At 65.6% G+C, this 56,472-nt stretch carries 50 protein-coding genes; 23 read left to right on the top strand and 27 right to left on the bottom strand.

Features of this window, described 5'->3' with window-relative positions; translation table 11 throughout:
- Positions 1–114: 114 nt before the first annotated feature.
- Positions 115–1,614 (bottom strand): DNA repair protein RadA, encoded by a 1,500-nt coding sequence (radA, locus tag QX010_RS18230; RefSeq protein WP_316180959.1) that lies wholly within the window; start codon positions 1,612–1,614, stop codon positions 115–117.
- A gap of 19 nt (positions 1,615–1,633) precedes the next feature.
- On the bottom strand, positions 1,634–2,359 hold the full coding sequence (locus QX010_RS18225) for a sulfite exporter TauE/SafE family protein (protein WP_316180958.1): 726 nt from the start codon (positions 2,357–2,359) through the stop codon (positions 1,634–1,636).
- Positions 2,360–2,644: 285 nt separating this feature from the next.
- Between QX010_RS18225 and QX010_RS18220 the strand changes: the two genes are divergently transcribed.
- Positions 2,645–2,947: a hypothetical protein gene (locus QX010_RS18220; RefSeq protein ID WP_316180957.1), complete on the top strand. Its 303-nt coding sequence runs from the start codon at positions 2,645–2,647 to the stop codon at positions 2,945–2,947.
- Between the two features lie 205 nt (positions 2,948–3,152).
- Complete coding sequence (locus tag QX010_RS18215; RefSeq protein ID WP_316180955.1) at positions 3,153–3,971, top strand: LssY C-terminal domain-containing protein; 819 nt, start codon at positions 3,153–3,155, stop codon at positions 3,969–3,971.
- A 15-nt stretch (positions 3,972–3,986) separates the two neighbouring features.
- Here QX010_RS18215 and QX010_RS18210 read toward each other — a convergent pair whose 3' ends face one another.
- The 4 genes from QX010_RS18210 to QX010_RS18195 all read right to left on the bottom strand — a co-directional run bounded on the left by QX010_RS18210 (position 3,987) and on the right by QX010_RS18195 (position 10,014).
- Positions 3,987–5,492, bottom strand: a complete 1,506-nt coding sequence (locus tag QX010_RS18210) for an MFS transporter (RefSeq protein ID WP_316180953.1) — start codon at positions 5,490–5,492, stop codon at positions 3,987–3,989.
- Between the two features lie 72 nt (positions 5,493–5,564).
- Complete coding sequence (locus QX010_RS18205; protein WP_316180951.1) at positions 5,565–7,376, bottom strand: amidohydrolase; 1,812 nt, start codon at positions 7,374–7,376, stop codon at positions 5,565–5,567.
- Positions 7,377–7,620: 244 nt separating this feature from the next.
- Positions 7,621–8,499, bottom strand: a complete 879-nt coding sequence (locus tag QX010_RS18200; RefSeq protein WP_316180949.1) for a hypothetical protein — start codon at positions 8,497–8,499, stop codon at positions 7,621–7,623.
- A gap of 18 nt (positions 8,500–8,517) precedes the next feature.
- Positions 8,518–10,014, bottom strand: coding sequence for an amidase (locus QX010_RS18195; protein ID WP_316180948.1), 1,497 nt, complete (start codon positions 10,012–10,014; stop codon positions 8,518–8,520).
- 529 nt (positions 10,015–10,543) lie between these two features.
- Between QX010_RS18195 and QX010_RS18190 the strand changes: the two genes are divergently transcribed.
- On the top strand, positions 10,544–10,837 hold the full coding sequence (locus tag QX010_RS18190) for a GlsB/YeaQ/YmgE family stress response membrane protein (protein WP_315800317.1): 294 nt from the start codon (positions 10,544–10,546) through the stop codon (positions 10,835–10,837).
- Positions 10,838–10,850: 13 nt separating this feature from the next.
- On the opposite strand, the gene QX010_RS18185 is transcribed toward QX010_RS18190, so the two are convergent.
- Complete coding sequence (locus QX010_RS18185) at positions 10,851–11,834, bottom strand: helix-turn-helix domain-containing protein (RefSeq protein ID WP_316180946.1); 984 nt, start codon at positions 11,832–11,834, stop codon at positions 10,851–10,853.
- Between the two features lie 104 nt (positions 11,835–11,938).
- On the opposite strand from QX010_RS18185, the gene QX010_RS18180 reads away from it, so the two are divergent.
- Entirely contained in the window at positions 11,939–12,664 is a 726-nt protein-coding gene (locus tag QX010_RS18180; protein ID WP_316180944.1) for an alpha/beta hydrolase, read from the top strand.
- Between the two features lie 156 nt (positions 12,665–12,820).
- Positions 12,821–13,324 (top strand): hypothetical protein, encoded by a 504-nt coding sequence (locus QX010_RS18175; protein ID WP_316180941.1) that lies wholly within the window; start codon positions 12,821–12,823, stop codon positions 13,322–13,324.
- 25 nt (positions 13,325–13,349) lie between these two features.
- On the opposite strand, the gene xth is transcribed toward QX010_RS18175, so the two are convergent.
- Positions 13,350–14,120, bottom strand: a complete 771-nt coding sequence (gene xth, locus QX010_RS18170) for an exodeoxyribonuclease III (RefSeq protein ID WP_316181024.1) — start codon at positions 14,118–14,120, stop codon at positions 13,350–13,352.
- 156 nt (positions 14,121–14,276) lie between these two features.
- Complete coding sequence (locus tag QX010_RS18165; RefSeq protein WP_316180939.1) at positions 14,277–15,104, bottom strand: helix-turn-helix transcriptional regulator; 828 nt, start codon at positions 15,102–15,104, stop codon at positions 14,277–14,279.
- Positions 15,105–15,195: 91 nt separating this feature from the next.
- On the opposite strand from QX010_RS18165, the gene QX010_RS18160 reads away from it, so the two are divergent.
- A complete protein-coding gene (locus QX010_RS18160; protein WP_316180938.1) occupies positions 15,196–16,098 on the top strand; it encodes an SDR family oxidoreductase in 903 nt (300 codons plus the stop codon).
- 62 nt (positions 16,099–16,160) lie between these two features.
- Here QX010_RS18160 and QX010_RS18155 read toward each other — a convergent pair whose 3' ends face one another.
- Positions 16,161–16,739: a TetR/AcrR family transcriptional regulator gene (locus QX010_RS18155; RefSeq protein ID WP_315800311.1), complete on the bottom strand. Its 579-nt coding sequence runs from the start codon at positions 16,737–16,739 to the stop codon at positions 16,161–16,163.
- Between the two features lie 93 nt (positions 16,740–16,832).
- Between QX010_RS18155 and QX010_RS18150 the strand changes: the two genes are divergently transcribed.
- The 4 genes from QX010_RS18150 to QX010_RS18135 all read left to right on the top strand — a co-directional run bounded on the left by QX010_RS18150 (position 16,833) and on the right by QX010_RS18135 (position 21,727).
- The gene (locus tag QX010_RS18150; protein ID WP_316180936.1) at positions 16,833–17,651 is read left to right on the top strand and encodes an SDR family NAD(P)-dependent oxidoreductase; all 819 of its coding nucleotides are present in this window, start codon (positions 16,833–16,835) and stop codon (positions 17,649–17,651) included.
- 33 nt (positions 17,652–17,684) lie between these two features.
- Positions 17,685–18,998, top strand: coding sequence for an SCP2 sterol-binding domain-containing protein (locus QX010_RS18145; protein ID WP_316180934.1), 1,314 nt, complete (start codon positions 17,685–17,687; stop codon positions 18,996–18,998).
- 437 nt (positions 18,999–19,435) lie between these two features.
- Positions 19,436–20,149 carry a hypothetical protein gene (locus QX010_RS18140; RefSeq protein WP_316180933.1) on the top strand — a complete coding sequence of 238 codons (714 nt, stop codon included), beginning with the start codon at positions 19,436–19,438 and terminating at the stop codon, positions 20,147–20,149.
- A 90-nt stretch (positions 20,150–20,239) separates the two neighbouring features.
- Positions 20,240–21,727: a lipase family protein gene (locus QX010_RS18135; protein WP_316180931.1), complete on the top strand. Its 1,488-nt coding sequence runs from the start codon at positions 20,240–20,242 to the stop codon at positions 21,725–21,727.
- Between the two features lie 821 nt (positions 21,728–22,548).
- Here QX010_RS18135 and alr read toward each other — a convergent pair.
- From alr to QX010_RS18120, 3 genes are all read right to left on the bottom strand, one after another.
- Positions 22,549–23,733: an alanine racemase gene (gene alr / locus QX010_RS18130; protein ID WP_316180929.1), complete on the bottom strand. Its 1,185-nt coding sequence runs from the start codon at positions 23,731–23,733 to the stop codon at positions 22,549–22,551.
- Between the two features lie 45 nt (positions 23,734–23,778).
- A complete protein-coding gene (locus QX010_RS18125) occupies positions 23,779–25,287 on the bottom strand; it encodes a replicative DNA helicase (protein WP_315755750.1) in 1,509 nt (502 codons plus the stop codon).
- A gap of 638 nt (positions 25,288–25,925) precedes the next feature.
- Positions 25,926–27,176, bottom strand: a complete 1,251-nt coding sequence (locus tag QX010_RS18120; protein WP_316180927.1) for a cyclopropane-fatty-acyl-phospholipid synthase family protein — start codon at positions 27,174–27,176, stop codon at positions 25,926–25,928.
- 428 nt (positions 27,177–27,604) lie between these two features.
- Here QX010_RS18120 and QX010_RS18115 point away from each other — a divergent pair, with 428 nt between their 5' ends.
- Complete coding sequence (locus tag QX010_RS18115) at positions 27,605–28,369, top strand: hypothetical protein (RefSeq protein ID WP_316180925.1); 765 nt, start codon at positions 27,605–27,607, stop codon at positions 28,367–28,369.
- Between the two features lie 63 nt (positions 28,370–28,432).
- Here QX010_RS18115 and rplI read toward each other — a convergent pair whose 3' ends face one another.
- The 4 genes from rplI to rpsF form a co-directional block, all read right to left on the bottom strand.
- Positions 28,433–29,026, bottom strand: coding sequence for a 50S ribosomal protein L9 (gene rplI, locus QX010_RS18110; protein ID WP_315800304.1), 594 nt, complete (start codon positions 29,024–29,026; stop codon positions 28,433–28,435).
- Between the two features lie 48 nt (positions 29,027–29,074).
- Complete coding sequence (locus tag QX010_RS18105; RefSeq protein ID WP_316180923.1) at positions 29,075–30,025, bottom strand: hypothetical protein; 951 nt, start codon at positions 30,023–30,025, stop codon at positions 29,075–29,077.
- A gap of 132 nt (positions 30,026–30,157) precedes the next feature.
- Entirely contained in the window at positions 30,158–30,397 is a 240-nt protein-coding gene (gene rpsR, locus QX010_RS18100; protein WP_008963441.1) for a 30S ribosomal protein S18, read from the bottom strand.
- Positions 30,398–30,402: 5 nt separating this feature from the next.
- A complete protein-coding gene (gene rpsF / locus QX010_RS18095) occupies positions 30,403–30,864 on the bottom strand; it encodes a 30S ribosomal protein S6 (RefSeq protein ID WP_315800302.1) in 462 nt (153 codons plus the stop codon).
- Positions 30,865–31,235: 371 nt separating this feature from the next.
- On the opposite strand from rpsF, the gene fabD reads away from it, so the two are divergent.
- From fabD to gmk, 7 genes are all read left to right on the top strand, one after another.
- Complete coding sequence (gene fabD / locus QX010_RS18090; RefSeq protein WP_315800301.1) at positions 31,236–32,195, top strand: ACP S-malonyltransferase; 960 nt, start codon at positions 31,236–31,238, stop codon at positions 32,193–32,195.
- Between the two features lie 33 nt (positions 32,196–32,228).
- Positions 32,229–32,966 carry a 3-oxoacyl-[acyl-carrier-protein] reductase gene (gene fabG, locus QX010_RS18085; protein WP_315800300.1) on the top strand — a complete coding sequence of 246 codons (738 nt, stop codon included), beginning with the start codon at positions 32,229–32,231 and terminating at the stop codon, positions 32,964–32,966.
- Positions 32,967–33,402: 436 nt separating this feature from the next.
- On the top strand, positions 33,403–33,642 hold the full coding sequence (locus QX010_RS18080; RefSeq protein ID WP_006610957.1) for an acyl carrier protein: 240 nt from the start codon (positions 33,403–33,405) through the stop codon (positions 33,640–33,642).
- A 220-nt stretch (positions 33,643–33,862) separates the two neighbouring features.
- On the top strand, positions 33,863–35,128 hold the full coding sequence (gene fabF / locus QX010_RS18075; RefSeq protein WP_315800299.1) for a beta-ketoacyl-ACP synthase II: 1,266 nt from the start codon (positions 33,863–33,865) through the stop codon (positions 35,126–35,128).
- 295 nt (positions 35,129–35,423) lie between these two features.
- Complete coding sequence (gene mltG, locus QX010_RS18070; RefSeq protein ID WP_316180919.1) at positions 35,424–36,704, top strand: endolytic transglycosylase MltG; 1,281 nt, start codon at positions 35,424–35,426, stop codon at positions 36,702–36,704.
- A 124-nt stretch (positions 36,705–36,828) separates the two neighbouring features.
- The gene (locus QX010_RS18065; RefSeq protein WP_315800446.1) at positions 36,829–37,716 is read left to right on the top strand and encodes a YicC/YloC family endoribonuclease; all 888 of its coding nucleotides are present in this window, start codon (positions 36,829–36,831) and stop codon (positions 37,714–37,716) included.
- 3 nt (positions 37,717–37,719) lie between these two features.
- Entirely contained in the window at positions 37,720–38,379 is a 660-nt protein-coding gene (gmk, locus tag QX010_RS18060) for a guanylate kinase (protein WP_315800297.1), read from the top strand.
- Between the two features lie 12 nt (positions 38,380–38,391).
- Here the strand turns inward: gmk and QX010_RS18055 are convergent, their stop codons facing one another.
- The 8 genes from QX010_RS18055 to lptF form a co-directional block, all read right to left on the bottom strand.
- Positions 38,392–40,701 (bottom strand): hypothetical protein, encoded by a 2,310-nt coding sequence (locus tag QX010_RS18055; RefSeq protein ID WP_316180917.1) that lies wholly within the window; start codon positions 40,699–40,701, stop codon positions 38,392–38,394.
- Between the two features lie 330 nt (positions 40,702–41,031).
- Positions 41,032–42,090, bottom strand: a complete 1,059-nt coding sequence (locus QX010_RS18050; RefSeq protein WP_316180916.1) for an alcohol dehydrogenase — start codon at positions 42,088–42,090, stop codon at positions 41,032–41,034.
- A 27-nt stretch (positions 42,091–42,117) separates the two neighbouring features.
- Positions 42,118–42,978 (bottom strand): 16S rRNA (adenine(1518)-N(6)/adenine(1519)-N(6))-dimethyltransferase RsmA, encoded by an 861-nt coding sequence (rsmA, locus tag QX010_RS18045; protein ID WP_316180914.1) that lies wholly within the window; start codon positions 42,976–42,978, stop codon positions 42,118–42,120.
- On the bottom strand, positions 42,975–43,976 hold the full coding sequence (pdxA, locus tag QX010_RS18040) for a 4-hydroxythreonine-4-phosphate dehydrogenase PdxA (protein WP_316180912.1): 1,002 nt from the start codon (positions 43,974–43,976) through the stop codon (positions 42,975–42,977). Before pdxA ends, rsmA begins: the two co-directional genes overlap by 4 nt.
- Positions 43,976–44,914: a SurA N-terminal domain-containing protein gene (locus tag QX010_RS18035; RefSeq protein ID WP_315800292.1), complete on the bottom strand. Its 939-nt coding sequence runs from the start codon at positions 44,912–44,914 to the stop codon at positions 43,976–43,978. Before QX010_RS18035 ends, pdxA begins: the two co-directional genes overlap by 1 nt.
- A 104-nt stretch (positions 44,915–45,018) precedes the next feature.
- Complete coding sequence (locus QX010_RS18030; RefSeq protein ID WP_316180910.1) at positions 45,019–47,529, bottom strand: LPS-assembly protein LptD; 2,511 nt, start codon at positions 47,527–47,529, stop codon at positions 45,019–45,021.
- Entirely contained in the window at positions 47,529–48,626 is a 1,098-nt protein-coding gene (lptG, locus tag QX010_RS18025; protein ID WP_316180909.1) for an LPS export ABC transporter permease LptG, read from the bottom strand. The genes QX010_RS18030 and lptG overlap by 1 nt, the downstream gene beginning before the upstream one ends.
- The gene (gene lptF / locus QX010_RS18020) at positions 48,623–49,792 is read right to left on the bottom strand and encodes an LPS export ABC transporter permease LptF (protein WP_315800289.1); all 1,170 of its coding nucleotides are present in this window, start codon (positions 49,790–49,792) and stop codon (positions 48,623–48,625) included. Before lptF ends, lptG begins: the two co-directional genes overlap by 4 nt.
- A gap of 339 nt (positions 49,793–50,131) precedes the next feature.
- Between lptF and QX010_RS18015 the strand changes: the two genes are divergently transcribed.
- The 4 genes from QX010_RS18015 to QX010_RS18000 all read left to right on the top strand — a co-directional run bounded on the left by QX010_RS18015 (position 50,132) and on the right by QX010_RS18000 (position 53,667).
- Positions 50,132–51,676 carry a leucyl aminopeptidase gene (locus QX010_RS18015; RefSeq protein WP_316180907.1) on the top strand — a complete coding sequence of 515 codons (1,545 nt, stop codon included), beginning with the start codon at positions 50,132–50,134 and terminating at the stop codon, positions 51,674–51,676.
- Between the two features lie 9 nt (positions 51,677–51,685).
- The gene (locus QX010_RS18010) at positions 51,686–52,138 is read left to right on the top strand and encodes a DNA polymerase III subunit chi (protein ID WP_316180905.1); all 453 of its coding nucleotides are present in this window, start codon (positions 51,686–51,688) and stop codon (positions 52,136–52,138) included.
- Between the two features lie 204 nt (positions 52,139–52,342).
- Positions 52,343–52,837, top strand: a complete 495-nt coding sequence (locus QX010_RS18005; protein WP_315800445.1) for a hypothetical protein — start codon at positions 52,343–52,345, stop codon at positions 52,835–52,837.
- Between the two features lie 14 nt (positions 52,838–52,851).
- Positions 52,852–53,667 (top strand): phytanoyl-CoA dioxygenase family protein, encoded by an 816-nt coding sequence (locus QX010_RS18000; protein ID WP_316180904.1) that lies wholly within the window; start codon positions 52,852–52,854, stop codon positions 53,665–53,667.
- Here the strand turns inward: QX010_RS18000 and QX010_RS17995 are convergent, their stop codons facing one another.
- A complete protein-coding gene (locus QX010_RS17995; RefSeq protein WP_315800285.1) occupies positions 53,668–53,901 on the bottom strand; it encodes an acetyl-CoA carboxylase biotin carboxyl carrier protein subunit in 234 nt (77 codons plus the stop codon).
- Between the two features lie 156 nt (positions 53,902–54,057).
- Here QX010_RS17995 and QX010_RS17990 point away from each other — a divergent pair, with 156 nt between their 5' ends.
- Entirely contained in the window at positions 54,058–54,456 is a 399-nt protein-coding gene (locus QX010_RS17990) for an avidin/streptavidin family protein (RefSeq protein WP_315800284.1), read from the top strand.
- Between the two features lie 120 nt (positions 54,457–54,576).
- Here the strand turns inward: QX010_RS17990 and QX010_RS17985 are convergent, their stop codons facing one another.
- The gene (locus QX010_RS17985; protein WP_316180902.1) at positions 54,577–56,448 is read right to left on the bottom strand and encodes an ABC-F family ATP-binding cassette domain-containing protein; all 1,872 of its coding nucleotides are present in this window, start codon (positions 56,446–56,448) and stop codon (positions 54,577–54,579) included.
- Between the last annotated feature and the right edge of the window lie 24 nt (positions 56,449–56,472).

The following is a 56,472-nucleotide window of genomic DNA, read 5'->3' as shown; positions in this document are numbered from 1 at the left end:
CCTCCAGGTGGAGGACAGCGAGGTTCCCCGGCAAGTCCGGACGCTGCACGATCCCGTGTGGGCGACCGGTTGCGGCGTTGTATAGCGGCGAGTCACGCGAACGTCACGGTCCGGCTAGCCGTCCTGGCGGCGGAATCTCGCTGGTGTGGCATTTTTTTCGGCAGGGCGCGGTCCGCGGCGGCCGTGGTCGCCGTCATCGTCGCCCTGCCGGGTCGTCTCATGGCGGGCACGAGGCGTGCCGCGCGCGGCGATGTCGGCCACCAGGCTGGTCAACCCGCCGACGGTATTGAGGCTGAGCCCGGCGTCGCCGCCGGCCTCGCCGCGGGCGCGCTCCGGCAGCACCACGCGCAAAAAGCCGAGCTTGGCGGCCTCCTTCAGCCGTGCCGAGGTCTGCGCCACCGGTCGGACCGCGCCCGACAGCGAAATCTCGCCGAAATAGACCGCATCGGGCGGCAGCGGCGCGTTGACCAGTGACGAGACCAGAGCTGCGGCCGCGGCGAGATCCGCCGCCGGCTCGTTGATGCGCAGGCCGCCGGCGACGTTGAGATAGACGTCGTGGCCCGACAGCTTGACGCCGCAATGCGCCTCCAGCACGGCCAACACCATCGACAGCCGGCTCGGATCCCAGCCGACCACGGCGCGGCGCGGCGTGCCGAGCGAGGTCGGCGCCACCAGGGCCTGGATTTCGACCAGCACGGGGCGGGTGCCCTCGATGCCGGCAAAGACCGCCGTGCCGGGGCTGCCGAGATCGCGCTCCGACAGGAACAGCTCGGACGGGTTGGTGACCTCGCGCAGACCCAATCCGGTCATTTCGAACACGCCGATCTCGTCCGTCGGGCCGAAGCGATTCTTGACCGAACGCAGGATGCGGAACTGCTGCGAGCCCTCGCCCTCGAACGACAGGACCGCATCGACCATGTGCTCGACGACCCGGGGGCCGGCGATCTGGCCGTCCTTGGTGACGTGGCCGACCAGGATGATGGCCGCGCCCGATTTCTTGGCGAACCTGATCAGCTTCTGCGCCGAGGCGCGCACCTGGGTCACCGTGCCCGGGGCCGATTCCACGGTGTCGGTCCACATGGTCTGGATCGAATCGATCACGATCAGCCGCGGCACGCCGCCCTCGGACAGGGTCGCAATGATGTCCTCGACCGAGGTCTCAGCCGCCAGTTGTACCGGCGCATCCGCAAGCCCGAGGCGCTCGGCGCGCAGCCGCACCTGGGCGACAGCTTCCTCGCCGGAAATGTAGACCGCGCGATGGCCCGCGCGCGCCAGCATCGAGGTCGCCTGGGTCAGAAGCGTCGATTTGCCGATGCCGGGATCGCCGCCGACCAGCAGCACCGAGCCGCGCACGAAGCCGCCGCCGGTGACGCGGTCGAGCTCGGTCATGCCCGACGACAGCCGCGGCGCGTCGATGGTCTTGCCGGTCAGCGATTCCAGCTGGAAGGTGCGGCCCTTGCGCTTGGAGCGCAGCGACACCGGCGCCGAGGTTGCCCCCGTCGTGTCTTCCTCCGCCAGCGTGTTCCACTCGCCGCAGGCCTCGCATTTGCCCTGCCAGCGCGAATAGGCCGCGCCGCAGTTCTGGCAGACGAAGGAGAGCGTGGTCTTGGCCATGAGGTGAGAATCGGTGCGGTCAGGAGTGGGTGGCGTTCCATAACATACTTAGGCCGGCGGCCAGCATGATGCCATCCATCACCACGCGGAACACGTCCGGCTTCATGTGCAGCACGAAGCGCTTGGCGACGAAGGCGCCGGCCATCAGCGAGCCGCCGGCGATCAAACCTTTCAGCAGGATGTCCGGCGTGAGCGCGCCGAAGCGCTGGAAGGTGATGGATTTGGACACGTAGAGCCCAAGCGAACTCGCGGCCTCCGTGGCGAGGAAGGCGCCTTTCGACAGCCCGTAGAACAGGAACAGCGGCACGCTCAGCGGCCCGGTCGAGACCACGATGCCGGTCAGATATCCGATCACCGCACCGCCGGTCGCGAGATGCCAGAGGTTGGCCTTGAGATCGTGCCGCGCCAGCCAGTGCCGCACCGGCACCATCGCCATCAGGAACAGCCCGATGGTGATGTCGACGGCGTGCGACGGCAGGATCAGCAAGGTGCGCGCGCCGAGTGCGGCGGCCGGAATCCCGGTGACCGAATAGGCCGCGCAGGCGCGCCAGTCGACCTCGCGCCACCACGCCAGGATGCGCGACAGGTTCGCCATCACGGCGGCGACCGCCATGATCGGCACGGCCTCCTTCGGCCCGTATTCATAGGTCAGCACCGGCATCAGCATGATCGACGAGCCGGTGCCGACGATACCGGACAAGGTGCCGGCCACGAGGCCAACCGCGAGCACGAAGAGGAAGCCCAAGAAGATCGTCTCCGCGCTCGGACGAGATCTCTCTCCGCGTCGTTGCGAGCGAAGCGAAGCAATCCAGGCTGTGCGTGCCCCTGGATTGCGTCGTCGCGGAGCCTGCCCTCGGGCTCGCCGCAGGCGAGACTCGAGGGGCTCCTCGCAATGACGGAGTCGGAGAGATGCGTCCCGTGGTTAACGGCTCGTTCGAGCCGACTCGAAATCGGCGATGATTGTGCGTCCGCATCATTAAAAGTTGAAGCGTATTCCTCGCAGGTCCGCTGATGTTCTCGGACGATGACGATGAGCAAAACGCCAATGTCCTTGCAGATGCGGCCGTCCATGACGGCAACCGCCGATGCGGAGTTCCCCTGGTTCACGGCTGCGATGCTGGCCATGGAAGCCGGCGAGGTCATCCGGCTCCGGCTGGAGAAGTTCGCGCGCGGCGAAGCCGATGCGGGCGAGGAGGCTGAGCTGATGGTCAGCGAAAAGATCGCCGCAGCCCTGGAGGCGACGGCGAAGCTGATGGCCGGCGCGAGCCCGGCGGCAGTCGTCGATCTCTATCGGGGCTATGTCGCGGCCAACGCCGAGCGGCTGTCGGCCTAAGCCCTGCGCAGTCCGATTGCGTTGGACTGCGGATGTCGAGCCACCGAGCGTGGAAGAGCTGGTCGAAACGCCGCCGGCTGGGCCGTTTCATGCGTTCAGGTGCGGTGTGTTGCCATTGTGATGAAGATCGGACACCTTCCCGAAACCACCGACTGCCGCTCAATTCTTTCGCCGGACCGATCGAGTGCGACTGCTCATACGCCTCATGCAACGCGTGCTGGTCGCCGGGCTGGGGATCTTCACGGTCTGGCTGATCGTCTTCGTGGTGTTCGAGACCGCGAACCGCAGGCTGCCTTGGATTGCCGCAGTCGGCGTCAGCTACGCGTTCGCGGCCTATGTCGTTCTGCCACGCGTGATCCGGTTGAGCCTCAGGATTCTTCAGAAGCGGCGAGTGCCCAGCTACACGATCACGGGGGATGGATTGCCCGGCGACCCCGTCAATCTCGCCCTGGTCGGGACGCTCCAACAGCTTCGCGCAAGCTTTGCTGCGGTCGGTTGGTCTGAAGCGGACCGATTGGGCCTGACGAGCTCCTGGGCCATGATCCGCGCCTTTGTCCTCGATGCGCCTTACCCCGCCGCTCCGTTCAGCACGCTCTATCTGTTCGGGCGCGGCCAGGATATCGGCTTTCAGAAAGCCATCGGCAACAGCCCGCGAAAGCGCCATCACGTCAGGTTCTGGGCTGTTGGCCTGGCACACGCAGAGCAAACTTGGAATGCAGGCGATTTCTGGTCCAACGCCGATCAGCCGGCGGTCGATGAATCCGCTCTGTGGGTCGGCGCCGGCACGAAGGACACCGGCCTGTCGTTCACCCGATTGACGTTTCAGGTCACGCACGCCACCGATCCGGATGTCAACGCCGAGCGGGACTACATCATGGCCGAACTGATCAGGACACGATCGATCGAGACCGTGGAGCTGTACAAGGCTGGTCAGAGCCTCCCCGAGCGGGTCAATCACTACGTGACGGACGGAGACATTGCGTTGGCGAGCCTGTTGGTCTCCACCGCAGACGACGACACATGATTTGCCGTCGTCTGTCTAATGGACACGCTGACGAGCCGCTTTCGATGTCGTCCGTTCTGCCCGGGGCCGGACCAGGAAGGCGGTTCCGAGCAGGACGAGCATCGCCACGGTGACGACCGTCAGGAACGCCTGATCGAAGGCGCGATGGGCGTGCGAGGTGACGATGGCAGCGAGCTCGGTCGGCAGCCGCTCGGCTGCGATCAGCGCCTCGTCGATGCTGTCGCGCGCAGCGGCGGGAATGCCGAGGCCGTCGGGCAGAACCATGAAGGCCGTATAGACCCCGGACAGGATGCTTCCGAAAATGCTGATGCCGATGGTGCCGCCGAGCTCGAACGACACTTCCTCGATCGACGCGGCCATGCCTTCGCGGCCTTCGGGCGCGTGATTCATCACGGCGTTGGAGGCGGCCGCGATGGATGCGCCGAGCCCGAGCCCGTTGATTGCGATGCAGATCAATTGCAGCACGAGGCTGGCGTTGTAGCAGAGCAGGTAGCCGGCCGCGCCGATGCCTGCGATCGCCAGCGCGCCGGACATCGTGGTGGCGGCTCCCACGCGACGGAGCATGAGGCTCGCGAGCGGCCCGCCGATGAATGCCCCCAGCGGGGCTGGCAGGATGTACAATGCCGCCTGCAGCGGCGAGTAGCCGAGGACGAGCTGCAGGCGCTGGCTGATCGCGAGCTCCGTGCCCGCAATGGCAAGTGAAGCCACGATCGCGGTGATCACGCTGAGCGTGAACTCGACGTTTCGGAACAGGGTGAAGTCGAGCAAAGGATCCTCGAGACGCAATTGACGGCGCACGAACACCGTCAACATGATGACTGTCGCGACGGCCGTGCCGGCAAGGACGACATAGGACGACTGGCGACTGCCGAGCTCCTCGACGACGTAGGCGAAGCCGATCAGTCCGGCCATCACCTGCACTGAACCGAGGAGGTCCCAGTCGCGCTCAGCACGATCTCGCGGCGCAGGAATCAGCAGCAGGCCGGCGGCCAGCGCCAGGACGACGAGCGGCACGTTGATCAGAAAGACCGAGCCCCACCAGAAATATTCCAGCAGGACGCCGCCGACCAAGGGGCCGACCGCCGCCCCGCTGGACGCAACGGCTCCCCAGATCGCGATGGCGAGCGCCCGTTCGTGGTCATCGGAGAAGGTGATGCGAATGATCGACAGCGTCGCCGGCATCATCAGCGCGGCGCCGATCGCGAGCAGGACGCGTCCGCCAACCAGGATCGTGGCGGTCGGCGAATAGGCGGCGACGACCGAGGCCAGTCCGAAGACGATGAGGCCGGCGACGAATGTCCTCTTGTGCCCGACGCGGTCGCCGAGCGAGCCGAAGCCGGGAAGCAGGCCGGCGACGACGAGCCCGTAGGCCATGACGATCCACAATTTCTCCGAGGCGGTTGCTCCGAGCTCATGGGTCAGGCTGGGCAGCGCCGTATAGAGCACAGTCATGTCGATGACGACGAGCGCCAGCGCGCCGGAGACGGTCAGGAGGATCAGCCAGCGAATGCGCTTCGGCATCGGCGAATCCGCCGGCGGAAGACTCTGGTCAGTCCGCGCATTCGCCATCTCGTGCACCGTCATCATTCCCGTTCAGAGTCCGTCGCGATGTGTGATCCGGCCGTTCATCATCGTCAGCTGAATATTGACCTTGCCGATCTCGTGCGGCCCGACATCGAACAGGTTCTTCTCGAGCACGATCAGATCGGCCAGCTTCCCGACCTTGATGGAACCGATCTTATCCTCCATGCGCAGCTGATAGGCCCCGTTGATCGTGTAGCCTCGAATGAGCTCCGGCAGGCTCAGGCGTTCGGTGGCGGGCGGATGGACCAGGCTGTCGGGCTTGCCCGGCTCCTGACGCGTATGGCCGGCCTGCACCGCCTCGAGCGGTTTGACGACGACCTTGGAGCCGGTCGCCAGGGCATCCATTCCGAACGACACCGTGACGCCTTGGTCGATGAACGTCTTGAAGCTGTACATGCGGCTCCAGCGCTCTTCGCCGTAGATCTCGCGGATGCGACGCTGGCTCGTATCCGGCACGCCCCACTGGATTTGGGTGTTCGCGATCACGCCGAGCTTTCTGAAGCGCGCAATGTCCGACGGCGCAGTGAGGAACGCGTGGCAGATGGTATGGCGGCGGTTGCCCGGGCCACGCTCGCCAAACGCGGCGTCGTATGCATCCAGGCTCATGCGGACTGCGGCGTCGCCGACGGTGTGAAGATGCGTGTCGATTCCCTCCGCATGTGCCTGGCGCAGGATCCGGTTCAACACGGGCGCGGGCAGCAACGGTTCGCCGCGCCAATCCGGACTTCCGGCATAGGGATCGAGCAGATAGGCGGTGCGGGTCAGCTCGGTGCCGTCGACGAGCAGCTTGAGCACCTCGGCCTTGACCAGCGGCGTGCGATAGCGCTTCCGGTACGCCCGAATGATCGGCAGCGGATCGACGTTGGGATCATTGTGATAGAGGCAGCCGATCACGCGTTGCAGCAGCTTGCCGCGCCTCTCGAGGTCGACCAGCATGTCGAAACCGTGATGCTGCTCGGTCGGCCAGGCGCTGAAGCCGGCATCGAAGAAGGTGGTGATGCCGGCGGCCGCCAGCTTGGGCTGCCATTCCTCGATGGCGGCGGCGGTCGACTTGAGACCGAACGGTTCGATGCCGTGCTTTTCGAGCGTCTTCAGCACCGCGAACAGCGCGGGCACTTCCAAAATGAAGCCGGTCGGCGCGCCATTTGGATCCTTTTCGTACCAGGAGGAGCCGGGTACGACGTCGCGTGGGGTGTCCTTCGTGATGCCGGCCATCTCCAGCAGCTTGGAATTGACCCAGTAGCTGTGCAGATCGCAACTGACGAGCAGGACCAGCCGGTCTGGGAAGATCGCGTCCAGCGGTTCCTTGCGCGGACCCGAGGCCGGAAACGCGCCCGCGATCCATCCGAAGCCGAGAATGAACTTCTCGTCGGAATGCGTCTTGGCGTAGTCGCGCAGGATCTCGTAGATGCGCTCGGGATCTTCCTCGTTAACCCAGGCGCCGCGAGCAAATGCCAGCGTGCAAAGATGCCAATGCGCTTCGACGAAGCCCGGCATCAGCATACGGCCATCGAGGTCGATGACCTCAGCCCCGCGTCTGGCAAACTTCATCGCTCCGGCATCGTCGCCGACATAGACGATCTTGTCTCCCTTGACGACGACCGCCGCCGCCCAGGGCTGCGAGTCTTCCACCGTATAGACGCGCCCGCCGCGAAACACGGTCGTGCGGCTGGAGGCGGCAAAAGCCTGAGCCGGCCCGGCGGCCGCGAATGCTGCGGCGGCAGCCGTGGTTGCAACCATCCGGCGACGGGTCAGTCCGCCGCCCTCCTTGTTCGACGCCGCAAACAGCGAACCGATGGCTGAGCCGCATGCGATGCACATTGTCCTGCTCCGAAAAGCCTGCGCTCCGCGTGAGCTGCATCATCTTCCAATCGAACGTTAAACTACGTCTCTCCGCGCCTTCCAGGATTGACCGCGATCAAGTCGGACTCAAGCGAGGGCGAGCGTGCGTACGCAAGCCGAAGTTCTGTTTGCTGATGGCGAAAATTCAAATCGAATCCCTTCGGACAGGATTGCACGCCGCCTTGCGACTCGCGGCGGCAGAGGCCGTTCGATCGGAGCAGAATCATTTTGGAAACAGGAAAGCCAGACTCGCCCGAAGCTGCCAATGTGATGCCTGGTCCGGCTTCAACAAGTTGTAGTAGACGCCCACCTCGGCATTGATCGGCTGCCTATCGACCATGAAGAGCTTGCCCACGCCGACGCCGATCGGGACGACCCAGCGATCATTGCCCTTCGCGAGCCAGTTCGCCGTGATGATGGGACTCGAGCTGACGTAGGACCCGTCGGAGAAGTTGTAGGTCACGAAGTACTGCAGCATCATCTGGTTCACCGGCGCGCGGTCGCTCGGACCGGCAAACGACCAGATGTTGTTGGCGAGCACCCCGAGCACCCACGGACCCGGCATGGTCAGCGCGACGAGGGTCGGACCTGCGCTCCATTTTCCCGAACCGAGGGCGGGATCGGTCGCCGACGGATAGGAAAAGGTCGGGCCGACACCCCAGATGAGGGCGCCCGAATGCGACGGGGTGAGCGCGAAGATCTGGTTGATGTCGCCGACCCCGCCGATCCGGCCCTGCTCAGGGGAGAAGCGCACCTGGGCGATGCCGGGAATGGTCGTGCGCGTCACCAGATTCCAGTCGGCATTGAGCTCGAACGGGATGACCGGCTCGATCTTGAAGACGTCGGCCGTCTGCCGGTACGGGCCCGTATTCGGCATCGCGATGTTCTCAAGGCCGACGCTGATCGTGTCCGCGATCGGGTTCTGCGCCGCCTTGGCCAGATCTTCGAGCGACGGCGTCCTGGCCTGCTGTGCCAGGGCGCCGGAGTCATGGCAGAGCGCCGCGATCAGGAGCGACAGAACCGCACGTCGAAAAGCTCTCGGAATCCTTGTCGACCTCGCTGTCGAAGCGCTGCTCTGGCAGCCATTGTCTCGCGTCCGCACCGTATGGCCCCGCTTGCATCAGGTGAAGGTCGGGAAACGCTCGCCCGCGAACAGGGAGCGCCGAAGACGGGACCAGTTGGACGCGAACTGGAACGTGTCGAGATCGGTGTAGGTCTGGCCGATCACCTGCATGCCCGCGGGCATGCGGTCCTCGACCAAGCCGAGCGGGACCTCGACGACGGGATAGCGGTTGAGCAGGTTCCAGTGCCACGTCAGCGCCAGGTTCAGGCCGGTGCCCACCCACGGGTCCACCTTGTTGTCCTTGCTCTTGAACATGTCGGCCCCGACAAGAGGCGTTGCCATGGTCGGCATGAGCAGAATGCGGTAGCCCTTCCCGAACACGCGCTGCTGGACTTGGCGGTGCAGCCGCTGCAGCAGCTCCTCGGCGTCTTCGGCCTGGCGCGGTCCGACCGGGCCGACCTGGTCGAGCATTTCGGTCATGTAGGGCGAGAGCTGATCGCGATGCGCATTCGAGATCTCGATCGCGGTGCCGATGGACGTCGACATCAGCCCACGGATGAAGACCATCTTGTGGGCTTTCGTGAAGCCGCAATCGACCTCGTCCACCGTGCAACCCGCGGCGCGCAGCGCCGCGATGCCTCCCAGCATCGCAGCCTTCACGGAGGGTATGACCTCCGCAATGCCGGCGCCCCAATCGACGGCGATGCGCCATCCGGAAAGGCGCGGATAACGAGTGGGATAGTCGAGGCGAGGGCGCATCGCGGCCATCACCCGCTCGGACGGACCGACGATCGCGTTCTGGAGGCGGACGAGATCGTCGAAGCGCCGCGCCATCGGGCCCGAGGTCGAGAACGGGATTTCCCCGCCGGCCACGCGTCCGAACGGCGGCCTGAAGCCATAGAGACCACATTGTGAGGCGGGAATTCGGATCGAGCCGCCCATGTCGGAGCCGAGGGCGAGCGTCGTGAAGCCCGCGGCCAGCGCCGCGCCGGACCCCGCCGACGACCCGCCCGGAGAATATTCGAGATTCCATGGATTGCGCGTCGTGCCCCAGGCGCGGGTGGATGCGCCGAGGAAAAGATAGAATTCCGGCACGGTCGTCTGGAACGGCATCACGGCGCCAGCCGCCTCGAGCGAGTCGATGATGGCCGCGTTCTCCGTTGCCGGCGGCGAGTCCTTGTAGATGAGCGAGCCCTGTGTCGTCCGCCAGCCGGGCCTGGAGAATTCGTCCTTGATGGCCACCGTGATCCCTTCCAGCGGCCTCGGATTGCCGCGCCGATAACGGTCTTCGGACTGCTTGGCCTCCTTCATCGCCTGGTCGAAGTGCTCGTAGGTGATGCAATTGACCTTCGGGTTGTAGGCTTCGATCCGCTTGATCTGCGCCTTCAGGAGATCGACCGGCGACGCCTTGCGGGCCCGGAACATGGCGGTGAGATCGGCGACCGATGCGTAGCAGAGCGGATCGGCGGACTCGGCCTGCGCGGCCGGCAAACCGAGTTCGGATGCGACCAACGCCGCTCCCGCGCCTTTGATGAGCATTCGTCTGTCGATCATACACGCCTCCGCATTTCCGGGAATCGGTCCGAGTATTTCGATTGGATCGTGAGGTGACGATCCGAGAAAAACGTGCCCGCTCTGCGGGAAAGACACTATTCCCGATTCCGCGGATCGTATGAACTCGGGGGAACTACGTAGTCCATTGCGTGCGAAGCGTTCGCATGAGCTGCGCGTGTTCGAGACGAATAGGTTAGAATGATTGTCAATTCGGAATAACTCCGCGACTTCGAAGCGGAATCGCCATTCGAAGCAAGCAGGGCCGCATCACGTTGTGAGGGACGCCGGCCTGCGCATCGTGCAGTTCGCGATCAGGTCGCGAACTCATCCGATCTGCTCAGCTCATGGCAACGAAATCGATGTAACCTGCAAGTGCGCGATTCGCGCGGCTCTGCGAGCGTGACCCCTGATCTGGCTGCATCCGTGGAGCAACCGGCGGTCCCGCTTCGCTCGGCAACGTGCTCTCATGATCTTGCTGCTGGCCGTGATGCTCCTACCGAAGTGCGACGGCAAACCGACGGAGTGAAGAATGTTCACACTGGTACATGCAGGGACTTGGCTCGTCGTCGGCTTGATTGGTGGCGGCCTTGCCGGAATCCTGGTGAAGCGCCGCCGGGCAGGTTTCGGGCTCCTCACCAACATCGGATTGGGGTGCGTCGGCGCCCTCATCGGCGGTGTCCTGTTCAACATGTTCGGGTTGTTTCCAGGCATGGGCAGCATCGTCATTTCGCTGCGCGATGTCGTCGCGGCGTTCGTCGGCTCGCTCGTCCTGCTGGCGGCAATCTGGCTGTGGGGCGTAGCGCGCGAACCGAGTCCGCGCTGAGCCGGCGGGGCTGTCAGCCCGAGTGACGCGCGGTCTCCGCGCGCCAGTCGCGCGGGCGCATGCCGAAACGCTGCTTGAAGCGGCGCGTGAAGTGCGACAGATCCGAAAAGCCCCAGTCGAAGGCGATACGGCCGATGTCGCCGCCACGGGCGGGATCGCGCAGATCGCGCGCTGCGCCATCGAGCCGGCGCTCCATCACCAACTCGGAAAAGCTGGTGCCGGCGCGGGCCAGCAGCTTGTGCACATAGCGCTCGCTGATCCCGACGACAGATGCGATGGTCGCCACCGTCAGGCCGGGCTCGCGCACCCGCTCGTGAATGGCGCGGCGCAGCGCCAAGGTCGTCGCATCGGCAAACGAGGTGGTCGCATGCGTCTCGCGGCGGCCGCGACGCGCCAGGCTCAGCGCCACCAGATCGAGCAGCACGCCGAACAGCGCCGACGCATCGTCCGGCGCGAGCCGCAGCGCGTTGGCGTTGAGGGAGCGCGCCGTCTCCACGATCAGTGCGCCGACGCACGGGTCGTCGGACAGCCGCGTCGGCGCGATGTCCGGCACCGCCGGCAGGCGGCCGAACAGCGCATCGGCTGGGACGCGGAACGAGATCACGCCGAGCGACGGCCCGCGATCGTGCTGAAGCACGAAGGTGCGGTCGCTGTCGAAGATACCGACCTGACCGGCGGACAGGCTGACATCGCATTCGTCCTGCAGGATGGTGCAGCGGCCGGCGAGCTTGAGGTTGAGATAGAAGCAGCGCTGGGTGGAAGCGGCGATGTCCGTGCGCGAGCGACGTACGATGTGCTCGGGAAAGCTGACGCGGTTGATGGCGCCGCTCCCGACGCTGATGCTCTGCACCTCCGCGGCGAATCCGATGCCGCGCGCCGGCTCCGGCGTCAGGTTCATGAAGGCCTGGCAGATCGCCTCGCGGTAATACGAGAACTGCTCCTCCGGCCGCACCGCTGCCGTATTCCAGCTCCGCTGCCGTTCCGGCTCGGCGCCCATCGGTTCACTCCGAGACCAATCGGGTTCAGTTGCAGCCAAGCGCCGCGGGCGCGGTCCGGCCCATAGTCCTTGCACCGCCTTCCATCGTGCAAAGGAACGTGATCATGTCAACCTACGTCCTGGTCCATGGCGCCTGGCATACCGGCGCCGAGCTCGAACCGGTCGCAGTGCCTATTCGCGCCGCCGGCCACACGGTGCATCTGCCGACCATCCGCGGCAACCGCCCCGGCGACGCCAAGACCACCGGACTCGACGAGGCGATCGCCTCGATCTGCGACTACTTCACCGAGCACGACATCACCGACGCCGTGCTGATGGGGCACTCCTATGGCGGCATGGTCATCACCGGCGTCGCCGACCGCATCGCTCAGCGCATCCGCCGCCTGGTCTACTGGAACGCGTTCGTGCCCAACGACGGCGAGTGCCTCAACGACATGGTGCCACCGCACTATGTTGCGCTGTTCGACGCGGTGGCGGTGGAGCGCGGCGACGGCTCGGTGGTGCTGCCGTTCCCGGTCTGGCGCGAGGCCTTCATCAACGACGCTGATCTCGCCACCGCGACGCGCACCTATGAGATGCTCAATCCGCATCCCAACAAGACCTTCACCGACAAGATCACGCTGCGCACCAATCCCGCCGAGATGGCCATCGCGAAATCCTACATCAACTGCACCGAGGACACGGCGCTGCCGCACAGCCTGCCATGGCATCCGCGCCTGTCCGGCAAGCTCGGACTGTTCCGGCTGGTCCAGGTGCCCGGCAGCCATGAGCTGTGCTTCTCCGATCCCGGCCGGCTTGCGCAGGCGATCATGGATGCGGGCCGGGACTGACGGTGCGCCGTCACGCTCTCGGTGTGGCGCCATGTGGTGATGATTCAAGGTTGTGATCGGCGTCACATTCGCCGGGAGCGCGATCGGCCAGACTGATCTCCGATGATTGCAGCTCGGCGGGGCATCCATCCTCGCCGCACCATCGGAGAACGCGTCATGGCCCAGCTCCACCTGACGTCCCCTCGGGGTCTTGCATCCAAGACATCAGCCGCGAAAGCGCCCGCGCGGCCGGCCGCGACCAGGGCCGGCTGGCTCGCGATGGCCGCCGGCGTGATCACGACCGTGTTCGCTGCGATCGGCGCGGTGAACAGCGTCATTCCCGCGGCGTCGAACGTCGGCGCGGCCGTGCTCGAAGCGCTGAATGTGCCGGCCTGCCTGTCCTATGCCGATCGCTATGACGGCACGCAGAGCAGCTTCCGCAAGGAAGGCCAGCTCTGGCGCGAATATCCGCGCGGCTCGGAGACCTTCAGCTACGAGTTCAGGGAGATCCGGCGCACGCGCCAGGAGATCATGCTGTGGAACGTGACGCCGCGCCCGAACGTGCCCGACGCCGCGAGCCTCGTCGTACACCTGCCGGTGTGCGGCGGCATGGCGGTGCTGACCGAGGGCCTGCCGGAGCGGGCGACCAACCTGCAGCAGACCTGGCCGGACCGCGGCTGAAGCTCCGACGCGCGCGACCTTCGGACTATGTCAGCACGATCCACGCCGGCGCGTGATCGCTCGCGCCGTCCTCGCCGCGAATGGCGCGGTCGACGCCGGCCTTGGCAAGGCGCGGCGCGAGTTGCGGGCTCAGCAGCAGATGATCGAGCCGCAGGCCGGCATCGCGCGGCCAGCGGTTGCGCTTGTAGTCCCAGAACGTGAACATCGGCGCATTCGGATGCAGTGTGCGGATCGCGTCGCACCAGCCTTGATCGATCAGCGCGTGAAAGGCGGCGCGGCTCTTCGGCTGGATCAGCGCGTCCTTGTCCCAGGACTTTGTCGGATAGATGTCGAGCGTATCAGGCGCCACATTGTAGTCGCCGGCGAGCACGACCGGCAGGTCGTCCTTGATGAACTTGGCCGCGTGCCTATGCAGCCGCTTGAACCAGGCGAGCTTATAGTCGAATTTCGGCCCCGGCTGCGGATTGCCGTTCGGCAAATAGAGGCAGCCGACGACGAGGCCGCGCACCGCGGCCTCGATGTAGCGCGCCTCCTCGTCCCTGGGATTACCGGGCAGGGTGGTGCGCGTCAGCACCGGCTCAGCCTTGCGCGCGAGGATCGCGACCCCGTTCCAGGTCTTCTGCCCCTGCCACACCGCGCCATAGCCGGCCTTGGCCATCGCATCGACGGGGAAATCGACCTCGGTGCATTTCAGCTCCTGCAGGCAGACGATGTCGGGCCTGGCGGCGCGCAGCCAGCGCAGCAGATTGGGGAGCCGCCGCCGGACATTGTTGATGTTGAAGGTCGCGATCTTCATGATGCCTGTTGCGGTGGGGATGGTCCGGATGACCAAGCTCGCAATCGCCTTTTGGTTCACGCTGCAGCATCGATGCAGCCAAGGCTGCCTATGAAAGCCCGGCCCATCAGGCAGCCACGCGCTTCTCGGCGGCGCGAGTCGAGAAGGCGCACGTGTCTATTTAGGTCGCGACGTCACCAGCGCGCGGATCTTGTCCGCATCCTCCGGCGTCGCGGGATTGTAGATCACCATGGTGAGGTCGGGCCGGCCATCGACGGCGAAGCCCGAGAATTCCAGCGAGAGCGGCCCGGCGACGGGATGGTGCAGGACCTTCACGCCATCGCCATGCCGCCCTTGCACATCATTGTCGCGCCACATCGCCGCGAAGTCCGGGCTGGTCGCGCAGAGCTCGTCGACCAGCGATTGGACATTGCGGGCCGCGCCGGCGCGCGCCACGTCGGCGCGGAAGGACGCGACCACATAGCGCGCCACGGCCTGCCAGTTGGACTGTGCGGCGCGGACGCGGCTGTCGTGGAACATCATGCGCAGAACGTTGCGCTGGCCCTCGGGCAGGGTGCTGTAGTCGGTGAGAACGACCGTGGCGGCCCTGTTCCAGGCGACGATGTCCCATGTCGCCGTGCGAACGAAGGCGGGGCTGTAGTCCAGCGTGTCGAGCACGCGTTGCAGGCGGGGGGAGATGCCGTCGATGGCGTGATAGCGGGCTTCGGGCGGCCGGCCGAGACCGAGCAGGAACAGATGCTCGCGCTCGACGTCGGTCAGCATCATGGCGCGCGCGATGCGGTCCAGCACGTCGGCGGAGGGCGCGCCGCCGCGCCCTTGCTCCAGCCAGGTGTACCAGGTGGCGCTCACATTGGCGCGTTGCGCCACCTCTTCGCGCCGCAGCCCCGGCGTTCGCCGCCGCTGCAGCGGCAGGCCGAACGCGGTCGGATCGAGCTTGGCGCGACGATCCCGGAGATAGGTCCCGAGCGAGTTGCTGTCCGTCATCCTGTTAGCGATTATACCCGTATAATGTCACGACTTTACCCGCATGAGCAGCGTAGCAATATCCCGGCGATCTGAACAGGGAGTGTGTCTCATGCGTGTCTTCGTCACCGGCGCCGCCGGCTTCATCGGCTCCGAAACCACCAAAGAGCTGATCGCTGCCGGGCATCAGGTCATCGGCCTCGCGCGCTCCGAAGAGAACGTCCGCACGCTCGAGCAACTGGGCGCGCAGGTTCATCGCGGATCGCTGCAGGACCTCGACAGCCTCAAGCGCGGCGCGAAGGACGCCGACGGCGTGATCCATCTGGCCTTCATCCATGACTTCGCGAAGTTCGCGGAGAACGGAGCGATCGACAAGGCCGCCATCGAAGCCATGGGCGAGGTGCTGGTGGGCACGAACAAGCCGTTCATTGTCACCTCCGGAACGGGGCTCGTGGCGGCCAATGTGGTGGTCACCGAAGACATGCGGCGCGAGTCCAGCGCGCATGTCCCGCGCGTGTCCGAGCAGACGGGTCTCGCCTATGCGTCGCGTGGCGTGCGCGCGATGGTGATCCGCCTGCCGCAGGTGCACGGCGCACCAGGAAAGGCCGGGCTGATCTCCTATCTGGTCGAGCTCGCGCGACAGAAGGGCCGCGCCGCCTATGTCGGCGCGGGCGCCGAGCGCTGGGCCGCGGCGCATCGATCGGATGTCGTCCGCCTCTACCGGCTCGCCCTGGAGAAGGGCGTGGCCGACGCGATCTACCACGCCGTCGGCGAGGAGGGCGTCCCGATGCGCGAGGTCATCGAGGCGGTCGGCCGCGCGCTGAACGTGCCGGTCGTGTCGATCAGCAAGGAGGAGGCGGGCGACTACTACGGTCCACTGGCGATGTTCGCGGGCCTGGACATGCCGGCCTCCAGCGCCCTGACACAGCAGCGCCTGGGCTGGACGCCCGAGGGCATCGGCCTGATCGCCGACATCGGCCAGCCGGACTACTTCAAGCCGAGCTCTCGGAGTTGAAGGATTGCCTGGAGCGGATCGTCTCAAATTTCATGCTTGTCACCGGAGTTGCGCAGTCGAGTTCAATCCGTTGCAAGCGCCGCCGTCGCGGCCGCGATGACTTCGTCCTGTAGCGGCGAGGCGCCGAGCGCGCGGGCCATGACGACAGTACCGATCAGCATCGTCAGTGTGCGGATCGCTTCCGCGCGCGCGTCATGCTCTGCAACGCCGCGCGCAATCAGGCCGGCTGCAACGCGCGTGATCAACTGCTCGGCGCCGACGGTGAATTCCGTGCCGAGCACGTCCGGCATCCGCCCGGCGTCGGCACCGAAGCCCGCCGCGGGACAGCCCATCCCGGGATGGGCGATGTGCTCGCGCGACAGGTAGCGCGCCACGTAGGCGGCGAGCGCCGCTTCGGCGCCGCCTGTGTCCATGTCGCGGTCGATGCCGCCGGCCATCGCGGCGAAGGCGTGCCGAGTGGCGGCAGCGAGCATGTCGTTCTTCGACGCGAAGTGCCGGTAGAAGCCACCCTGCGTCATGCCGGCGGCGGCCATCACGTCAGCGATGCTGGCCCCCGCGACTCCGCGCTCGCGCAGCAGGCGCGCCGCCGTATCGACGATTTTCGCTTTGCTCTCAGCGGTTTGTTCCCTGGTCTTGCGCATGTGATCGAACCTGTCTCGTGTCGCTTGACAATTTAGCGGTCGTTCGACATCTTTGCAATTAGAGTTCGATCGAAATCTAAATAGGAGCTGACCATGACCAGCCCATCCCTGCGTCCCCTGACCGAGGCCGAGCGCCTCCGCCGGGCCTATGGCACCTATGCGGTCGTGACCGGCGCCTCCGATGGGATCGGCCGCGCGGTGGCTATGCGGCTGGCGGAGGCCGGCTTCGGCCTCGTACTGGTCGCGCGGCGCCGCGCCGTGCTGGAGGCGCTCGCCGCCGAGCTCGAACCGCGCACGCCCATCCGCCCGGTCGTGATCACAGCCGATCTCTCGGTGCCGGACGATGTCGACCGGATCGCGCGAGAGACCGCTGATCTCGATGTCGGCCTGCTGGTCGCGGCCGCCGGCTTCGGCACTTCGGGGCCGTTCGTCGACGGCGATCTCGCAGCCGAGCTGAACATGATCGATGTCAATTGCCGCGCGCTGGCGCAGCTCACGCATCTGTTCGGGCGCCGCTTCGCCGCGCGCCGCCGCGGCGGCATCGTGCTGATGAGCTCGCTCGTCGCCTTCCAGGGCGTGGCGCGCGTCGCCAACTACGCGGCGACCAAGGCCTTCGTGCAGAGTCTCGCCGAAGGTCTCGCGCCGGAGCTCAAGCCGTTCGGCGTCGACGTGCTGGCCTCGGCGCCGGGGCCGGTGATGAGCGGCTTCGGCCAGCGCGCCCACATGACGATCCGCAGCGGCCAGACACCGGACGAGGTCGCCGTCGGCACGCTCAACATGCTCGGACGGCGCACCACGGTGCGGCCCGGCTTCCTCGCCAAGGCCCTGGAGGCGAGCCTGATGCTGCTGCCGCGCTCGGCCCGTGCCGCGATGCTGGCACGCGTGATGGCCGGCATGACGCAGGCGGCGTGAGCCGATCCTTCCCGAAGCCCGGAGTGCGCTGCCATGATGACCGACACGCCGTCCCCCGTCGCCGTCCCATCGCCTCCGCCGTCGCGGCTTTCGGCATCGGAACTGCTCGATCTTGCGCGCACCTGCGGCGCCGATGATTGCGGCCTTGCCTCGATCGACGATCCCAGCCTTGCCGAGGATCGGCCGCATATTCTCGCAGCCTTTCCCAAGACGCGCACGCTCTTGGTGCTGGTCGGACGGATGCATCGCGAGCCGGTCCGCTCGCCGGCGCGCTCGGTCGCCAATCTCGAATTTCACCGTTCGGGCGACCACATCGACGAGGTCGCGCGCGGCATCGTCCGCGTGCTGGAGGACCGCGGCATCCGCGCGCTCAATCCGGCGATGGCGTTTCCGATGGAGATGGACCGTTTTCCGGAGCGCGGCTGGATCGTGTCGCACAAGCGCGCCGCCGAGGCCGCCGGGCTCGGCCGCATGGGTATCCATCGCAGCGTCATCCATCCGCGCTTCGGCAGCTTCATCCTGCTCGGCACGGTGTTGATCGCTGCCGAGGTCGATGCGGTCGCTGCTCCGCTCGACCACAATCCATGCCTCGAATGCAAGCTGTGCGTCGCCGCCTGTCCGGTCGGGGCGATCAAGCCCGACGGAGCCTTCGACTTCTCCGCCTGCCTCACCCACAATTATCAGCAATTCATGGGCGGCTTCGTCAACTTCGTCGAGGACATCGCCGAGTCGCGCTCGGCCAACGATCTCCGCAGCCGCGTGAGCTACGCCGAGACGGTGACGCGCTGGCAGAGCCTGTCCTACGGGCCGAACTACAACGCCGCCTATTGCCTTGCCGTCTGCCCCGCCGGCCACGACGTCATCGGCCCCTATCTCGCCGACCGCAAGCAGCACGTCGCAGACGTGCTGGAGCCGCTGACGCGCAAGACCGAGCCGGTCTATGTCGTGCCCGGCAGCGACGCCGCCGACTACGTCGCGCGGCGCTTTCAGCACAAGACGATCCGCTTCGTGCGGGCGAGCGTCCGTGCGACCTCGATCCGCGGCTTCCTCGACGGCATGCGGCTGACCTTCCAGCCCGGCAAATCCAAGGGCCTGACGGCGATCTATCACTTCACTTTCACCGGCCAAGAGACGGCTGAAGCCACCGTCACCATCCGCGACCGCCGGCTGACCGTGCAGCCGGGCCATGTCGGCAAGGCCGACCTCCGCATCACCGCCGACGCCAAGGCGTGGCTGCGCTTCCTCGCCAAGGAGATCTCGGTCGCACGCCTGGTCCTCACCCGCTCGCTGCGGCTGAAAGGCCCGGTCCGCCTGATGGCGGCGTTCGGCAAGTGCTTTCCGTCGTAGCCTCGGGCGGGGCGCCGGCCCCTCGGTCGCTGGGGAGTTCTATGCACTGTCGCCGAATTCTCCAGAAATAGGTCGCAAATGACAGGCCAGCGGGGAGGGTTGCCCCTCAATCGGCCGCGAGCTTGCCCTGTGCGGCCGCGACGATCTCGTCCTGCAGCGGCCGAGGGCCGAGCGCGCGCCGTCACCATCGTGCCGATCAGCATAGTCAACGTACGGATCGCTTCGCCGCGCGCCTCTCGGCGCGATCGTTCCTAAGCTGCTGGCGCATTTTCACGGGGCGGCCCGCATGAGCGCGGCCCCCCGAATTCGCAGCGCTCATCCCCGCTTGCATACCTTCAGGACTTCTTGAAGATTAGACGTGCTATGCTGATTGTGAAAAAGTCTATAGACGTCGCGTAGTCACCGTTGCAGGACATGGATGCGCGCTGTTCGCAACCATGCGAGTTCAGCGCTACGATACACATGAAAAACTCGAAGAGCGGGCTCGTGCGATGAATCAACAAGCAAGGCTTCGTACAGGTCGGCGAGGGTGGCGAATTTTGCTGCTGCCACTTCTGATCATGCCGTTTGTGCCCGAGATAGTGGTCTATGCGGCAACCGTTCTAGGAAGGTCGGTCGGCTGTAGACTTGACGATTCGAATGAGGCGGCGTGTCAGGTCGCAGGTTGGCAAATCAGCAGCATCCTGGATGCTGCGCTGCAGGCGGGTCTGCTTGTCAGCGTGGCCTTCGGAATCGGATTTGCGGCTGTCTGGCTCGCAGTGTGCTATTACGTCGTCAATAGGGGCTGGTCTCAAATGGCAAGCCGCGTCCTCCTCATTTCCTTGTTGACCATGATGTTTGCTGGGCTACCGTATTTGGCGCCTAACTTGGCGTTAGCTTATGTTGCGAACCAAAGGTGCGAGGCAAACGGCGGCTCTTGTTACGTGTTTGGCGGTAAGGTAACTAATACGGCAAGAGATGTCGTCGTTGTATCGGATCAGCCGTTCATTGCCAGTCTCGTCAAATCGCCGCCGGGTCCGATCGGGATTGGCGCTCCGATCGCTGGTGGCATGTTCGTGATTTACGTCGTCGGCATGTTGGCATCTCGAATTGTTTTGCATCGCCGCAAGGCGGCTACAGATGGCACTGGAGCATCGTCCAGCAAGTCTTAGCCGATGGGGACCTTCCAAGTCCTGGGGATGGCGTTGCCACGCGGTCGCAAGCATGATCTAATACACGCCAGAGTATTGGAGGCATCTACGATGCGAAAATGCTTCATTTTATGGGGCAGGGGCATTATTGCGTTTGCTCTACTCATACTATCCTTTTCAATTCAGAACGTTTTTGCGCAAGAGCAGGACTGCCAAGCTTTAAGGGCAAGCGACATAGGAGACGCCTTCTTCAAGGTAGGCGCATTCGACCTGGGTCGGCCATTCGAGTGTCAGGCGGCCAAGCAATCGGCAATCAAATTTGCTGGATATTATGCGCCATACGCCATCCAAGCCGCGCTCTCGTACGTCTCCGATCATCAGATCAAGGAGGGACCGGATAATTTTGGGGACGAGCAGAATGTTCGCAAAGCGAAGAGAGTGTTCAGACAGTGGGAGTATCAGTTTGACAGTCTAGGCTTGGTCAAATGTACGATACCGGGCGACGAAAATTGTGTGGACGACCGCCCCCAGCGCTGGACGTTGTTTTCGACGGATGGACTTTATTATCAGGTCTGGGCTCGTCACCTCGCCAATCGTGGATGTTCAGAGGTTAGCATTGCATTTCGGGGCACAGTCAATTCGTCGGTCGCCTTGTTCTTGGCGTCCTGGAGTTCGAACGCCCATCGCTTCTCTCGTTACGCGCATATCGATGACGAATACGATCAGTTGGCGCGGCGACTTGATAATCTGATAGAGAAAATCAAGGGTATGCCCTGCTACAAGAGGGCAAACGGAAACGCTCAGATTGTTTCAGTTGGACATTCGCTCGGCGGCGGGCTCGCAGAGTTCGCAGCTCTTGCAACGAAGGCGGGCCGAATCAAGAAGGTCTTCACGTTCAATTCGTCCCCTGTGACGGCGCCGGATCTGATCAATGATCAGACGTGGAATACAAATCGGCAAAAATTGACCATCGACCGCGTCTATCAGGAAGGTGAAGTTCTTTCAAAATACGCGGTCATCCGTGGTCAGCAGCAAACTCCCGCGTTCGAGTGCGATCCCTTGGTTAGAACGGTTCAGATCAACGCCTTCAGGGCAGGTGCACCCAAGACCACGTTTCAGAGGGTCGTGCGGTGGGTCAATCCTGGGGCATACAATGCCTACGAGGAGCACGGCATAGTGCCGCTGGCTTCCAAGCTTGTGGAGTGGACGGACGAACGGCAGTCCAGCTATCCGCCTCTGCCCAGAAGTGCTCACACGACCTGCGACCCGAGCCCTGACTATCAAATGCTTCCGCCGCCGTCGCCTCTCGACCAGGTCGCTTCAATGGGTGCGTGGCACGTCGCTCCAGCGGCAGGCGCACGCGATGTTGCTGGTCTGAGAAGCCAATCGCGGCGGCGCGAGCGCCAACTGCAGGCTTACGGTTCTTCTGAGCCGGGATTGTTCTCGATGCAGCCTCTGCAGTTCGCTCCGGTCGAACCAAATATTCTCGAACAGACGGCTTCTAAGCAGAAGAAGAGGGCGGCGCGGGCAGTTGTCGGTCCAAGATATCGGACTACGTTCCGCTCATGGCGGGCGGCGGGGTTGGGCACGGGGCATTAGCACTGGCTCTCGTCATGGCCGACGATTACGCTCCGACCAGCGTTTGATCACTGGATTTGCACGTAAGCAGAGGGCTGGCGTAGCTGGTGCGGATACCATGCCGCTCCTATTGTCCGCGACGACGGCTCTAATCGCTGGGGCCTAATTCTGCGGACTTTTTGCACTTTGCGGAAAAATTTCCCAGTAATTTCAGCGCGACTCACCCTGTCCAGTCCTTCGGCGAAAAATATTTAACTTCCGTTTATCGGAAAAATATGGTTCTCTCTCTCCGTCCCGCCTCGGCACGAGGGGCGTATCGCGATCGTCATGACACGCGGGGTGGGATGTGGTGGGCGCTTCGGGTCGCAGCATGGCTTGACGTCGTGCGGACGAACGGCACTGGGCGCACGTCGAAGACGTATGGTCCTGGCATCTCGACGCTGATGCTACGCTGGCGGTGATGATCCGCCGGTCACGGGGGCAAGACAGCCGATCCCCGGGGAGAGTACGCATAAGGCGTAAAGCCATCGCGCGGGGAATGCCGGTTGACCGGCTGAACCTGTGGTGACTGCCGCCTGCTTTTTTTCTGCAGGCGGGCCATGGGTGAGGCCTTCACCCGGCATTCCCTGCGCCCTCGTTGAAGAGGGTGAAAACGAGATGCAAGCCTCGGGCGTTATGGGCCGCGAGAACGAAGGCGCATGTGTGGACACCGTCATTGCCAGTGCAGCGCCGATCTCGTAGCCCGGATGAGCGCAGCGATATCCGGGTTCACCGAGATGGCGCGTGGGACCCCGGATGTCGCTGCGCTCATCCGGGCTACGGCAGCGGGCGTTGACGGACGATCAGCTCTCCGCGGGCGTCGCGCCGCCCTTGTAGATCCGGTGATAGCGCCGGCCGAGATTGGTCAGGACCTCGTAGCCGATGGTGCCGAAATGATGCGCCAGCTCGTCGACGGTGATGCCTTCGCCGAGCAAAGTGGCGAAGTGGCCGCGGCGGGCGGCCTTCGGCGGCAGGTCGGTGACATCGACCGCGATCAAATCCATCGAGATGCGCCCTGCGATCGGGCAGCGCTGGCCGGCAATGATGACGTCGGCGCCGCGGGTGCCGTCATTGGACGAGGCGGCGCGGAAGTAGCCGTCGGCGTAGCCGGCGGAGAGGATCGCCAGCCTGGTCGGCCGGCGCGCGCTCCAGGTGCCGCCATAGCCGACCGTGTCGCCGCGCGCGAGGTCGCGCAGCTGCACGATGCGCGCCTTGATCTCGGCGACCGGCTGCATCGGGTTGTCGGCCTCGGGCGTGGGATTGACGCCATAGAGCGCCGCGCCGGGACGCACCATGTCGAACTGGAAGGCGGCACCGAGGAAGATGCCGGAGGAGGCGGCAAGCGCGGCGGGCACGCCGGTGAACACGCTGGCGACCTCGCGGAACGCAGTGAGCTGGCGCGCGTTCGACGGGCTGTTGATCTGCTCGGCCGACGCAAGATGGCTCATCACCAGCGTGATGCCATGGTCGCCGCTCTGGATGCGCGGGATCATGCTCTGCGCATCGATCAGGCTGAGGCCGAGCCGGTTCATGCCGGTGTCGACATGGATGGCGGCGCCACCCTTCCAGCCGGTGCGGCGGCAGAACATGTCCCATTCGGCGAGCTCGTTGAGATCGCCGATGACAGGGCGGCAGTTGATGGCGGCGTAGTCGTCGCCGGTGTTCTGGAAGAACCCGTCGAGCACGTAGAGCGCGGCCGAGTCGGGCAGGGCGGCGCGGGCGACCTTTGCCTCGGCGAGGGTTGCGACGAAGAAGGTCTTGCAGCCCGCGGCCGCGAGCGTGCGCGCCACCTGGGGAATGCCGCAGCCATAGGCGTCGGCCTTGATGACGCCGGCACATTCGGCCGGCACTGCGGTCTTTTCCAGCTTGCGCCAATTGGCGGCGAGCGCGTCGAGATCGATGGTCAGCACGCCGGTGGCGCTGGCCGGGACAGCGTCATCGACCGCCGAGACAGGCTGTTCGGCGGGTTTCTGTTCGGGAACACTCATGGGGCGCTTTTACGCGCCACGGCGTCACGGTTCAACCGCGTCAGGTCAATAGTCGTGATGCTGCGGCGGCAGACCGTCATGCGCGAGATCGCCGAACCGGGTGACCGAGGCGTCGAAGTGCAGCTCGACCGTGCCGGTCGGGCCGTGACGCTGCTTGCCGATGATCACCTCGGCCTTGCCGAGCGCCAGATCCATTTCCATCTGCCACTTCTGGTGCTCCTCGGTGCCGGGGCGCGGCTCCTTGGCGGCGAGGTAGTACTCGCCGCGATACACAAACAGCACCACGTCGGCGTCCTGCTCGATCGAGCCGGATTCACGCAGGTCCGACAGTTGCGGCCGCTTGTCCTCGCGGTTCTCGACCTGGCGCGAGAGCTGCGACAGCGCGATGATGGGAACGCTGAGCTCCTTCGCCAGCGCCTTCAGGCTGGTGGTGATCTCGGTGATTTCCTGGACGCGGTTGTCGTTGCCACGCTTGCCCGAGCCCGACAGCAGCTGGATGTAGTCGATCACCAGGAGATCGAGGCCCTTCTGGCGCTTCAGCCGGCGGGCGCGGGCCATCACCTGCGCGATCGAGATGCCGCCGGTTTCGTCGACATAGAACGGCAGCGACTGCAGCTCGATCGAGCACTCGCGCAGCTTCTCGAAATCGGCCTCGGTAATGCCGCCGCGGCGGATGTGGCTGGAGGGAATGCCGGAGCGCTCGGCGATGATACGGGTGGCGAGCTGCTCGCCGCTCATTTCGCACGAGAAGAACCCGACCACGCCGCCCTGGGCGGCGCGATAGGTGCCGTCGGGCTGCAATTCGGGAACATAGGCCTGGGCGACGTTGTAGGCGATGTTGGTCGCGAGCGAGGTCTTGCCCATGCCGGGACGGCCGGCGAGGATGATCAAGTCCGAATGCTGCAGGCCGCCCATCTTGGCGTCGAGATCGCGCAGGCCGGTCGAGATGCCGGACAGCTTGCCGTCGCGCTGGAAGGCCTTGGCCGCCATGTCGAGCGCGGTCGTCAGCGCCTGGGAGAATTTCTGGAAGCCGCCGTCGTAGCGGCCGGACTCGGCGAGCTCGTACAGCCTTCGCTCGGCGTCCTCGATCTGGTTGCGCGGCGCGAAGTCGACCGGCGCGTCATAGGCGACGTTGACCATGTCCTCGCCGATGCCGATCAGGTCGCGGCGCAAGGAGAGGTCGTAGATGGTGCGGCCATAGTCCTGGGCGTTGATGATCGTGGTCGCCTCGGCCGCGAGCCGCGCCAGATATTGCCCGACGGTCATGCCGCCGATGTCGACGTCGGCCGGCAGGAACGTCTTCAAGGTCACGGGCGTCGCGACCTTGCCCATCCGGATCAGGCTCGACGCGGTCTCGAACACGGTCTGATGCAGCGGCTCGAAGAAATGCTTCGGCTCGAGGAAGTCCGAGACGCGATAGAACGCGTCGTTGTTGACCAGGATCGCGCCGAGCAGACCCTGTTCCGCCTCGATGTTGTGAGGAGCGCTGCGATAGGCCGGCGTTGCTGCGTCAGCCGGCGCCAGCTTGTGAACGTTCGAATCGGTGAGTGCCATGACCGCGTGTTTAGCAGCTTTGAAGGGGAGGGGATAAAGCGCCAGTCGCGCGCGAAGCGGAAGCGAAAGCTGAGCGCAATTCACCGTCTGGTAAATCTGGTGGATGAATCCGGACTCGCCAGATGCCGCGCTTGACGGAACCGACAGGACTCAAGGCCGCGCGAGCGCGAGCGACATGCCGGTGCACTCAACCGGCGCGATCGTTCGACATGTCCGCGAGGCGGGAACGAGAGTCGGTACGGCAGGGCGTGCGAGGGCCGCGCGTGGATCCGCGCCCGGCGTCAGACCAGCAGCAGATAGAGGAGGGCGATCAGGGATGCCCCTACGCCCGCGGCGATCAGCGCGTAGTCGGTGCTGAAGTCGGTCTGGGGTTCCAACATGGCTCTGGCGGGGCTCTGGGACACGCCGGGACACTACGGCCGGGCTTACCCGGGGTCTGTGAGCCAGTTCACAGACCGCACGATTTGTTTGAAAATTTGAGTCGGATGGGCATGATCTCACGCTTGGGACGCGATCCGTTATCTACGCATCTCAAGATTGAAGTCGGGCCCGCGGCGCGGCGGCGCGAATCCGGGCGTCCGTCTCTGCAGGACCATTGCACTGACGCCGCCTTCCGCCTTCGTCGCGGGCCGCGCGCGCTACTCACCCGCCATCTGCAGCGCCGGGCGGCTGCCGCGCTCGCGCGCCCGCAGCCGCGTCTCCTCGCGGTGGACGTAGTCACGCGTCATCGGCACGACGCCCTGGCGCTTCGTCAGCTGGATCTGGACATTCATCAGGTTCTGCTTGCGGAACCCCATTTCCGCTGCCGCCAGGTAGAACTCCCACATCCGCGCGAAGCGCTCGTCATAGAGCTGCACGGCCTCGTCGCGCCGGGCCATGAAGCGTTCGCGCCACGCATTCAGGGTCTCCGCGTAGTGCAGGCGCAGGATCTCGATGTCGCAGACGAGGAGCCCGGCGCGCTCGATCGCCGGCAGAACCTCCGAGAGGGCTGGGACGTAGCCGCCGGGGAAGATGTATTTGGCGATCCAGGGGTTGGTCGCATCAGGGCCCTCGGAGCGTCCGATCGAATGCAGCAGCATGACGCCGTCGTCCGCGAGCAGCTCGGCGCAGCGGCGAAAGAAGGTGTCGTAGAAGGCGACCCCGACATGCTCGAACATGCCGACCGAGACGATGCGCTCGAACGTACCTGGCACGTCGCGGTAATCCTGCAGCAGGAAGCGGGCGGCATGGGACAGGTGCCGTTCGGCCGCGCGGGCCTCGGCGACCTGCAACTGCTCGGCCGACAAGGTCACGCCGGTGACGTCGGCATCACACATCTCAGCCAGGTAGAGTCCGAGCCCGCCCCAGCCGCAGCCGATGTCGAGGATGCGATGGCGGCGGCGGATCAGCAGCTTGGCCGCCAGATGACGTTTCTTGGCGAGCTGGGCATCGTCCAGCGTCGCATCCGGCTTCTCGAAATAGGCGCAGGAATATTGCCGGTCGGCATCGAGGAACAGCGAATACAGCCGCCCGTCGAGATCGTAATGATGGGCGACGTTGCGGCGCGCGCGTGCCCGGATGTTGAGCTGGTGCAGGTGCCGGACGAGGTAGCGCAGCCACCATTGCGTCTTGGCCCAGTCGGGCACCGCGGCCGGCTGGCTCATCACGATCGACAGCAGATCCGCGATCGATCCTCGTTCGACGACGAACGAGCCGTCCATATAGACCTCGCCGAGCGCGAGCTCGGGATTGGCCAGAATCCGGCGCTCGGCTTCACGAGTCAGAAATCGTGCCGCCACGGGGACACCGGTTCCATCCCCGCAGCTGAACGACGTGCCGCTGGCCGTCGTAAAGCTGATCGACCCACGGCAAATGAAGCCACTCAACAGACTTCGGAGCAAACGGTCCATCCACACCACCCAACGAGCTATTCCCGTGAGTTGCTGACTTTCCCGGCCGTCGCACTCGACGCGTTGAGAACCGATTGGTTCCCAATCATCACGTTGTTATGTTACCCAGCGGGCACACGCCGATGCCACTGCCATGAACACAAAGCCGATATTCAGAACTGTCATTGTCATTGATCGATGGACATCTCGGCGCAGGAACATCTGTGCGCTTTCATTCGCTCCGCAATCCGTTAAAAAGGCCGCGGCCGCCGGCCTTTTGGCCGGTGTCCGGCATCTGACCGCCGGACGAGGTCTGAAGGGATCGCCGTCGACGGCGTGGAGCGACCGCAATGTCCGCTGTCACGTTCGGCTGATAGCGAGAGGAAACACGGCAGCGGATGTCGCGCGGGGCGGCGCCGTGTGGGCGAAACCATAGCTGGAGAATGAGAATGGTGGGCCGAGCGCTCAATTTGGCGGCGGTGGTGGCGGTGTTCTGCATGGGCTTTGCGGGGGCCGCCGTTGCGCAGGAAAATCTCGATGCGGGCAAGAGTCCTGCGCAGATCTTCAACGGGACCTGCGTGGTCTGCCACAAGTCGCCGCGCGGTCTGGCCAAGAACACCTCGGCCGGCTCGCTGCCCGGGTTTCTGCGCCAGCATTACACGACGAGCCCCGAGATGGCCGGCGTGCTCGCCAATTACCTGATTGCGAACGGCGCCGCTGATGCGCGATCCACGGGCCATTCCGGCAAGGAGACGCGGTCCGAGCGTCGCGCCCGGTCGGCCACCACCGAGCCGTCCGAGGCGAAGCCGGCCACCGCTGACGATGCGGCCGAGCCGCGCCGTCGGGGTCATCATTCCAGGCGCTCCGCGCCGGCCGAGGCCAAGCCCGATGCGGCAGCGGAGCCCGCGGCTGCACCGGCCGACGGCGAGGGCAGTGCGCCCGCAAAGAAGGGCCGGCTCGGCAAGCGCAAGAAGCCGGCCCAGGAGGGCGCGGCCGCGGATGAGACGCGCAGCGAGCCGACCGGTGCGACCCAGCCGTCACCGTCGCGCGAGGACAGCGCCGCCGGCTCCGAGCCGCCGCGGGTTGAGCCGGCAAGATCGAGCGACGCCGCCCCGGCGCTGCGCGCCGATCCGGTCCCGCCGGTGACGCCGGCGCCGGCCACGACCCAGTCGGTGCCGTCGGATCCCTCGGTTCCGTCCTCGCCCTCGCGGTGAGACGGCAATGAAAAAGCCCGGCTCGTTGAGCCGGGCTTTTCCGCAAATGGGCTAGCGCGGCGCTTACTGCTGCGCAGGCTCGCCGGCAGCGCCCTCGTCCTGGGCCTCCGGATCGAAGAACTCGCCGGCGGCCGCGATCGCTTCGGCGGCGGCGTCGCGGTCCTCCTGGCGGGTCGAGATGTCCTCGCCGCGCTTGATGCGCTCGGCCTCGTCGGCGCTGCGGGCGACCGTCACGGTCACCGAGGTCTCGACCTCCGGATGGATCGCGATGGTGATCGTCTGCTTGCCGATCGTCTTGATCGGGGCGTCGAGCCAGACCTGCGGCCGGCTGACGGTGATGCCGTCGGCGGCGAGGGCGGCGACGATGTCGCGCACCGAGACCGAGCCGAACAGCTGGCCGGATTCGGAGGCCTGGCGGATGATGACGATGTCGCGGCCGTCGATCTTCTCGGCGACCTTGGATGCCTCGCCCTTGGCCTTGATGTTGTTGGCCTCGAGCTCGGCCTTCATGCCCTCATACTTGGCCTTGTTCTCGGCGGTGGCCCGCAGCGCCTTCTTGCGCTTGAGCAGGAAGTTGCGGGCGAACCCGTCCTTGACCTTCACGATCTCGCCCATTTGGCCGAGCTTGGCGACACGTTCCAGCAGAATGACTTCCATCGATGTTCTCCTTTAAGATGTTCGAAGCGGTTGGTTGAGGTGAAGCTTCTACGGCACCGGCAACGGCGGCGGCTGCCGCGGGCCGAAGCGGTGGCGGAGGTCGAAGGCGGCGTCGGCGAGGCCGAGGACGATCATCGCCAGCATCGGGATCGGCCAGATGAAGGTCAGCATCAGCGCGTAGGCGAGGCCGAGCCAGAGCGGCCGGGTGCGCAGCGGCAGGGTCAGCGTATGCAGGACCGCGAAGCCGGTGAGCGCATAGGCGGTCAGCAGCGCTGCGGCGGCGATTCGCGCGAGCATGCCGATCAGCCCGCCCGGGAAGCAGAAGGCGATGATCGCAAACAGCGCCGGCAGCGTCATCAGCGGCAGCTTGGTGTCGCGCAGGCGTGGCCATGGGCGCATCAGCCGGCCGGAGATCGCCGTGATCTTTGCAGCCGCCAGGACGTTGAGCGACAGGATCGTGGTCATGATCACCGCGGCCATGGGCGGCGCCATGAAGACCAGGAGCTCGACCAGCTGGGGAATGTCGACCGCGTCGGTCGACGCGACGGTATTGCCGAGCACGCGCGACAGCAGCCGCCTGAGACCCTGATTGGTGGCCGTCATGTCGGTGCCGAAGGAGAATGCGGCAATCAGCGCGGCGATCACCGCGATCCACAGCAGGATGTTGCCGGGCGGATACCATTCGATGCCATCCTGGCCGGATGGGCTGGTCGTCGGCCGGCCGAGCAGGACGAGGTGGCCGAGCCACCAGGCCGGCAGCGTCACAGAGACGGCAAAGGCGATCGCGCGATCGAAGCCGAAGATGGCCAGCACGCAAGCGGTTGCCACAAGACCGCCGATGACAGCGCAAAGCCGGCCCCAGGCGATTGCGGCGACCAGCAGCGGCACGGGCGCGAGCAGCGCAAGCACGAGCGCCGTCATTACGCCCGACGCCGTCGAGGCGAACATGACGGCGGAGGCAGCGCCTGCTGCGAGCGCGATGAGAAGCGTTCCGATCATCAGCTGTCCCGCTCCCTTCGAGCGGTTAGAGGCGCCTTCGCCCCAACCATCGGCGACCGGACGACCCGGAAGCCTTATGAGAATTCAACGGAAGGAGCCGGCGGCGCGGGGCCGCCGGTCCGAGCTCCGCAATCAGCGGATGACGTAAGGCAGCAGGCCGAGGAAGCGGGCGCGCTTGATGGCGCGCGCGAGCTCGCGCTGCTTCTTGGCGGACACCGCCGTGATGCGGCTCGGCACGATCTTGCCGCGCTCGGAGACGTAGCGCATCAGCAGCTTGGAGTCCTTGTAGTCGATCTTCGGCGCGTTCGGCCCGGAGAACGGGCAGGTCTTGCGGCGGCGGAAGAACGGGCGACGTGCGGGGGCTTCAGCCATTGATCTTACTCCTCGTCCGTCGTTTCTTCGTCACGGGGCCGGCGCGGGCCACGATCGCCACGGTCTCCGCGATCGCCACGGAAGCCGCCGCCATCGCGCTCACCACGGAAGCCGCCGCCGCGGTCGTCGCGCTCACGGTCGCGATCGGCCTTGCGCATCATCGCCGACGGGCCTTCCTCGAGCTCCTCGACGCGGACGCTGAGGTAGCGGATCACGTCCTCGCTGATCCGCTCCTGGCGCTCGATCTCGGCGATCGCCGCGGACGGCGCGTCGATGTTGAGCAGCACGAAGTGCGCCTTGCGATTCTTGTTCATGCGGTAGGTGAGGGAGCGAACGCCCCAATTCTCGGTCTTCGTGACCTTACCGCCGAGACCCTCGACGATACCGGTCATCTGAGCCGTCAGTTCTTCCACCTGCTGGGTGCTCGCGTCCTGACGCGCGAGGAAAACATGCTCGTAAAGCGGCATGGCTGTCCTTTCCAAGTTGGCGCAAATCCCGGCGTCAAGCCCTTCGAGCCCTTGTGGAAAGGACTCGCAGACGTCAGCTCAGAAGGCGGGAACACGGGACGACGGGCCGACTGGCCCTGCCACATCAAATCGCCTGGACAGCTTGGAGAGGGTACATCCCCAAGGTTGAGCAAGGTGAATTTGCTGGGACCGTCCGTTCAGCTCCCGGCTCGGGATCCACGGATGGCGGGCCTTATACCGATTTTCGGCGCCAAGGCAAGGGAAAGTGGTCGAAATGCGCCCGTCACGCGCTTGACATCCCGGCCTTTGCCAGTGTCTTTCCGGCCAAAGTTACTCAATTCCAGGGATTTTGGAACGTTCAGGGGGCGGCCATGACGGCAGCATTCACTTTTCCGGGGCAGGGGTCCCAGGCCGTCGGCATGGGCAAGGCGCTCGCGGACGCCTTCCCGGTGGCCCGCGCCGTGTTCGAGGAGGTCGACGCTGCCCTCGGCGAGAAGCTGACGACCATCATTTGGGAAGGTCCGGCCGAGACCCTGCAGCTGACCGAAAATGCCCAGCCCGCCCTGATGGCGGTGTCGATGGCGACCTTGCGGGTGCTGGAGGCCGAGGCGGGGTTCTCGGTCGGGCGGGACGCGGCCTTCGTCGCGGGTCACTCGCTGGGCGAATATTCGGCACTGGCGGCCGCCGGCAGCCTGACCATCGCCGACACCGCCCGCCTGCTGCGGACGCGCGGTCTCGCGATGCAGAAGGCCGTTCCGGTAGGCGTCGGCGCCATGGCCGCGCTGCTCGGGATGGATTACGAGGCAGCCGTGGCGGTCGCCGAAGAGGCGGCTCAGGGCGAGGTCTGCCAGGCCGCCAACGACAATGGCGGCGGTCAGGTGGTGGTGTCCGGCAACAAGGCCGCCGTCGATCGCGCCGTCGAGATCGCGCGCGCCAAGGGCGCCAAGCGCGCCATGCTGCTGCCGGTCTCCGCGCCGTTCCACTGCAAGCTGATGCAGCCGGCGGCCGACGTCATGGCGGAGGCGCTCTCCAAGGTCACCATCAAGGCGCCGGCCTCGCCGCTGGTCTCGAACGTGCTCGCGGCCCCGATCAGTGATCCCGACGAGATTCGCCGTCGCCTGGTCGAGCAGGTCACGGGTACGGTGCGCTGGCGCGAATCGATCGCCTACATGGCGAGCCAGGGCGTGACGCGCTTCCTGGAGATCGGCGCGGGCAAGGTGCTCAGCGGCCTGGTCAAGCGGATCGCGGATGGTGCAGTCGGTGTCGCCGTCGGCGGACCGGCGGACATTGCGGCCGCCAAGGATGCGCTGGCCGCGGTCAAAACGTCGTAGAGCGTCGCGTATAGCGGCATTGAGGAGAGTTTGATGTTCGATCTGAGTGGCAGGACCGCGCTGGTCACCGGCGCGACCGGCGGCATCGGCAATGCGATCGCCAAGGCCTTGCATTCCCAGGGAGCGACCGTGGCCGTTTCCGGCACCCGGCGCGAGGTGCTCGAGACCCTCGCGGGCGAGCTGGGCAGCCGTGTGCATGTGCTGCCTTGCAATCTGTCTGACGCGGCCGAGGTCGAGGCGCTGGTGCCGGCCGCCGAGCAGGCGATGGGGCAGGTCGACATTCTCGTCGCCAACGCCGGCATCACCCGCGACAACCTGTTCGTGCAGCTCCGCGACGAGGATTGGGACGAGGTGATCAAGGTCAACCTGACCGCGACATTCCGCCTCTCGCGTGCCGCCACCAAGCTGATGATGCGCAAGCGCTTCGGCCGCATCATCGCGATCACCTCGATCGTCGGCGTCACCGGCAATCCGGGGCAGGGCAATTACACGGCGTCCAAGGCCGGCATCATCGGCATGATCAAGACGCTCGGCGCCGAGTACGCCAAGCGCGGCGTGACCGCCAACTGCATCGCACCGGGCTTCATCAAGACACCGATGACCGACGCTCTGAACGAGAAGCAGCGCGAGTCGATCCTCGCCAAGGTGCCGGCGGCGCGGCTGGGCACGCCAGAGGACATTGCTGCAGCTGCGGTGTACCTCGCCTCCAACGAGGCGGCGTATGTCACGGGCCAGACCATCCACGTCAACGGCGGCATGGCGATGATCTAGGCCTTGCCGCGGCTCGGAATGCGGCGAAAAGACGTCGCGACCAGCATACCGGGCCGTGTGGTCAACGATTCGCGTGTATGGTAACCGGGCAGCTGATGGGGGCACGAAGAACGCCATTGCAGGATTTCCAAACCCTGTATATTGGCGGGGCGAGCTGCCATCGTTCGCCGGGCCTCTGTCGGCTGGCGCTGCTGATCCGGGTTCCTGTTTGAGCGCTCTGGATCGGAGGCGTACCGGCCTCATGGAGAGTGTGGATTGGAGTTTGTGAGTGGCCCCGTTTCCGAAGTTTTCGGACCGCAAGTCGTCCGCCAAATTTCGGTAAAGGGGCGCTGCGGGGCAAATCTGGTTTTGCGCGATCGCGAAGGAAGTTTAGCGGCCGGGGTGATGCGGATCATCCGGGGGTCGGGTCTTAAAGGAACAAGCACGAGGTTGAACGATGAGTGAGATTGGCGAGCGGGTTAAGAAGATCGTGGTCGAACACCTTGGTGTCGAGCCCGAGAAAGTGGTCGACAACGCGAGCTTCATTGACGACCTCGGTGCTGACAGCCTCGACACGGTCGAGCTCGTCATGGCCTTCGAGGAAGAGTTTGGTTGCGAGATTCCGGACGACGCCGCCGAGACGATCCTGACCGTCGGCGACGCCACCAAGTTCCTCGAGAAGAACGCCAAGAGCTGACGCTCCGGCGAAGTTGCGCGAAACCGGCCGATCCGTCTTGTGCGGTCGACCGGTTTCTTGCTGTTGGCGGCGTCGTGATGAGCCGTCATCTGGCGGCCGGCGACAGACGATTCGGTCGCGCTGCCTGGCCAGACCGTGTTACTCGAACAATTGACCCGAGATGCGGCGACGGCCGTCAGCCGATCCACAAGCGCTCAAAATCGGGTCTGGAGAAACGAACATGAGGCGGGTTGTCGTCACTGGCCTTGGCATGGTTTCGCCGCTTGGCTGTGGTGTGGAAACGACCTGGCAGCGCATCCTTCAGGGCAAGAGCGGTGCGCGCTTGATCGAGTCGTTCGAGGTCTCCGATCTTCCCGCCAAGGTGGCCTGTCAGGTGCCGCGCGGCGATGGCTCCGACGGCACCTTCAATGCCGACCAGTGGATGGAGCCCAAGGACCAGCGCAAGGTCGACGATTTCATCATTTTCGCGATGGCTGCGGCGCGTCAGGCGCTCGATGACGCCAACTGGCATCCCGCGACGGAAGAGGACCGCTGCGCCACCGGCACGCTGATCGGGTCCGGCATCGGTGGCCTCTCGGGCATTGCCGACACGGCGATCCTGCTGAAGGAGCGCGGTCCGCGCAAAGTGTCGCCCTTCTTCATTCCCGGACGTCTGATCAATCTCGCCTCGGGCTATGTCTCGATCGAGCACGGGCTCAAGGGCCCCAATCATTCGGTCGTCACCGCCTGCTCGACCGGCGCGCATGCGATCGGCGACGCCAGCCGCCTGATCGCGCTCGGCGATGCCGATGTCATGGTCGCCGGCGGCACCGAATCGCCGATTTGCCGAATCGGCATGGCCGGGTTCTGCGCGGCCCGCGCACTGTCGACCGGATTCAACGAGACGCCCGAGCGCGCGTCGCGTCCTTACGACAAGGACCGCGATGGCTTCGTGATGGGCGAGGGCGCCGGCGTGGTCGTGCTCGAGGAGTATGAGCACGCCAAGGCACGCGGCGCGCGGATCTACGCCGAGGTCTGCGGCTACGGGCTGTCCGGCGACGCCTATCACATCACATCGCCATCGCCGGATGGCGACGGCGGCTTTCGCAGCATGAGTGCGGCGCTGAAGCGCGCCGGCATCACGGCCGCCGACCTCGACTACATCAACGCGCACGGCACCTCGACTCAAGTCGGCGACGAGATCGAACTCGGTGCGGTCGAGCGCCTGCTTGGTAATGCCGCTTCGAAGATCTCGATGTCGTCGACCAAATCGTCGATCGGCCATTTGCTCGGCGCGGCCGGCGCCGTCGAAGCCATCTTCAGCATTCTCGCGATTCGGGATAACATCGCGCCGCCGACGATCAATCTGGAGAATCCGTCGGTGGAAACCGCGATCGATCTCGTGCCGCATGCACCTCGCAAACGCGAGATCAACGTGGCGCTGTCGAACTCCTTTGGTTTCGGCGGCACCAACGCGTCGGTGGTTTTGCGGCGCGTGGTGACCTAGTGCGGAAGGACGGAATGCCGCTCGGGCCGATTGTCGCTTGGTCACGCGGATATCCGACTGCAGCCACACTAGAACCCAAGACTTCGCGTGTCTTTAACTTCGCGTGTCTTTCGCAGGTCGGCCTTCGGCGCCGATGCGGTAAGTGGATGCGCATGGCGGTGAGGCCCGGCGAAAACACCTTTTCGCCGTATTCGATGACGAGATGACGAATCGTTAAATTGGGCGTGGACTTCAGGTCGCTTGCGTTGGGGAGCGCACGGCCACGACGAGAGCGACAGGACTGAAGGTTGCATCGATGAGTGAACGGCCGCCCATCTCGCCCCGCAGCCCGCGCGCAGCGCTGGAGCCGGAACGCGTGCCGCCGCCGCCGCGCCGCTCCGACCGCGCCCGTAATCCGTTCGTGGTGGTCGGCAATGCGATCATCACCTTGCTCATCCTGGCCATGCTCGGCGTGGGCGCGGCCTACTATTATGGACGGCAGATCCTCGAAGCGGCAGGACCGCTGCAGGAGGACAAGGTCGTCAACATCCCGCAGCGCGCGGGCAAACGCGATATTGCCGACGTGCTCGCGCGTGAAGGTGTGATCGACGTCAATCCGTGGATCTTCATCGGTGGGGTCTATGCGCTGAAGGCCAGTTCCGACCTCAAGCCGGGCGAGTATGCGTTCCAGAAGAATGCATCGTTGCGCGACGTGATCGGCGTCATCGTCGAAGGCAAGGTCGTGCAGCATTCGGTGACCGTGCCCGAAGGCCTGACGTCAGAGCAGATCGTGGCGCGTCTGTCCGAGAACGAGATCTTCACCGGCAGCGTCCGCGAGATTCCGCGCGAAGGCACGTTGTTGCCGGAGACCTACAAGTTCCCGCGCGGGACCAGCCGCGATCAGGTCGTGCAGCGCATGCAGCAGGCGCAGAAGCGCGTGTTGGCCGAGATCTGGGAACGGCGTAGTCCGGATCTGCCGGTCAGGACGCCGGAGCAGCTGGTGACGCTGGCTTCGATCGTCGAGAAGGAGACCGGCAAGCCCGACGAGCGCAGCCGGGTGGCCGCAGTATTCGTCAACCGGCTGAAGCAGCGGATCAAGCTGCAGTCCGATCCGACCATCATCTATGGTCTGGTCGGCGGCAAGGGCACGCTGGGCCGTCCGATCAAGCGCAGCGAGATCACCCAACCGTCGCCCTACAACACCTATGTGATCGAGGGCCTGCCGCCGGGACCGATCTCGAATCCGGGACGCGCCTCGCTGGAGGCGACGGCCAATCCGGCGCGCACGCGCGATCTCTATTTCGTCGCCGACGGCACCGGCGGCCACGCGTTCACCGAGACCTACGACCTGCACCAGAAGAACGTCGCCAAGCTCAGGGCGATGGAGCGGCAGACCCAGAACGACACCGTCGAGCCCGACGAGGCGCCGCCGGCCGTTGCCGGCGGAGCGGTGGATCCGGCGGCCGGGGCAGCCGCGCCACGGGCGCCGGCCGGTGCGAAGAGGCCGCCCGCCAACCGCGTCAACGGCGGTGTTGCACCCGGCAACGGGGCGCGGCAGGGCGCTGCGCAGCCGACCCCGCCGGTCGTTCAGCAATAATTTCCCACGCATGTCGGCCGCGCAGAACCGGGCTTAACATTTGCCCAAAAGGCCGTAAGGTTCGCGCACTTTTGGCGGAGCGAGTCTGTCCCGCCATTCCCGATATGCCGGAGACATGGACGAAATGGCGCTGTCGAGCATGACCGGCTTTGCCCGTAGCCACGGGGCAAGCGGTCCCTACTCGTTCGAGTGGGAGTTGAAATCGGTCAATGCCAAGGGATTGGACGTCCGGGTGCGGCTGCCGCAGGGCTGGGACGAGGTCGAGGCCTTCGCCAAGAAGCGCGCCACCGAGGTGCTGTCGCGCGGCACCGTCTACGCCAATCTCACCGTCAAGCGCACCGAGACCGGGTCGACGGTACGAATCAACGAGGATGTGCTGGCGGCCGTCGTGAAGGTGGCGAGCCAGCTCGCGGGCCGGATCGACGCGGTCGCGCCCAGCATCGATGGGCTGCTGTCGATCAAGGGCGTGATCGAGGTGGCGGAGCCGGAGACCGACGAGGCCGAGGACAAGGCCGCCAAGGAGGCGGCGATCGCGGCGTTCGAGACCGCGCTGAAACATCTCGTGGAGATGCGTCGGCGTGAGGGCGACACGCTCGGACAGATCCTCAACCAGCGCGTCGACGAGATCGAGGCACTGGCGAAGAGGGCCGAAACATCGCCGGGCCGCAAGCCGGAGGCCATCAAGGCGCGACTCGCCGAGCAGGTCGCGGCCCTGCTCGACACGTCGGACCGCTTCGATCCTGACCGCCTGGCGCAGGAGGCGCTGCTGATCGCGGCCAAGGCCGACGTGCGCGAGGAACTCGATCGCATCGCCTCCCACATCGCGCAGGCGCGCGAGATGCTCGGCAAGGGCGGGCCCGTCGGCCGCCGTCTCGACTTCCTCGCCCAGGAATTCCATCGCGAGGTCAACACCACCTGCTCGAAGTCGAACGACATCGAGCTGACGAACATCGGCCTGGAGCTGAAGACCGTGGTCGAGCAGTTCCGCGAACAGGTTCAGAATCTGGAGTGATCCATGGCGGCTCACGACGGAAGCTTCGATGGGGTCGAGCGGCGCGGCCTGATGTTCGTGCTGTCATCCCCTTCGGGGGCGGGTAAGACGACGCTGTCGCGCCTGCTGATCGAGCGCATGTCGGGTCTGCGGATGTCGGTCTCGGCGACGACGCGCTCGATGCGGCCAGGTGAGGTCGACGGCCGCGACTATCACTTCGTCGACCGCGCGCGCTTCGAGGACATGGCCAAGCGCAACGAGCTGCTCGAATGGGCCACCGTGTTCGACAACCGCTATGGCACGCCGCGCGCGCCGGTCGAAGCGGCGTTGTCGGCGGGCCAGGACGTGCTGTTCGACATCGACTGGCAGGGCACGCAGCAACTGCGCGAGAAGGCGCGGCAGGACGTCGTCAGCGTGTTCATCCTGCCGCCGTCCGCCGCCGATCTGGAGAAGCGTCTCCACACCCGCGCGCAGGACTCCGATGAGGTCATCCGCGGGCGCATGAGCCGCGCCAGCCACGAGATGAGCCACTGGGCGGAGTACGACTACATCGTCATCAACCGCAACGTCGACGACGCGTTTGCCGAGGTGCAGTCGATCCTCAAGGCCGAGCGCCTGAAGCGCGAGCGCCGCACCGGCCTGACGACCTTCGTGCGCGAGTTGCAGCGCCAGCTCGAGGGCTGAAACGCCTTCCGTCTACGCCCGCCGGCCGAGGCGCGCGAGGATGTCCTGGATGCCGTCGAGCTCATCATCGTGCTGAATGTTGCGCGGCCGCGGGCGCAGCGCCGGAGGCCGCGGAATAAAGTCGAGCGGCGGGGTCGCCGGGTCCTCGAACTGGCTCGGCACGAACAGGGGTCGCTGCTGCGGCGCCTGCGGCCTGTCGATGATCGGTGGCGCGGCGGGGATCGACGACCGCGATTCCAAGAGACTCATCAGTCGGGCCGCGGGATCATCATGCATATGCGCGACGTCCTGCGGAGCCTCGACGGAGAACTCCTCCTGCTGCGGCTCCGCCTCCAGCTCGTCTTCGGGCAATGAAAAGCGCGACTGCAGAAGGTTGATCAGCGCCGCCGCAGGATCGTCGAGCTCGTCGTCTTCGGCGGCAGGGGCCTCCGACATCATCCCGGGTCCGGCCCTCGCGATGTCATCGTCAGGCTGAGGGGCCGGCTGTCGTGCCGCATGCGCGCGAAGCGTCTCGATCAGCGCGGCCGCTGGATCGGCTGGTGCCGTTGACGGCGCGCGCGGGGGCGCGGGCTGATCGGGCATCGCGGGAACGGGCTGAGCGGCCGGCTGGCCGCCACGCAATTGGTTCGTCAGGGGTTGCGACGCCTGCGTGGTCCGGTGTGCAGCGTCCGCCTGCGCTGGCGGAGCCGTCTCAGCGAGGGCCGCTGCAGCCGGACCGTCGCCAGCCTCGCCGGGTTGCGGGGTACGCCGCTTGGCCGCGCGCGACACCAGCAGCGCGGCAATCACCTTGGCGGCGTCGATCGGCGCGCCGGCAGCGGGGGACGTGGCATCGCTGTTGCGGGCCCTGCGCAGCGCCGACACGATTTCGCTGACGTCGACAGGGGCGGGTGGGGCGGCGGTCGCGGCAGCCTGCGTCGGTGGCGGGGCCGATGGCGGCATTGGTGCGCCCACCTGGATACGGGCGGGATTCGCTGGTTCAACCCGCTGCGCCGCCGGCCAGGGCTCGGCGGGTGCCGTCGGTGCCGCATAGGTCGGCGAGCGCGGCGAGGCGTCTGCAGCAGCAGCGCTCGCCTGGGCTGCTGCAATCTTGGCGGCAGCGGCCTGCGCCGCGGCCATCTGGGCAGCCGTCAGTTGTGCCTGCGCCGGAGCAGTAGGCGATGGGGCAGTTGCGGCAACCGGCATTGGCTGCGCGTTGGTCGCAGCGGTCTGTGCCCCGGAAGGCTCGGCCCGGCGTACTGCTGCGCGATCGACCAGCTCATCGACCGCCTGCCATACCGCGTCGGTGGACTGCGATCGTTGCATCGCCGCAGCCGCGTCCCGGTCGCGTCGGCGTGCGGCTACGGCCGGGTGATCCTGCTGCTGGGGAGACGGCGCCGGCCGCTGCGGACGGGGCTCGACCTGGTCCGGCGAAGCCGCCAGCCGCGCGCTCGCGAGGTCGAGCGCCGAAGCCGGCTGAGAGCCGCGGCTGCCGCCTGAATGGGAGGGTGCTGCCGGCATGCTGCCGCGGCCCGCACGCATCCCGCCCTGCGGCGCCTTGGACCGTGGTTTGATGCGACTACGGCGCATCCGGACTGCGTCCGCGTGCCAGCTGCCGTTGCGCCGTTGCCGCCGTCCCATCCGGCTGAGCCGATAGAGCGCGCTCGCCAGCAGTCCTGAAATCGCGAGGGCGCCGATGACCACGAGCATGAGCACGTGGATGGGCGCTTCGGGCTTGCTTGGCTTCGGTGCGATGATCGGCCCGTCGGCAGCCGGCGCCGCATTCGTGTCCGGCTCCGCATTGCCGTCGTCGGCCATTGCCGGCGGTGGCGCATCGGCAGCGATCGGCTCCGCCTGTTGTGGCGGGGCAGAGGGCCAGGGCGAGGTATCGAGGCTGCGGGGCAGGCTGGTGTCGGATGCGGTCAGCGTCGTCGGTGTGGCAAGAGTCTGCGGCTTCGGGGTGCCCCGCACGGCGAGATCGGCACGCAGCCGCGGCTGCGGCGCTTCTGCGAGGGCGTCGCTGGTGCGAGCGACCGGGCCATCGGTGCGTCTTGGCGTCAGTTTGGGTGGAGCGGGCTGGGCGAAGTCCCACGGAGCCGGCTGCTGCGTCGCCCGTATCGGTGCCGCGGCGTCACGGGTGTTGCCGTTGGCGTCTTTCAGATACCAGCAACGCCGATTGGTGCCACGATCGAAACGATAGTACCAGCGTTGCGCGTCGGACTTCTCTCCCGTCGGCTCGGTCAGACATTCCTCCGCCGCCAACACGACGCGCGGCAGCACGAGCACGACGGTGCCAAGGATTCCGGCTGCAATGGCAAACGCAACTCCTGCCGTTCGGCTTGCCATTGAAGACTCCGGATACGCTTACGCAACGGCGCGTTCTCGGAGAGAAGTTGGGTGGCAATGAGCCGCAATTCCGGATTAATTCTGTCGCGATCCTTTCGTGCCCGAGTGCGGCTTTTTTCCCACAAGAAGCTCCGCATCACGCCGCGATTTTGGCCGCGCTATCGCGCCAAATCGGTCACATCGGTGACGATGGACCTGGCTTTTCACCCTCAGGGGTCAGAGGCGTCGCGCCGACAACCTCTGCGTTTGTGGACAAATGATGGGCCGCAGTGGCGGCGAGCGGCGGCGGTACAGCACCGTCGCCGCGCGCGATGTCGCAACGGCGAGGGATCAGTTCGTCAGCACCACGCGTCCGACCACATGGCCGGCGCGCAGCGCATCGATCCACTTCTGTACGTCAGCCATCGGCTCCTCGCGCATCGGCGGCGGCTTGATCTTGCCGGCGCGCGCGAGCGCCATCAGTTCGTGCGCCTCGGCCAGCGTGCCGACCATGAAGCCCTCGATGGTCATGCGCTTGTACACCCATTGAACCATCGGCAGGGTGAACTGGCCGCCCATCAGTCCTGACACGACGATCTTGCCGCCGCGCGCTGCGACGGAGACCGCAAAGGCCATCGACTTCTCGTTGCCGGCGAAATCGACGATTTCGTCGAAGCCGCCCTCGGTCTCCTTGAGGATGCGCTTGATCACATCCGGCTCGGCCGGATCGCAGGCCGTCGCAGCGCCATTCTTCAGCGCGGTCTCGCGCGCGGCCGCCGAGAGGTCGGCCACCGAGATCGGCTGCTTGAACATGGCCTGCGCGAACGACAGGCCCATCATGCCGACGCCCCCGAGTCCGATCAGCAGCAAATTGCGCTGGCGCGGCCGATCCACGAGGCGCTTGAGCGCGCCATAGGCCGTTACGCCGGAGCACATCAGCGTCGCGGCCTGGTTGACCGGCAGCGGATCGTATTCCAGCAGATACTTCGCATCCGGCACCAGCACGTGGGTGGCGAAGCCGCCGTCGATCGAGACGCCGAGGAAGCGCTGCTTGGCGCACAAATTCTCGTCGCCATTGGCGCAGTCGCGGCACTGGCCGCAGCCGATCCACGGAAACACCGCGCGCCGGGCGCCGATCAGCTCCTTCGGCACGTCGGCTCCGACCTCGTCGACAACGCCGGCGATCTCATGGCCGAGCGTGAAGGGCAGGGTCATGCCGCGCGTGGTGTCCAGGCGCTTGCCGCCGCCGAGATCGGCATAGCCGTCCTGGATATGCAGGTCGGAGTGGCACAGGCCGCAGCGCTCGATGCGAACCAGAACTTCCCGGCCTTGCGGCTTCGGCGTCTCGACGATGGTTTCGCACAGCGGTGCGTCGAACTTGACGAGCGACTGACGGCGCATCAACGCCATGATGAAACTCCCTGAAATGCTTGTTGATTACGACTTGTTCTCGTCGCGACTATTGGTCAATTCGCGGGCCATGGCAACAAAGCCCGACACCGGAATGGTCTCGGCGCGGCGGGTGGGATCGACGCCTGCGGCGGCTGCGAGCCGCGCGGGATCCGCCGGCAGCGACTTCAGGCTCTGCCGCAGCATCTTGCGGCGCTGGCCGAAGGCGGCGGCGGCGACCTGCTCGAGCGCGCGGCGGTCGCAGGGTTCGGGCGACGGGCGCGGCACCAGCCGCACCACGGACGACGTGACCTTCGGCGGCGGCACGAAGGCGGATGGCGAGATGTCGAACAGGATCTTGGTCTCGCAGCGCCAGTTGGCGAGCACGCCGAGCCGCCCATAGGCGTCCTCGTTCTCGCGCGCGACGATGCGCTCGGCGACCTCGCGCTGAAACATCAGCACCATCATGTCGTACCAGGGCGGCCACGGCTCTGTAGAGAGCCAGCCGATCAGGAGATGCGTCGCGATGTTGTAGGGCAGGTTGGCGACGATCTTTGCTTTGGTGCTGCCGAGGTAGGGCCGGACGTCGAAGGTGCGGGCGTCGGTGCAGACGATTTCGAGCCGCCCCGGATAGCGCGCGGCGATCGCCTGCAGCGCCGGGATCGCGCGCTCGTCGTGCTCGACCGCGATCACGTGGCGCGCGCCGAGCGCGAGCAGCGCCCGCGTCAGGCCGCCCGGGCCTGGGCCGATCTCCACCACCGTGGCGTCTTCGAGCGGACCCGCGGCGCGCGCGATCCGGGCGGTGAGATTGAGATCGAGCAGGAAGTTCTGGCCGAGCGCCTTGCGCGCCGACAGCTGATGATCGCGGATGACCTCGCGCAGCGGCGGCAGGTCGTCGATCGCGCTCATGATGATTGCTGGACCATGCGTGCGGCGAGTCGCAACGCTGCAATCAGGCTTGCCGGATTGGCGGTGCCTTTGCCGGCGATGCCGAACGCCGTGCCGTGGTCCGGCGAGGTGCGGATGAAGGGCAGGCCGAGCGTCACGTTGACGCCGTCGTCGAACGCCAGCGTCTTGATCGGGATCAGCGCCTGGTCGTGATACATGCAGATGGCGCAGTCGTAGGTCTTGCGCGCGGCGTCATGAAACATCGTGTCGGCGGGCAACGGTCCCTGCACGTCGAGGCCGGCATTGCGCAAGGTTGCGATCGCGGGCGCGATGATCGTGTCCTCTTCGGTGCCGAGCGTACCGTCCTCGCCCGCATGCGGATTGAGTCCCGACATCGCAATGCGCGGCCGCGACACGCCGAAATAGCGGCGCAGGCTCGCCGCGACGATGCGCGTCGTCGAGGTGATCAGCGGGCTCGTGAGCTGCTCGATCGCGTCGCGCAGCGCGACGTGGATCGTCACCGGCACGACGGCGAGCATCGGTGACCACAGCATCATGACAGGCTGCGGGGCCGCGCCGCCATCGGCGGCAAGCTCGGCGAGAAATTCGGTATGGCCGGGATGCGAGAAGCCGGCACGGTAGAGCACGGCCTTGGCGATCGGGTTGGTCACGACGGCGCTGGCGCGTCCGGCCCTCACGTCAGCCACGGCCTCACGGATCGAGCCGATGGCCGCCGCGGCACTCGTCGTGTCCGGCCGGCCCGGCAGGGCCGTCACGGCGTGCCCGGTGGAGACCACGGGCAGCGCGGTCGCAAACGCCTGCGCCGCTTGTTCGGGACGAACTTCGTCCACGGTGACGGGAAGGTCGAGCAGCCTGGCGCGCTGCGCGAGAAAGGCAGGATCGCCGCGCACGTAGAAGGGGGGAAGCCCGAGCTCGGTGCGGCGCAGCCACGCCTGCAGGGTGATGTCGGGTCCGATGCCTGCCGGTTCCCCCAGGGTCAGCGCGAGCGGCTTCGTCATCAGCGATATTCGATCATCGCCGCCTTGCGGACTTCCTGCAGATAGGCCTTGGAGGTGGCCTCGTATTTCTTGGTGTACATCTGCTCCTTGATCTCCCGCTTCTTCGGCGTGTCGATCGTGGTCGGAGTCCGCGAGCAGAGGGCCACCATCTGGATGCCCTGCCGCGTCGCTTCCGGCGGAGTCAGGTGGCCGATCGGCGTGTCATCGAGCAGCTTGCGCAGATTCGGCGGGATGTCGGCGGACGTCTTGACGACGATCTCCTTGATGACCGCATTCGCCGTCGTCTTGAAGATGTTATTGGCTTCGGCGCAGGTCTGCACCCGTGCGCGCAAGGCCTCGGCCTCCTTGTGCCGCGCTTCCATCAGGCCCTGGTTCGAGGAGTTCGACACGATCAGCACGATCGGCTGCATCTTGTACTCGAACGCCTGGCCCTGCTGATCGCCATCGCCGCCCGCGGCGGCGACAGCCGCGGCCACGTCCTTGTCGGAGACGATCAGGCGTTCCTTGTAGCGGCCGCGCACCAGGCTGCTCCAGACGATCTCGGCCTTGATGCGCGCCTTCAGCGTCTCCGGCCGTACACCCTGGCTCTCCAGCGATTTGGTCAACTGTTCCGGGTTGAGCCGCATGCGAGAGCCCATGCCGGCAAACGACTGGTCGACGTCGGAGGCGGTCGGCTCGACGCCAAACTTCTTGCCTTCCTTGATCTTCACCTTGTCGTCGATCAGCTCGTTGATGATCTCCTGGCGAGTCTGATGCTTGCGAGTGCTCAGGAAGTTCAGCTTGGTGCGCTGCTCGATGTCATAGTCGGTGATGGGATCGCCATTGACCATGACGACGATGCTCTGGGCGCGAGCCGACATCGTTCCGATGCCGCAGACGAGTGCGGCAAGAGTGCAGATGGCCAGGGCCCGAAGGCGAGGAGAGAACGCGATCGTCATGACCAAGCTTCGTTGTCGCTATTGATCCAACTGGAAGCGGCGCCACGGCTCCCAACGAGGGACTTTCGACCCCCACGGAGCGGCCCGTCGGAGACTGGCGCGCGCTACTGCAGGCCCCCAGCCCCGGTTCCCGTGGACGAGGAATTGGCCAGCGTCCGGAGTCCGATCTGGAGCATATAGGCATGGCTCAGAACGGGGGGAGTGGTGCCCGCCGTATAATTATACGACGTTACATAGTTGGCGGCCAGCACGAAACAATCGTCCACATAGCCGGCGCCGATCACATACTGGTTGATCTTGTTGGCTGCCAGATCCCAGCGCGCCGCACCCGTGACGACCCAGTTCGGCGCCACCTTGACCGAGCCGCTGCCGAGGATGCCCTCGCGACGGTCGAGGTAGCCGAGCGCCGGATCGGCGGCATAGTTGCCGTAGGTCAGGGCCACCGACCAGCGATCGAAGTTCGCCTTGGCTTCCGCCTCGAAGCGCTGGATGTTCAGGGTCTGCTGGTCGAACCGGCTGCGCATGCTGAACGTGTAGGTGCGGTTCGGCGAATAGTCGACGCGCGCCACGTAGTCCGAGGCGTTCTTGTCCAGGCCGGAACCGATCGCGGTGTTGTTGGCGTCCTGCACCGCGAACGAGTTCATCCCGAACAGGTGGTAGGACTGGCCGAACAGCACGTTGATGGTGCCGCCGCGGTCGAACTGCGTGGTGGCCTGGACACCGACATTGGCGCGGCCGCCGCCCTCGACGCGGTCATAGCCGGAGAACTTGTCGACGCTGAACAGGTTGCTGGCGTCGAACACCATGCTCTGGGCGTCCTCGTTCGGCAGCCGGCCGGCATAGGTCTCGTTCGGCCGGATGATCACTTGCGCGATCGGCTCGATCGTCGTCGTGCCCCATGGCTGAACGTTGATGAACGGATAGCGATATTCCAGGCCGACCGTCGGCATCAGGCGCAGCGCCTGGGTGTCCCCGGTCTGCAGGAAGTTGCCCACGCCCGGCTGGTTCGAGACGTTGGCGTTGATCGCGTCTGCGCGCAGGATCGCGAACGGCGTCCAGATCTGGCCGTAGGGATCCGTGAACGACCGCCGCCACTCCGCCTGCGCGGTCAGGCGGGTGTAGGTGCCGGGCGTGGCGCGCAGCAGGCACTGGGTGGGCAGGCGCGCCCGCGGATCGGCAGACACCGTCGTGCACAGTCCGGCGGTATTGGCCGTGGTCGTGATCGGGTCGAACACCGCCGTCTGGCGGCTCAGATTGACGAAGTTGGTCTTGTAGCTGAACTCGCCGCCGAACACGGGATAGTTCAGCACGTTCGAGTAATCCAGCACCGGATAGACCACCGGCACGGTCTGCTGGTTGCCCGAGAAGCTCAGATAATGGATCGCCCGGACGTCGAAGAAGCTGCGGCTGCCGACGCCGGTCAAGTAAAGCTGCGAGATCGCCTCGGTCGGGAGGCTCATGAACGAGTTGAACGGATCGCGATACTGCGCCAGCCGGTAATCCGACAGGAACATGTAGTCGGACAGCAGGATGCCGTCCCAGCCCCAGACCCATTTGTCGTTGAGCGCGAACTGGCCCTTGGTGTCGACGCCGCCGCGGAACTGGCGGTCGCCCGGCTGGCCGGCGAAGGCGTTGCGGTCGAGCTGATCGATGCCGTACAGGCGCACCTGATAGCCGCCATTGCTGAGGCGCTGGCGGAACTCGGTCTGCAGCAGCACGCCCTGCTTGGAGGTGATACGCGGCGTGAACGTCGCGTCGTAATCCGGCGCGATCGCCCAGTAATAGGGGATGTCGACGCCGAAGCCGTAGCCGCCGGTCTGGGTGACGCCCGGCATCAGGAAGCCGCTCTTGCGCTTCACCGTCGGATCGGGCGTCGAGAAATAGGGGATGTAGGCCAGGGGAACGCCGAAGAATTCGAGCTGGGCGTTCTCGAAATACAGCATCTTCTCGGTCTGGTCGTGGATGATGCGCGCACCCTTGACCTGCCACAGCGGCGGCTTCTTCGGATCGTCCTTGCACGGCGCGCAGGCGGTGTATACGCCGTTCTCGAAGACGGTGTAATTGCCCTTGGAGCGGTCGGCGCGGGTCGCCGCCATCCGCGTCTGGTCCTCGGTCTCGACGCGCAGCGAATCGACGAAGCCGTCGCGATAGTCGTCCGACAGATCGAGGCTGTTGGCGTAGGTGATCTTGCCGTCGGCGTCGGTCATGCGGATGTTGCCTTCCGCATGCAGGCGCTTGGTCTTCTGGTCGTAGATCACCCGGTCGGCCTCGACCGAGGTGCCGTTGTAGAACAGCTGCACGTTGCCGACCGCCGACACGCGCGAGTTGTTGTAGTCGTAATCGACCTCGGTCGCCTGCACCAGCATCTGGTTGTCGTTGGCGACGCGCGGCGGCGGCGCCTTGGGCGGGCGCGGATTGTAGGTGAAGCCCTGCGCGACGGCAGGGGTCGGCGCCACGACCGCGGTCGCAGCAGCAACCATCAGGCCGAGCCCGCAGGCCAGAACGAATCCAAGTACGCCAGACCCGGCGCGACGCACGCGCGCGCAACCGGCGCGCGCAACGGCATGCTGCCGAAGCGCGGCGAGCGCTGTCTGACGGACGGCAACGAACGACACTAGCCGTCCTCCTGGTAGAGCAAAGCCATGAAACCGGTGAGGCCGCCGACGAACACCGGCAGCCACGCCGCAGCGATCGGATTCATCAACTCAGCCTTGCTCAAATCTTCAGTTACTTTCGACAGAACGTAGAGCAGAAACCCGGCGCCCACGCCACTCAAAACCATTTTCTGTACGCCACCCATTCGGAAGAACCTGAGCGACACGGACGCAGCCAGCATGACCATCGCAGCCAGCAAAAACGGCTGCGCGATCAGCTTATGATACTGCAGTCGGTACCCCGCGGTCGCGAAGCCTGAGCTCTCCGACGAACGGATGTATGTCGGCAGTTGCCAAAACGACACAGTTTCGGGGGTGGAGAAGCTGTTTCGGACCTGCGCCGGCGTCAGGCTGGTCGGAAGAATGTACGTCGGTTCGTCGACCGGTGGGGCATCGAGGGAGAATCGGCGCACGGACCGGAAGACCCACCGGCCTTCTTCCAGGGTCGCCTCGCGCGCTTCGATTCGTTCCTTGAAGTGCTTGTCCGTATCAAAACGGAACAGGGTCAGTCCGGTCAGGCGGACGCCCTGCTGCTCGCTGCGCGCGGCATTGATGATGACCGAGCCGTCGGGGTTGATCTGGTTGAGCCAGAAGCCGGCCGCATCCTGCACGCCGCCGCCCGGCGCTGCGCCGAACAGCTCGGCCTCCATCCGCTTGGAGAGCTCGCGCAGATTGGCCGACATCGGATTGTAGAGGGTCGTGGCCATCAGCCCGAGCACGATGGCGCTTGCCAGCGCCGGCGCGATGAACTGCCAGGCGGAGACCCCGGCTGCGCGCGCCACCACGAGTTCGAGTCGGCGCGACAGCGCGAGATAGCAGGTCATGGCGCCGATCAGGACGCAGAACGGCATCATCTTCTCGAGCAATTGCGGCACCCGGAACAGCGACGTCTCCGCCACCATCAGCGCCGAAGCGGAGGCAAGTCCGGAGGTCTTGCGCACCATCTCGATGTAGTCGACGAGCACGAGCAGGATGAAGATGCTCGCGAACACGCCGACCGCCGAGACCAGGAAGCGGCCGGCGAAATAGCGCCCGAGCGTGTTGGTGACCATGCTCATGCGGTGGCCGGCCTCCCGAACAGCCGTGCGATCCGCGCGTTCGAGCGGTTGATGGCTTCCATCAGCCGCGCCGGCGGCTCGACCACCACGCCGCCGATGATGATCCAGATGCTGAGGCCGAGCACGCCGAACAGCATGAGGTACTGCACCAGCGCCGCCATCGGCGTCTTCACGGTCATGACCGAGCAGGCGAAGCCCGCCATGCGCACGCCGAACACGGCGAGAATGGCGCTGCCGAACGAGAAGTTGCGGCTCTGGCGTGTCGTCCGCGGCGCGCCCAGGAATGCGAAGGTGAGGGCCGCGAAGGCGAACGGATAGATCGGCGCCAGGAAGCGGTCGTGCAATTCCTGGCGGAACTGTCCGGGGATCTGCTTGTAGATCGGATCGTTCTCGGCGGGCGCCATCAACTCCCACAGATAGCGCTCGCGAATGCCGAGCGTGACGTCGCGGCCCTGGTTCGAAAACTTCGACATGTCGAAGGCGTAGCGGGCGAACGCGACCATCGCCGGCTCGCGCTTGCCGAGCTCGAAGCGTTCCAGATTGCCGTCCTCGAGCACCAGGAACGAGCCGTCGGCATTCTTCACGACGGTGCCCTTCTCGGCGATGATCGTGATTCGCTCCTTGGGATCGCGGCGGTCGTCGATCAGGATGCCGGACAGCTCGCCGCCGGGTTGGCGCTCGCGGATCCGGATGGTCAGGTTCTGGTCGAGCTGCGCGAACCGCCCGGGCTGCAGGATGTTGGCGAGCACGTCGGCGGTGATCTCGGCATCCCACTGCTTGATCCGGCGCAGGCCGTCGGGGGCGAAGAAGGCGGCGATCAGCGTCACCAGCACGGCCACCGCGCAGGTGGCATAGGCGAACGGCACGAACAGCCGGATCGGCGACATGCCGGCCGCGTTCATGACGATGATCTCCGAATCGGTCGCAAGCTTGTTCAGCGTGTGCGAGACCGCGATCATCAGCGCGATCGGCGCGATGACGCCGAGCAGGGAGGGAATCACGAGGCCGGTGATGCCAAGGAAGGTCAGGATCGTCTGGCCCTGGCTGGTCATCAGGTCGATGCCGCGCAGCGCCTGCGTAATCCAGATCACGCCGGTGAGGCTGACCAGGACCAACGCGAACGACGCCAGCGTCGTGCGAAAGATGTACCTGTCGATGGACCCCATCGTCTGCGCTCGATCCCCAGTCATCTGTGCCGGAACGCGCGCTACAGCCAACCCTCGCAACGGGCCCCCCAAGGCTGCAGTCGCCGTCACGTTCCGAAGGCGGTGAATATCTGTACCATCCCTTTGATCCGTCGACAAAATGGCTGTGGCATGGCGCCACGAAAATACGGTTAAAATTTCATCATTGTGACCGGTCCGCCACGCGACCCTTGGCAGCCCGGGCCCGGGCAGGCCATACTGCTGCCAAGTTGGGTTCCGAACTGCCGCCATCCTGGTCTGGCCGTTGAGGTTTTCGGTCGGACGTGGCGGCTCATCACGTCGAAATTGGAGGATTGCTTGATGTCCGACGCCGTCAAGGTCGGCTTCGTCCCGCTGTCGACTGCCCCGCGTGGCATCGTGGTGGCGTTCTGCGATGACACCCTGCGACTTGGAGTCGCGACCGAGAAGGCGCTCGGGGGAGCCTCGGACCTGATCAAGCGCGCGGCCGGGGCAGCCCGGTTCAAGGGCAAGGATGGTGCGGTGTTGGATCTGCTGGCTCCTGAGGGAATCAAGATTCAGCGCTTGATCGTCATCGGCATCGGCAAGGGCTCGGACCTCAAGGACAAGGATTTCCTCAAATACGGCGGGACCTTAGCCGGAAAGCTGAACGCCGGAACTGAAGCGGTGACGGTGCTCGCCGAGCTGCCTTCGGGACCGCTGTTGCCGGATCAGGTCAGCTCGCTGGCCGCCGGCATTCGGCTGCGGGCCTATCGGTTCGACCGTTACAAGACCAAGAAGAAGGACGAGGAAGGCGCCGTCAGCGCCAATGTCTCGATCGCCGTGGCCGACGTCGCGGCGGCCAAGAAGGCCTTCGCGCCGCGATCCCACGTGACCGACGGGGTGATACTGGCGCGCGATCTCGTCAACGAGCCGCCGAACGTGCTCTACCCGGAGGAGTTCGCCAAGCGCGCTGCCGCCTTGCGCAAGCTCGGCGTCACCGTCGAGATCCTCGACGTGCCCGCGATGAAGAAACTCGGGATGGGCGCGCTGCTCGGCGTCGGCCAGGGCTCGGCACGGCCGAGCCGCACCGTCGTGATGCACTACAATGGCGGCAAGCGCGGCGAGCAGCCGGTCGCGTTCATCGGCAAAGGCGTGTGCTTCGACACCGGCGGCATCTCGATCAAGCCGGCCGGCTCGATGGAGGACATGAAGGGCGACATGGGCGGCGCGGCCTGCGTGGTCGGCCTGATGCATGCGCTCGCCGCCCGCAAGGCCAAGGCCAACGTGATCGGCGCGATCGGCCTCGTCGAGAACATGCCGGACGGCAACGCCCAGCGTCCGGGCGACATCGTGACCTCGATGTCGGGCCAGACCATCGAGATCATCAACACCGATGCGGAGGGCCGCCTCGTGCTCGCCGACGTGCTCTGGTACGTCGCGACCAAGTTCAAGCCGAAATTCATGATCGACCTGGCGACCCTGACCGGCGCGATCATGGTCGCGCTGGGCACCGAGCATGCCGGTCTCTTCACCAACAATGATGATCTCGCCGACAAGCTGCTCAAGGCGGGGCAGGAGACGGGTGAGAAGGTGTGGCGGATGCCGCTCGGCCACGAATACGACAAGCTGATCGATTCGCAGTTCGCCGACATGAAGAATACCGGCGGACGCCATGGCGGCTCGATCACCGCCGCGCAATTCCTGCAGCGCTTCGTCAACGACACGCCGTGGGCGCATCTCGATATCGCCGGCACCGCGATGGGCGCGCCGAAATCGGAGATCAACCAGAGCTGGGGATCGGGCTACGGCGTCCGGCTGCTCGATCGGCTGGTGTGGGATTCCTACGAATCCAAATCCGACTCCAAGGCTGAAAAGGCTGAAGCCAAATCCGGCGCCAAGGCGTGACGTCGGGCGATGACTGAAGTCCTGTTCTACCATCTGCAGAACATGACCCTGGAAGGCGTGCTGCCGCCGCTGCTCGAGAAGTCGCTCGAGCGCGGTTGGCGCGTCGTGGTGCAGTCGACGTCCGAAGAGCATGCGGATGCGCTCGATGCTCATCTGTGGACCTATCGCGACGATTCGTTTCTGCCGCACGCCACCTGGCGGGTGGCCGACGTGGCCGACCAGCCGATCGTGCTCGCGGTGGAAGAAAGCAATCCCAACCGCGCGAACGTCCGGTTCCTGGTGGATAACGCGCCGCTGCCAGCGGACTCGCACAGCTACGAGCGCATGGTGCTCGTGTTCAATGGGGATGATCCGGACGCGCTCGCGGCTGCGAGATCGGCGTGGACCGATTGCAAATCGCGGGGATTCGAGGTCACCTACTGGCAGGCGGATGAACGGGGCCGCTGGCAGCGCCGACAGTGATACGGAAGCCCGTGAAGCGCCGATGATGGCAGCGCCGCGTGATTAATGATAATCTGCCGATTTGCCGGCAGAGCGTTGGCAAAGCCACGAACGTGCCGCAAAGTGATGTTGGGACAACACGTTAGAGTGTCCACAGGTTGCAATTCAGCAAGGTTCATCGTGCGAGACCACACCAAACAGCTGACGCGCGCTCTGGCGTTCCTTGTGCTTGCCCCGGTCGTCGCCGGATGCTCGAGCACGCCCGATTTCCTGTCCAAGGACGCCGAGTGGTTCAACCGGCCGCAACGCCTGTTCATCAAAAACATCTCGATCGACGCGCCGCCGCTGACGCCGGACAAGCCGGTCTCCGCTGAGGATCTTGTGAGCGCCGAAGGCGCATGCCCGGGCATGGCGCCTGCGGCCGGTGCTGCGGGCGCGAACGCGCTGGCGAATGATCCCGCCACGGCCGCGCCGGCTGTCGGCGGCACCGTTGCGCTCGGCCATACCGAATGCGACGTGGTGCGCGGCATCGGTGCACCCGACAACGTCAACATCTCGAGCAATGGCGGCGAGCGCGTGGCCACCGTGACCTGGCTGCGCGGCGCACGCGCCGGCGTCTACACGTTCAGCTCGGGCCGCCTGACCTCGGTCGAGCGGGCGCCCGATCCGGGACCGGCGCCGAAGGTGGCGAAGCCCAAGGCGAAGAAGCGGGCGACCTGACGGAGGAGGCGGCCATGCAAATCACCGGCCTCCGTCGCGATTTGGAGGAGGCCGGGTATGCGGTGCGCCGTGGTTTTCTTCCTCGCGAGTTGCTGGAGGCTGGCGATCGAATCAAGTCGCGAGCCGGTCGTGAGTCGATCGCGGAGCCTCATCTCGGATCCGTTGTCTCAGTCGGCTCTTCGGTCGATTTCGCGCCTATCATTCTGTTCGATGCACAGTATGAACTGTTGGAGCGCGCCGGATACCCGGATGCGCGCTTTTTTGCTGGCTTCCTGATCTCCAAGCCGGCCGGATGTCCGAGGCTGCACTGGCACCAGGATTGGTGGGGCTGGTCGAGCGCTGCGAGCTACGCCGCCACGCCTCCAATTCTCTACTTCATGTACTACTTGACCGACACGAGCGCCGCGAACGGATGCTTGCGCGTGCTTCCCGGCAGCCATCGGCGCAAGAACGGTCTCCATGGCTTGATCGAGGACCGGCCGACGCATCCCGATCGGATTCTGCCTGTCGACGACGTGCTGGTTTCGACACGACATGACGAAGTCGATGTGACCGTTCGGAGGGGGGATCTGATCGTTCGCGACGGCAGGCTTCTGCATGCATCCCATGCCAACAATTCGAGCGAAGACCGCGCCTTGATCGTGTTGTCCTTCGTGCCCTTCTGGTCCGACCTGCCGGAGGAGCTGCAATGCGCCTTCGACAGGAAACGACCCAAGATCGAAAAATCCTGGCCGCCCGTAGAGGCCGAGCGCGTGCTGGCTCGAGCGACGGTCTACAACGGCGCGTCCTCGCCGATCCGTCTGCAGCGAACCCCGGACTTGAGCGGCTGATCAGGCCGCTGCGTCCTCCGCATCCAACTCCATGACGACATCGGTCGCGCTCAACGTCTCGCCCGCACCGCGCCGGACCTGACTGATTGTCCCGGAATAGGGAGCTTTCACCGACAGCTGTGATTTGGCCGCCTCGATGACGTAGAGGACCTCACCGGTCTGCACCTTCTGACCCGCCTTGACGCAGACGTCGTAGAGCAGGCCGTCAAGTCGAGCGTAGAGCTGCTTGTTCATGTTTCGTCCTCCTGAAATCGCTTCAATCGAACCTCAACATCAACGTTGTCTACCGAAAGTAGAGCAATTTTGAACCTGCCACAATGGCGCTTTCCAGCTTATGGATGTATGTAGGCATCATTGCTACCTCCAGCTCCGGGCATAGCGAGGCGCGCCATGAAGTGGTTCTTCAGCAAGTATCTTTTTGCAGCGATGATTGTCGTAGTTTCGTCGATTGCTGCGCGTGCCGACGTTCTGCCGGCGCCGTCGAGATGGACAAATCAACGAGGCTCGGTGCTCGAGATCTGGTCAGTCACCGATGGACAGGTGCGAGGACAATTCACCAACAACGCGCCAGGATTTGCGTGCCAGGGCATTCCCTATCCGGTATCCGGCAGATCGGCCGGCAGCGCCGTCATGCTGGTCGTGACGTTTGCTCAGTGCAATTCGATCACGCGATGGAGAGGCCAGGTCGGCGGCAATCTACTCCGGACGAATTGGAATCTCTTCTACATTCAGCCCAACGGCGATCTCGGCAACCTGCCGGGTGCGGACCTGTTTCAGCGGACCAACTGATCCGGCCGCTCGCGCCGACCACGCATTCATCCGCGCGAGCCGCTGAGCGCGAGGGCATTCCGCGAAAGCCGAGTTGTCTGCGACTTTCCGCCGAATGCCCGATCCGAGGCTCGGGGCGCTTCAGCTCCCCGCCTCGTCATACAGCGTGCTGGCCTCCAGCCATTGCTCCTCGGCGCGCGCCAGCGCGTCGGCGGCATTGGCGCGCGCCTTCGACAGTTGCGCCGCCTGCTTCGGGTCGCGCGTGAAGATGTCGGGCAGCGACAGCGCGCCGTCGATCTTGGCGATGATCTCGGTGATCCGCGCGATCTCGGCCTCGGCCGCGGTGATCCTCTGCTTCAGCCCGCTCCGCCGGTTGTCGCTGCGGGGCCGCTCGGTCTTCTCGGCGGTCCCCTGCGGACGTTCGGTGTCTCGCGTGCCGGCACCGCTGCGCGACGACAGCACCATGCGCCTGTAGTCATCGAGGTCGCCATCATAGGTCTTCACGGTGCGGTCGGCGACGACCCAGAGACGGTCGGCGCAGGCCTCGATCAGATAGCGGTCGTGCGACACCATGATCACGGCGCCGGGAAAGTCGTTGATCGCCTCGGCGAGCGCGGCGCGGCTGTCGATGTCGAGATGGTTGGTCGGCTCGTCCAGGATGATCATGTTCGGGCCGAAGAAGGTCGCGAGCCCGAGCAGCAGCCGCGCCTTCTCGCCGCCCGACAGGCTCTTCACCAGCGTGTCCGCCGCCTTGCCGGAAAACCCGATCGCGCCGGCGCGCGCGCGCACTTTCGATTCCGGCGCATCGCCCATCAGCTTGCGCACGTGACTATACGGCGATCCGGTCTCGTCCAGCTCATCGAGCTGGTGCTGGGCGAAGTAGGCGATCGACAGCTTGTCGGCGCGCGTGACCTTGCCGGAGAACGGTGTGAGCCGGCCGGCGAGCAGCTTCACCAGTGTGGACTTGCCATTGCCGTTGGCGCCGAGCAATGCGACGCGGTCGTCATTGTCGATGCGTAGGGTGACGCGGTTGAGCACCGGTTGCGCGGGGTCGTAGCCGACGGAAGCGTTGTCGACCGCGATGATCGGCGGCGACAGCAGTCGCTCCGGTGCGGGGAACGTGATCTCGTGCACGTCCTGGGTGACGAGCGCGGTGATCGGCTTCATCCGCTCCAGCATCTTGACGCGGGACTGCGCCTGGCGCGCCTTCGAGGCCTTGGCCTTGAAGCGCTCGACAAAGGCCTGCAGCCGCGCACGCTCCGCTTCCTGGCGCTTGACCGCCTTGGCATCGAGCATCTCGCGCGTGGCGCGCTGTTCTTCGTAGGAGGAGTAGCTGCCGCGATATAGCGTCAGCTTGCAACGGTCGAGATGCAGGATCTGGTCGACGGAGGTCTCCAGGAGATCGCGGTCATGGCTGATCACGATCACCGTGCGCGGATAGTGCGCCAGGTGATCCTCGAGCCACAGCGTGCCCTCGAGGTCGAGATAGTTGGTCGGCTCGTCCAGCAGGAGCAGGTCGGGCGCGGCGAACAGCGTGGCCGCCAGCGCAACCCGCATGCGCCAGCCGCCGGAGAATTCGGCGCAGGCCCGTGCCTGATCCGCGGCGGAAAATCCGAGGCCGCTGAGAATCGCGGCGGCGCGCGCTGGCGCCGAATGCGCGTCGATGTCGACGAGGCGGGTCTGGATCTCGGCGATACGGTCTGCGTCATGGGCCGTCTCGGCCTCGTGCAGCAGCGCGTGCCGCTCGAGGTCGGCCCGCAGAACCACCTCGATCAGGCTTTCGGGCCCGCTCGGGGCTTCCTGGGCCAGGCTGCCGATGCGCCACCGCGGCGGCACGCTGATGCTGCCGGTCTCCAGCGACAGTTCGCCGCGGATCGCCTTGAACAGGGTCGACTTGCCGGTGCCGTTGCGGCCGACCAGTCCGACGCGGGCGCCGGGCGGAATCTGCACCGAGCTCTGGTCGATGAGAAGCCGTCCGGCGAGGCGGATGGAGATGTCGGTGATGGAAAGCATGCGCGCCTTGTCACCGCGCGCGCG

Source organism: Bradyrhizobium sp. SZCCHNRI1009 (assembly GCF_032487575.1).
GTDB lineage: Bacteria > Pseudomonadota > Alphaproteobacteria > Rhizobiales > Xanthobacteraceae > Bradyrhizobium.
Note: the sequence above shows the minus strand (reverse complement) of the source record. Positions and strands in the feature narration are given on the sequence as shown.

Bases quoted from the DNA above. Each gene is read 5' to 3' on its own strand.
- radA (WP_316180959.1), bottom strand. From the start codon at position 1,614: ATGGCCAAGACCACGCTCTCCTTCGTCTGCCAGAACTGCGGCGCGGCC.
- QX010_RS18220 (WP_316180957.1), top strand. From the start codon at position 2,645: ATGAGCAAAACGCCAATGTCCTTGCAGATGCGGCCGTCCATGACGGCA.
- QX010_RS18215 (WP_316180955.1), top strand. From the start codon at position 3,153: ATGCAACGCGTGCTGGTCGCCGGGCTGGGGATCTTCACGGTCTGGCTG.
- QX010_RS18210 (WP_316180953.1), bottom strand. From the start codon at position 5,492: ATGCCGAAGCGCATTCGCTGGCTGATCCTCCTGACCGTCTCCGGCGCG.
- QX010_RS18205 (WP_316180951.1), bottom strand. From the start codon at position 7,376: ATGTGCATCGCATGCGGCTCAGCCATCGGTTCGCTGTTTGCGGCGTCG.
- QX010_RS18195 (WP_316180948.1), bottom strand. From the start codon at position 10,014: ATGATCGACAGACGAATGCTCATCAAAGGCGCGGGAGCGGCGTTGGTC.
- QX010_RS18190 (WP_315800317.1), top strand. From the start codon at position 10,544: ATGTTCACACTGGTACATGCAGGGACTTGGCTCGTCGTCGGCTTGATT.
- QX010_RS18185 (WP_316180946.1), bottom strand. From the start codon at position 11,834: ATGGGCGCCGAGCCGGAACGGCAGCGGAGCTGGAATACGGCAGCGGTG.
- QX010_RS18180 (WP_316180944.1), top strand. From the start codon at position 11,939: ATGTCAACCTACGTCCTGGTCCATGGCGCCTGGCATACCGGCGCCGAG.
- QX010_RS18175 (WP_316180941.1), top strand. From the start codon at position 12,821: ATGGCCCAGCTCCACCTGACGTCCCCTCGGGGTCTTGCATCCAAGACA.
- xth (WP_316181024.1), bottom strand. From the start codon at position 14,120: ATGAAGATCGCGACCTTCAACATCAACAATGTCCGGCGGCGGCTCCCC.
- QX010_RS18165 (WP_316180939.1), bottom strand. From the start codon at position 15,104: ATGACGGACAGCAACTCGCTCGGGACCTATCTCCGGGATCGTCGCGCC.
- QX010_RS18160 (WP_316180938.1), top strand. From the start codon at position 15,196: ATGCGTGTCTTCGTCACCGGCGCCGCCGGCTTCATCGGCTCCGAAACC.
- QX010_RS18155 (WP_315800311.1), bottom strand. From the start codon at position 16,739: ATGCGCAAGACCAGGGAACAAACCGCTGAGAGCAAAGCGAAAATCGTC.
- QX010_RS18150 (WP_316180936.1), top strand. From the start codon at position 16,833: ATGACCAGCCCATCCCTGCGTCCCCTGACCGAGGCCGAGCGCCTCCGC.
- QX010_RS18145 (WP_316180934.1), top strand. From the start codon at position 17,685: ATGATGACCGACACGCCGTCCCCCGTCGCCGTCCCATCGCCTCCGCCG.
- QX010_RS18140 (WP_316180933.1), top strand. From the start codon at position 19,436: ATGCGAGTTCAGCGCTACGATACACATGAAAAACTCGAAGAGCGGGCT.
- QX010_RS18135 (WP_316180931.1), top strand. From the start codon at position 20,240: ATGCGAAAATGCTTCATTTTATGGGGCAGGGGCATTATTGCGTTTGCT.
- alr (WP_316180929.1), bottom strand. From the start codon at position 23,733: ATGAGTGTTCCCGAACAGAAACCCGCCGAACAGCCTGTCTCGGCGGTC.
- QX010_RS18125 (WP_315755750.1), bottom strand. From the start codon at position 25,287: ATGGCACTCACCGATTCGAACGTTCACAAGCTGGCGCCGGCTGACGCA.
- QX010_RS18120 (WP_316180927.1), bottom strand. From the start codon at position 27,176: ATGGACCGTTTGCTCCGAAGTCTGTTGAGTGGCTTCATTTGCCGTGGG.
- QX010_RS18115 (WP_316180925.1), top strand. From the start codon at position 27,605: ATGGTGGGCCGAGCGCTCAATTTGGCGGCGGTGGTGGCGGTGTTCTGC.
- rplI (WP_315800304.1), bottom strand. From the start codon at position 29,026: ATGGAAGTCATTCTGCTGGAACGTGTCGCCAAGCTCGGCCAAATGGGC.
- QX010_RS18105 (WP_316180923.1), bottom strand. From the start codon at position 30,025: ATGATCGGAACGCTTCTCATCGCGCTCGCAGCAGGCGCTGCCTCCGCC.
- rpsR (WP_008963441.1), bottom strand. From the start codon at position 30,397: ATGGCTGAAGCCCCCGCACGTCGCCCGTTCTTCCGCCGCCGCAAGACC.
- rpsF (WP_315800302.1), bottom strand. From the start codon at position 30,864: ATGCCGCTTTACGAGCATGTTTTCCTCGCGCGTCAGGACGCGAGCACC.
- fabD (WP_315800301.1), top strand. From the start codon at position 31,236: ATGACGGCAGCATTCACTTTTCCGGGGCAGGGGTCCCAGGCCGTCGGC.
- fabG (WP_315800300.1), top strand. From the start codon at position 32,229: ATGTTCGATCTGAGTGGCAGGACCGCGCTGGTCACCGGCGCGACCGGC.
- QX010_RS18080 (WP_006610957.1), top strand. From the start codon at position 33,403: ATGAGTGAGATTGGCGAGCGGGTTAAGAAGATCGTGGTCGAACACCTT.
- fabF (WP_315800299.1), top strand. From the start codon at position 33,863: ATGAGGCGGGTTGTCGTCACTGGCCTTGGCATGGTTTCGCCGCTTGGC.
- mltG (WP_316180919.1), top strand. From the start codon at position 35,424: ATGAGTGAACGGCCGCCCATCTCGCCCCGCAGCCCGCGCGCAGCGCTG.
- QX010_RS18065 (WP_315800446.1), top strand. From the start codon at position 36,829: ATGGCGCTGTCGAGCATGACCGGCTTTGCCCGTAGCCACGGGGCAAGC.
- gmk (WP_315800297.1), top strand. From the start codon at position 37,720: ATGGCGGCTCACGACGGAAGCTTCGATGGGGTCGAGCGGCGCGGCCTG.
- QX010_RS18055 (WP_316180917.1), bottom strand. From the start codon at position 40,701: ATGGCAAGCCGAACGGCAGGAGTTGCGTTTGCCATTGCAGCCGGAATC.
- QX010_RS18050 (WP_316180916.1), bottom strand. From the start codon at position 42,090: ATGGCGTTGATGCGCCGTCAGTCGCTCGTCAAGTTCGACGCACCGCTG.
- rsmA (WP_316180914.1), bottom strand. From the start codon at position 42,978: ATGAGCGCGATCGACGACCTGCCGCCGCTGCGCGAGGTCATCCGCGAT.
- pdxA (WP_316180912.1), bottom strand. From the start codon at position 43,976: ATGACGAAGCCGCTCGCGCTGACCCTGGGGGAACCGGCAGGCATCGGA.
- QX010_RS18035 (WP_315800292.1), bottom strand. From the start codon at position 44,914: ATGACGATCGCGTTCTCTCCTCGCCTTCGGGCCCTGGCCATCTGCACT.
- lptG (WP_316180909.1), bottom strand. From the start codon at position 48,626: ATGAGCATGGTCACCAACACGCTCGGGCGCTATTTCGCCGGCCGCTTC.
- lptF (WP_315800289.1), bottom strand. From the start codon at position 49,792: ATGGGGTCCATCGACAGGTACATCTTTCGCACGACGCTGGCGTCGTTC.
- QX010_RS18015 (WP_316180907.1), top strand. From the start codon at position 50,132: ATGTCCGACGCCGTCAAGGTCGGCTTCGTCCCGCTGTCGACTGCCCCG.
- QX010_RS18010 (WP_316180905.1), top strand. From the start codon at position 51,686: ATGACTGAAGTCCTGTTCTACCATCTGCAGAACATGACCCTGGAAGGC.
- QX010_RS18000 (WP_316180904.1), top strand. From the start codon at position 52,852: ATGCAAATCACCGGCCTCCGTCGCGATTTGGAGGAGGCCGGGTATGCG.
- QX010_RS17995 (WP_315800285.1), bottom strand. From the start codon at position 53,901: ATGAACAAGCAGCTCTACGCTCGACTTGACGGCCTGCTCTACGACGTC.
- QX010_RS17990 (WP_315800284.1), top strand. From the start codon at position 54,058: ATGAAGTGGTTCTTCAGCAAGTATCTTTTTGCAGCGATGATTGTCGTA.
- QX010_RS17985 (WP_316180902.1), bottom strand. From the start codon at position 56,448: ATGCTTTCCATCACCGACATCTCCATCCGCCTCGCCGGACGGCTTCTC.